The 56102-nt window shown below is 61.6% G+C and carries 51 protein-coding genes and 1 riboswitch (2 of these 52 cut by a window edge); of the genes, 22 read left to right on the top strand and 29 right to left on the bottom strand.

What is annotated here, in order from left to right:
- Positions 1–848: the 3' portion of an IclR family transcriptional regulator gene (locus ACZYTC_RS31780; protein ID WP_488991457.1), read on the top strand. It extends 7 nt beyond the left edge of the window; the window shows 848 of its 855 coding nt (coding positions 8–855); the start codon falls outside the window, past its left edge; the stop codon is at positions 846–848.
- A 380-nt stretch (positions 849–1228) separates the two neighbouring features.
- On the opposite strand, the gene ACZYTC_RS31775 is transcribed toward ACZYTC_RS31780, so the two are convergent.
- The 3 genes from ACZYTC_RS31775 to ACZYTC_RS31765 are packed head-to-tail and all read right to left on the bottom strand — an operon-like array spanning position 1229 to position 4714.
- A complete protein-coding gene (locus ACZYTC_RS31775; protein ID WP_434960531.1) occupies positions 1229–2176 on the bottom strand; it encodes a substrate-binding domain-containing protein in 948 nt (315 codons plus the stop codon).
- Positions 2177–2211: 35 nt separating this feature from the next.
- Positions 2212–3225, bottom strand: coding sequence for an ABC transporter permease (locus tag ACZYTC_RS31770; RefSeq protein ID WP_441770561.1), 1014 nt, complete (start codon positions 3223–3225; stop codon positions 2212–2214).
- Positions 3218–4714: a sugar ABC transporter ATP-binding protein gene (locus tag ACZYTC_RS31765; protein ID WP_488991456.1), complete on the bottom strand. Its 1497-nt coding sequence runs from the start codon at positions 4712–4714 to the stop codon at positions 3218–3220. Before ACZYTC_RS31765 ends, ACZYTC_RS31770 begins: the two co-directional genes overlap by 8 nt.
- Before the next feature lie 432 nt (positions 4715–5146).
- Between ACZYTC_RS31765 and iolG the strand changes: the two genes are divergently transcribed.
- Genes iolG through ACZYTC_RS31750 form a run of 3 tightly spaced genes read left to right on the top strand, consistent with a single transcriptional unit; the run spans position 5147 to position 8434 of the window.
- Complete coding sequence (gene iolG, locus ACZYTC_RS31760) at positions 5147–6169, top strand: inositol 2-dehydrogenase (protein ID WP_441770559.1); 1023 nt, start codon at positions 5147–5149, stop codon at positions 6167–6169.
- Between the two features lie 2 nt (positions 6170–6171).
- Positions 6172–7608: an NAD-dependent succinate-semialdehyde dehydrogenase gene (locus tag ACZYTC_RS31755; RefSeq protein WP_488991455.1), complete on the top strand. Its 1437-nt coding sequence runs from the start codon at positions 6172–6174 to the stop codon at positions 7606–7608.
- Positions 7609–7618: 10 nt separating this feature from the next.
- Positions 7619–8434 (top strand): HpcH/HpaI aldolase family protein, encoded by an 816-nt coding sequence (locus ACZYTC_RS31750; RefSeq protein ID WP_488991454.1) that lies wholly within the window; start codon positions 7619–7621, stop codon positions 8432–8434.
- An 89-nt stretch (positions 8435–8523) separates the two neighbouring features.
- Here ACZYTC_RS31750 and ACZYTC_RS31745 read toward each other — a convergent pair whose 3' ends face one another.
- Both ACZYTC_RS31745 and ACZYTC_RS31740 read right to left on the bottom strand, forming a co-directional pair.
- Positions 8524–9525 (bottom strand): Gfo/Idh/MocA family protein, encoded by a 1002-nt coding sequence (locus ACZYTC_RS31745; RefSeq protein ID WP_488991453.1) that lies wholly within the window; start codon positions 9523–9525, stop codon positions 8524–8526.
- A 33-nt stretch (positions 9526–9558) separates the two neighbouring features.
- On the bottom strand, positions 9559–10752 hold the full coding sequence (locus ACZYTC_RS31740; RefSeq protein WP_488991452.1) for a Gfo/Idh/MocA family protein: 1194 nt from the start codon (positions 10750–10752) through the stop codon (positions 9559–9561).
- Between the two features lie 333 nt (positions 10753–11085).
- Between ACZYTC_RS31740 and ACZYTC_RS31735 the strand changes: the two genes are divergently transcribed.
- From ACZYTC_RS31735 to ACZYTC_RS31720, 4 genes are all read left to right on the top strand, one after another.
- Positions 11086–11826 carry an ATP-binding cassette domain-containing protein gene (locus ACZYTC_RS31735; RefSeq protein ID WP_149250197.1) on the top strand — a complete coding sequence of 247 codons (741 nt, stop codon included), beginning with the start codon at positions 11086–11088 and terminating at the stop codon, positions 11824–11826.
- A gap of 7 nt (positions 11827–11833) precedes the next feature.
- The gene (locus ACZYTC_RS31730) at positions 11834–12877 is read left to right on the top strand and encodes an ABC transporter permease (RefSeq protein ID WP_434960523.1); all 1044 of its coding nucleotides are present in this window, start codon (positions 11834–11836) and stop codon (positions 12875–12877) included.
- Between the two features lie 62 nt (positions 12878–12939).
- Entirely contained in the window at positions 12940–13956 is a 1017-nt protein-coding gene (locus ACZYTC_RS31725) for a substrate-binding domain-containing protein (protein ID WP_434960522.1), read from the top strand.
- Positions 13957–14129: 173 nt separating this feature from the next.
- Positions 14130–14999: a MurR/RpiR family transcriptional regulator gene (locus tag ACZYTC_RS31720; protein ID WP_434960521.1), complete on the top strand. Its 870-nt coding sequence runs from the start codon at positions 14130–14132 to the stop codon at positions 14997–14999.
- 119 nt (positions 15000–15118) lie between these two features.
- Here the strand turns inward: ACZYTC_RS31720 and ACZYTC_RS31715 are convergent, their stop codons facing one another.
- The 3 genes from ACZYTC_RS31715 to iolD are packed head-to-tail and all read right to left on the bottom strand — an operon-like array spanning position 15119 to position 18735.
- Entirely contained in the window at positions 15119–15937 is an 819-nt protein-coding gene (locus ACZYTC_RS31715; RefSeq protein WP_488991451.1) for an SDR family oxidoreductase, read from the bottom strand.
- Between the two features lie 4 nt (positions 15938–15941).
- Positions 15942–16841: a myo-inosose-2 dehydratase gene (iolE, locus tag ACZYTC_RS31710; protein WP_454817543.1), complete on the bottom strand. Its 900-nt coding sequence runs from the start codon at positions 16839–16841 to the stop codon at positions 15942–15944.
- Between the two features lie 49 nt (positions 16842–16890).
- A complete protein-coding gene (gene iolD, locus ACZYTC_RS31705; RefSeq protein ID WP_488991450.1) occupies positions 16891–18735 on the bottom strand; it encodes a 3D-(3,5/4)-trihydroxycyclohexane-1,2-dione acylhydrolase (decyclizing) in 1845 nt (614 codons plus the stop codon).
- Positions 18736–18890: 155 nt separating this feature from the next.
- Between iolD and ACZYTC_RS31700 the strand changes: the two genes are divergently transcribed.
- The gene (locus ACZYTC_RS31700) at positions 18891–19901 is read left to right on the top strand and encodes a hydroxyacid dehydrogenase (protein ID WP_488991449.1); all 1011 of its coding nucleotides are present in this window, start codon (positions 18891–18893) and stop codon (positions 19899–19901) included.
- Positions 19888–21015 carry a Gfo/Idh/MocA family protein gene (locus tag ACZYTC_RS31695; RefSeq protein WP_488991448.1) on the top strand — a complete coding sequence of 376 codons (1128 nt, stop codon included), beginning with the start codon at positions 19888–19890 and terminating at the stop codon, positions 21013–21015. Before ACZYTC_RS31700 ends, ACZYTC_RS31695 begins: the two co-directional genes overlap by 14 nt.
- Positions 21016–21321: 306 nt before the next feature.
- Here ACZYTC_RS31695 and ACZYTC_RS31690 read toward each other — a convergent pair whose 3' ends face one another.
- Positions 21322–21837, bottom strand: a complete 516-nt coding sequence (locus ACZYTC_RS31690) for a GAF domain-containing protein (RefSeq protein WP_488991447.1) — start codon at positions 21835–21837, stop codon at positions 21322–21324.
- 215 nt (positions 21838–22052) lie between these two features.
- Here ACZYTC_RS31690 and msuE point away from each other — a divergent pair, with 215 nt between their 5' ends.
- The 3 genes from msuE (at position 22053) to ACZYTC_RS31675 (ending at position 25342) form a co-directional block, all read left to right on the top strand.
- Positions 22053–22619 (top strand): FMN reductase, encoded by a 567-nt coding sequence (msuE, locus tag ACZYTC_RS31685; RefSeq protein WP_488991509.1) that lies wholly within the window; start codon positions 22053–22055, stop codon positions 22617–22619.
- A gap of 34 nt (positions 22620–22653) precedes the next feature.
- Complete coding sequence (sfnG, locus tag ACZYTC_RS31680) at positions 22654–23766, top strand: dimethylsulfone monooxygenase SfnG (RefSeq protein ID WP_434960514.1); 1113 nt, start codon at positions 22654–22656, stop codon at positions 23764–23766.
- A gap of 466 nt (positions 23767–24232) precedes the next feature.
- Positions 24233–25342, top strand: a complete 1110-nt coding sequence (locus tag ACZYTC_RS31675; protein WP_434960513.1) for a calcium:cation antiporter — start codon at positions 24233–24235, stop codon at positions 25340–25342.
- Positions 25343–25757: 415 nt separating this feature from the next.
- On the opposite strand, the gene ACZYTC_RS31670 is transcribed toward ACZYTC_RS31675, so the two are convergent.
- Positions 25758–27704, bottom strand: a complete 1947-nt coding sequence (locus ACZYTC_RS31670; protein WP_488991446.1) for a TonB-dependent receptor plug domain-containing protein — start codon at positions 27702–27704, stop codon at positions 25758–25760.
- A gap of 112 nt (positions 27705–27816) precedes the next feature.
- Positions 27817–28013: riboswitch (cobalamin riboswitch) on the bottom strand.
- Positions 28014–28174: 161 nt separating this feature from the next.
- A complete protein-coding gene (locus ACZYTC_RS31665) occupies positions 28175–28639 on the bottom strand; it encodes a Ros/MucR family transcriptional regulator (RefSeq protein ID WP_434961343.1) in 465 nt (154 codons plus the stop codon).
- A 1018-nt stretch (positions 28640–29657) separates the two neighbouring features.
- Here ACZYTC_RS31665 and ACZYTC_RS31660 point away from each other — a divergent pair.
- Complete coding sequence (locus ACZYTC_RS31660) at positions 29658–31115, top strand: hypothetical protein (protein ID WP_434960510.1); 1458 nt, start codon at positions 29658–29660, stop codon at positions 31113–31115.
- 399 nt (positions 31116–31514) lie between these two features.
- Positions 31515–32756 carry a porin gene (locus ACZYTC_RS31655; RefSeq protein ID WP_434960509.1) on the top strand — a complete coding sequence of 414 codons (1242 nt, stop codon included), beginning with the start codon at positions 31515–31517 and terminating at the stop codon, positions 32754–32756.
- Between the two features lie 239 nt (positions 32757–32995).
- On the opposite strand, the gene ACZYTC_RS31650 is transcribed toward ACZYTC_RS31655, so the two are convergent.
- Genes ACZYTC_RS31650 through ACZYTC_RS31640 form a run of 3 tightly spaced genes read right to left on the bottom strand, consistent with a single transcriptional unit; the run spans position 32996 to position 35243 of the window.
- Positions 32996–33865: an SDR family NAD(P)-dependent oxidoreductase gene (locus ACZYTC_RS31650; RefSeq protein WP_488991445.1), complete on the bottom strand. Its 870-nt coding sequence runs from the start codon at positions 33863–33865 to the stop codon at positions 32996–32998.
- A 32-nt stretch (positions 33866–33897) separates the two neighbouring features.
- Positions 33898–34335, bottom strand: coding sequence for a nuclear transport factor 2 family protein (locus ACZYTC_RS31645; RefSeq protein ID WP_488991444.1), 438 nt, complete (start codon positions 34333–34335; stop codon positions 33898–33900).
- Entirely contained in the window at positions 34332–35243 is a 912-nt protein-coding gene (locus tag ACZYTC_RS31640) for an NAD-dependent epimerase/dehydratase family protein (protein ID WP_488991443.1), read from the bottom strand. Before ACZYTC_RS31640 ends, ACZYTC_RS31645 begins: the two co-directional genes overlap by 4 nt.
- 281 nt (positions 35244–35524) lie before the next feature.
- Between ACZYTC_RS31640 and ACZYTC_RS31635 the strand changes: the two genes are divergently transcribed.
- Both ACZYTC_RS31635 and ACZYTC_RS31630 read left to right on the top strand, forming a co-directional pair.
- Complete coding sequence (locus ACZYTC_RS31635) at positions 35525–36688, top strand: ABC transporter substrate-binding protein (RefSeq protein ID WP_488991442.1); 1164 nt, start codon at positions 35525–35527, stop codon at positions 36686–36688.
- Between the two features lie 403 nt (positions 36689–37091).
- Positions 37092–38156: a helix-turn-helix transcriptional regulator gene (locus tag ACZYTC_RS31630; RefSeq protein ID WP_434960504.1), complete on the top strand. Its 1065-nt coding sequence runs from the start codon at positions 37092–37094 to the stop codon at positions 38154–38156.
- Between the two features lie 108 nt (positions 38157–38264).
- Here the strand turns inward: ACZYTC_RS31630 and ACZYTC_RS31625 are convergent, their stop codons facing one another.
- The 10 genes from ACZYTC_RS31625 to ACZYTC_RS31580 all read right to left on the bottom strand — a co-directional run bounded on the left by ACZYTC_RS31625 (position 38265) and on the right by ACZYTC_RS31580 (position 46943).
- Complete coding sequence (locus tag ACZYTC_RS31625; RefSeq protein WP_434960503.1) at positions 38265–39383, bottom strand: NADH:flavin oxidoreductase; 1119 nt, start codon at positions 39381–39383, stop codon at positions 38265–38267.
- Positions 39364–39981: a nuclear transport factor 2 family protein gene (locus ACZYTC_RS31620; RefSeq protein WP_434960502.1), complete on the bottom strand. Its 618-nt coding sequence runs from the start codon at positions 39979–39981 to the stop codon at positions 39364–39366. Before ACZYTC_RS31620 ends, ACZYTC_RS31625 begins: the two co-directional genes overlap by 20 nt.
- 28 nt (positions 39982–40009) lie before the next feature.
- Positions 40010–40468 carry a MaoC family dehydratase gene (locus ACZYTC_RS31615; RefSeq protein WP_434960501.1) on the bottom strand — a complete coding sequence of 153 codons (459 nt, stop codon included), beginning with the start codon at positions 40466–40468 and terminating at the stop codon, positions 40010–40012.
- A gap of 2 nt (positions 40469–40470) precedes the next feature.
- The gene (locus ACZYTC_RS31610; protein ID WP_434960500.1) at positions 40471–41271 is read right to left on the bottom strand and encodes an SDR family oxidoreductase; all 801 of its coding nucleotides are present in this window, start codon (positions 41269–41271) and stop codon (positions 40471–40473) included.
- Positions 41272–41293: 22 nt separating this feature from the next.
- Positions 41294–42052, bottom strand: a complete 759-nt coding sequence (locus ACZYTC_RS31605) for an enoyl-CoA hydratase family protein (protein ID WP_488991441.1) — start codon at positions 42050–42052, stop codon at positions 41294–41296.
- Between the two features lie 13 nt (positions 42053–42065).
- Entirely contained in the window at positions 42066–43133 is a 1068-nt protein-coding gene (locus tag ACZYTC_RS31600) for an NAD(P)H-dependent flavin oxidoreductase (RefSeq protein ID WP_488991440.1), read from the bottom strand.
- A 112-nt stretch (positions 43134–43245) separates the two neighbouring features.
- Positions 43246–44010 carry an SDR family NAD(P)-dependent oxidoreductase gene (locus ACZYTC_RS31595; protein ID WP_434960497.1) on the bottom strand — a complete coding sequence of 255 codons (765 nt, stop codon included), beginning with the start codon at positions 44008–44010 and terminating at the stop codon, positions 43246–43248.
- A gap of 26 nt (positions 44011–44036) precedes the next feature.
- Positions 44037–44573, bottom strand: coding sequence for a nuclear transport factor 2 family protein (locus ACZYTC_RS31590; RefSeq protein ID WP_488991439.1), 537 nt, complete (start codon positions 44571–44573; stop codon positions 44037–44039).
- Between the two features lie 55 nt (positions 44574–44628).
- Entirely contained in the window at positions 44629–45804 is a 1176-nt protein-coding gene (locus ACZYTC_RS31585) for an acyl-CoA dehydrogenase family protein (RefSeq protein ID WP_488991438.1), read from the bottom strand.
- The gene (locus ACZYTC_RS31580; protein WP_488991437.1) at positions 45801–46943 is read right to left on the bottom strand and encodes an acyl-CoA dehydrogenase family protein; all 1143 of its coding nucleotides are present in this window, start codon (positions 46941–46943) and stop codon (positions 45801–45803) included. The genes ACZYTC_RS31585 and ACZYTC_RS31580 overlap by 4 nt, the downstream gene beginning before the upstream one ends.
- Before the next feature lie 206 nt (positions 46944–47149).
- Between ACZYTC_RS31580 and ACZYTC_RS31575 the strand changes: the two genes are divergently transcribed.
- From ACZYTC_RS31575 to ACZYTC_RS31555, 5 genes are all read left to right on the top strand, one after another.
- Positions 47150–47917, top strand: a complete 768-nt coding sequence (locus tag ACZYTC_RS31575) for an SDR family NAD(P)-dependent oxidoreductase (protein ID WP_434960493.1) — start codon at positions 47150–47152, stop codon at positions 47915–47917.
- Between the two features lie 103 nt (positions 47918–48020).
- Positions 48021–48539 (top strand): nuclear transport factor 2 family protein, encoded by a 519-nt coding sequence (locus ACZYTC_RS31570; RefSeq protein WP_434960492.1) that lies wholly within the window; start codon positions 48021–48023, stop codon positions 48537–48539.
- A gap of 18 nt (positions 48540–48557) precedes the next feature.
- Positions 48558–49436, top strand: a complete 879-nt coding sequence (locus tag ACZYTC_RS31565; RefSeq protein ID WP_488991436.1) for an SDR family NAD(P)-dependent oxidoreductase — start codon at positions 48558–48560, stop codon at positions 49434–49436.
- Positions 49433–50323: an SDR family NAD(P)-dependent oxidoreductase gene (locus tag ACZYTC_RS31560; protein ID WP_488991435.1), complete on the top strand. Its 891-nt coding sequence runs from the start codon at positions 49433–49435 to the stop codon at positions 50321–50323. The genes ACZYTC_RS31565 and ACZYTC_RS31560 overlap by 4 nt, the downstream gene beginning before the upstream one ends.
- 184 nt (positions 50324–50507) lie before the next feature.
- Positions 50508–51251, top strand: a complete 744-nt coding sequence (locus tag ACZYTC_RS31555) for a TetR/AcrR family transcriptional regulator (protein ID WP_434960489.1) — start codon at positions 50508–50510, stop codon at positions 51249–51251.
- Positions 51252–51290: 39 nt separating this feature from the next.
- Here the strand turns inward: ACZYTC_RS31555 and ACZYTC_RS31550 are convergent, their stop codons facing one another.
- The 5 genes from ACZYTC_RS31550 to ACZYTC_RS31530 all read right to left on the bottom strand — a co-directional run.
- Positions 51291–51884, bottom strand: coding sequence for a VOC family protein (locus ACZYTC_RS31550; protein ID WP_488991434.1), 594 nt, complete (start codon positions 51882–51884; stop codon positions 51291–51293).
- Positions 51885–51903: 19 nt separating this feature from the next.
- Positions 51904–53109 (bottom strand): acetyl-CoA C-acyltransferase, encoded by a 1206-nt coding sequence (locus ACZYTC_RS31545; protein ID WP_488991433.1) that lies wholly within the window; start codon positions 53107–53109, stop codon positions 51904–51906.
- Positions 53110–53289: 180 nt separating this feature from the next.
- Positions 53290–54060, bottom strand: a complete 771-nt coding sequence (locus ACZYTC_RS31540) for an SDR family NAD(P)-dependent oxidoreductase (RefSeq protein ID WP_434960486.1) — start codon at positions 54058–54060, stop codon at positions 53290–53292.
- 12 nt (positions 54061–54072) lie between these two features.
- Positions 54073–55143: a phosphotransferase gene (locus ACZYTC_RS31535; protein ID WP_488991432.1), complete on the bottom strand. Its 1071-nt coding sequence runs from the start codon at positions 55141–55143 to the stop codon at positions 54073–54075.
- A 15-nt stretch (positions 55144–55158) separates the two neighbouring features.
- Positions 55159–56102 carry the 3' portion of an acyl-CoA dehydrogenase family protein gene (locus ACZYTC_RS31530; protein WP_488991431.1) on the bottom strand. Its footprint extends 265 nt past the window's final position, so only the last 944 of its 1209 coding nucleotides appear in the window; its start codon lies off the right edge, out of view; its stop codon occupies positions 55159–55161.

Genomic DNA, 56102 nt, shown 5'->3' with positions numbered 1-56102 from the left:
TCTGCCTGCACGCTTCTTATACGAACAATACGTTTATATGTAAACCGAGAACGATGGCAAAAAGAGAAAAGACGATGGCGACGCCACTCAAGGCCGATATGGAGAGCGAGGATCGCTACCGCGCTCCGGCTCTCGACAAGGGTTTGGATATTTTGGAACTCTTATCCGAGCAGCCCGGCGGGCTCACCCGCGCGGAGATCGTCAAGGCCATGGGCCGCAGTCCCGGCGAAGTCTATCGCATGGTCGAACGGCTCGTGGCGCGCAACTATGTCAGCCGCTCCCTCGAGGGAGACCGCTATGCGCTGACGATGAAGCTTTTCTCGCTGGCGCATCGGCATCCGCCGTTGCGGCGGCTTGTCGCCCCCGCCCAGCCGCTGATGGATGCATTCGCTCGCGAAACGCGCCAGTCCTGCCATCTCGTCGTGCGGGAGGCAGATGCGGCTGTCGTAGTCGCACACGCAAGCTGTCCGGGAAATTGGGAGTTCGGACTGCGGATCGGCGCGCCGATCGATCTTGTCGCCACGAGTTCCGGTCAAACGCTCCTTGCTTTTGCGAGCCCGGCCATGATGGAGGACCTCCTTGCTCGATGGGACGATCCCGATAAGCAGAAGTCCTTCCAGGCGATCAAATCTCACCTCGCCGAATACCGCCAGCAAGGCCACCGCATCGGAGACAGCCAGGAGGTTCGGGGCATCGAAGATGTCAGCGTGCCAATTCTGTCGCCGGAGCGCCATGCGGTCGCTGTCTTGACCTGCCCCTTCGTGCATCGTCTGGATTCGGTCGAGGGCGGGATTGACGATGCTCTTCGGCTCTTGAAGGAGGTCGCCGACAAATTATCCTTTTCATAGTCGAGAGACTGGCCAGCACATCGCGCTCGGCCCGGAGGTGGGGCCCGCTGTCGTTGTCGGAAACAGGCCGTAGATCGCCCTCTTCGGCGCTCAATGCCTCAGGCGCGAAATGCTTCGTCAGACAACAGGCAGCGGAGATAAGAAAACGCTCAAATCACCACTACACGGGGCCGCGTGTGTGATCGGCATGGCTGCCGGTGTGCGCGGCCGCTGTAAGATCTTCCGGATGAACAAGGCAGCCCGGGAGGTTGCCTGCCCTTCTCGATGTGGGCGAAGAACGCCCGCTTAAGATTGTACGGATCGCCCAGGGATCAGGCCGCACGATCGCGTGCGGCCGCCAGACGCTTCAGCTTTCCACCGAACTCGCCCCCCGTTCTGGATCAATAAGGCGCATCCGGAAAGTAATATTCCGCGGCGTTGTCTTTGGTGATGAGCGGACTGGACAGAACATAGCGGCCGCTGATCGGTGCCTGAGTCGCATATTTCATCGTGACCAGTTCGATGGCGGGGATGATCAGGGTCGGCGGATAGAAAATATCGGCATCGACCATGTCGTGCCCATCCATGACGAGCTTGATCACCTTGTTCATGCCGGAACCTCCCAGTACTGCGACGTTTTTTCGGCCCGACTGCTTGATGGCCTCGATGGCGCCGAGAGCAGCGTCGTCATCGCCTGTCCAGACACCGTCGATCTCGGGGAAGCGCTGCAGATAGTCCTGCATCACTTCAAAGCCCTTGTCGGGATTCCAATTGGCGTATTGCATGTCGAGGACCTTGATGTTGGTCCCCTTCAACGCTTCGTTGAAGGCCTCGATCCGAATGTTGTCGATAGCGGTGGGAATGCCGCGCATGACGACGATCTTGCCGCCATTCGGAAACTTCTTCTTGAAGTACTCGGCAGCCGTGCGCCCATAAGAGGGATTGTCGCCCCCGACATAGACGTCCTCGATTCCTTCCTGGGACAAACCTCGGTCGACCGTTGCGATGAAGACCCCTTTGGCCTTCGCTGCCTTGACCGGTTCGGTGAGCGGGTCGGACTCAAAAGGCAGGATCACCAGGGCCTTGATGCCACGGGCGAGCATGTCCTCGACGTCGTTGACCTGCTGTGTCGCGCTCGACGACGTGGTGAGGACGAAGTCAACGTCTGGAAAGGCCGCTTTCATGCGCTCGATCGTGCGCTTGGTGTGATAGTTGAGCCCCCCAGTCCAGCCATGGGTGGCCGCGGGGATAGAGATACCGATCGTCGTTTCGGCGGCCGCCGCTGGCGCTGTCCATCCCGCCAGGAGCATGGCTCCGGCTGCCACGACCGATTTCAATCTGCCGAACATAGTTTCCTCCCTCTTTGATTGGTGTTCTGACGCCGTCAACCCTGTGAGCGATCGCGTTGGAGCAAGACGGCGATGATGATGATGGCGCCCTGGAAAGCCCCGTTCAGATAGGGGCTGACCAGACCGCTCAAATTGAGGATGTTGCTGATGAAGCCGAGGATCAGAACGCCGGCCACGGTTCCCCAGATGCGGCCAAATCCACCGCTCAGACGGGTCCCGCCGATGATGACGGCCGCAATCGCCTCCAGTTCCCACATCAGGCCCGTAGACGGCGTGGTCGTGCCGAGGCGCGGGATGTAGATCGCCGTTGCAACTGCGACGGTCAGTCCCTGCACGACATAGGTCAGTATGCGAACCCGATCCACGGGAATGGCCGAGTAGACCGCGACTGAACGGCTGGAGCCGATGGCCGCAACGTGCCGGCCGAAGCGCGTGCGCCGAAGTACGACTTCGCCGACGATTGCCATCAGGGCGAACACGATGATCGGCACGGAAATGCCGGCGATCTCGCCGTAGTAGATCGGGCGCGACGCTGTCCGCAGCGAGAAATCCAGCGCTATCGAGCCGCCATCCGACAGCCAGGTCAGGATGGAGCGAAAAATACCCATGGCGCCCAGGGTCACGATGAAGGCTTCGACACGCCCCTTCACGATCATGACGCCGTTGAGCAATCCGGCGCAGCCCCCCAGGAAGAGCGCGCAGGCAATGCCGGCCGCCACCAGGCCCCAACCGCTCCCGAGCCATGGCAGCCCGTGATTCATGAACATGATCGTCAAGCCGGCCACGAGGCCGGAAAGGGAGCCCACCGACAAATCGAGACCGCCGGCGGTGATCACGAATGTCGCTCCTATCGCGATGATGCCGATCAAGGCACTGCGCGTCAGCACATTCGATAGATTCTCGGCCCCGAGAAAACTGCCGCTCATAGAGGCGCCCACGATCAGGAGGAGCGCGAGGGCCAGCAATGGTCCCGCCGCTTCCAGCAGGCGCCGAGGCGACCAAACGAGCGCGCCGGAACCCGGGGCGCTGGCCTTTGCGATATCAGACATTGACTGCTTCCTCCCGAAGTCCCATCGCTAGGCGGATGATCTCGTTTTCCTTGACGTCAGCGCCGGCCAGTTCGCCCGCAATGGCGCCGCCGCGCATCACGAGAACCCGATCGGCCAGTCCGACGATTTCCTGCATTTCGGAAGAGATGACGACGACGGCTTTACCGGTCTCCGCCAGGTCGGCGATGATCTGGTAGATCTGCTGCTTGGCGCCGATATCGACGCCGCGCGTCGGCTCATCGAACACGATCAGATCGGGATCGGTGGCGAGTGTCTTTGCAATCAGGACCTTTTGCTGATTGCCGCCGCTGAGAGAGCCCGCGGCGATGTTCAAGTTGCCGGCGCGGATGTCGTAGACCCGCACCGCGTCGACGAGATCTTGCTTTTCCGCTCTGAAATCGATCCAGGCTCCGCCATCGATCGCTCCTTTGGTAAGGGCGATGTTCTCTTCCAGTTTCTTGCCGAGCAGCAGCCCCTTGCCTTTTCGATCTTCGGTCAGATAGGCCAGTCTCATGCGCCATGCCTGGCGTGCAGACGGCAGTCTCGAAGGCCTTCCATGGATCTCCAGTGAGCGGCAACTGGCGGAGCGCAGCCCCAAAAGGGCTTCGAAGAGCTCGGTTCGTCCGGATCCGATGAGGCCGGATATGCCGAGGATCTCGCCTCGGCGCACTTCGAACGTCGCGTTTCGCACAAGCGTCTTGTCCGAAAGCGCTTCCACCCGCAGGAAGATCTCGACCGTCTTTCGATCGGCCTTGCTCGGATAGATCTCCGCGAGCGGACGGCCGACCATCGCCTCGGCCATTTCCTCTTCAGAGATGCGCTCCGCCGTTTCGATCCGGGCGATCTGCCCGTCGCGCAACACGGCTACCTTGTCGGCGATCTGCTTGACCTCATCGAGGCGATGCGAGGTGAAAATCACCGAACCACCGGAGCTTCGGAATTTGCGAAGCCTGGCAAACAGCTGTGCTGCCTCATCGGCGGACAACACCGCCGTCGGTTCGTCCATGAGTATCAGCCTGGGATCGCGGGCGAAGGCCTTGGCGAGTTCGATCATCTGCCAGGCGGCTACCGGCAATTCGCTGAGCCGCGCCCGAGGTGACACCGCCGAGCCGAGTTCGGCCAGGATTGCGGCGGCGGATATCCTCATCGCCTTCACATCGGTAAACAGGCCCCGTGTCAGTTCCCGCCCGAGGAAGATATTCTCCGCAACGGTCAGATGCGGCGCCAGGCAGAACTCCTGATGCACCATCACGATCCCGGCCTGCTCGGCTTCGATGAGCGTTCCAAGCGCCGGACTATCCTTGAACTTAAGAGAACCGGCGCTTGGCGCGGTCAGCCCCGCAACAATGCGCATCAGGGTGGATTTGCCGGCACCGTTTTCTCCGACCAGCGCGAGAACCTCACCGGGCGCGACGGTAAGTGTGATGTCCTTCAACACCTGGACATCGCCATAGGACTTGGCGACCTCCTCCAATCTCAGGAGTGACATTTTCGCTGGTTCCCGCCCTCGGAAATACTTAATGTTTTAATTTAGATTTTATCTCTATGAAGCTGTTTTAGATTGAGAACCCAGGTAAATCAGAGGGAACGATCTTCCTGGACCCACGGCATGCCTCCAGCGCATATGCCTTCTCCCGGCCAGTCATCTCGTCCTCCCTCAGGTACCCGCGCAAAGAAAATTGCAAACAATAAAAAATGTCAATAAACATTTCTCCATTGGGCGACATTTCGAGAGCCGACCTTGGCGCAGGCCGACGATGGGACCTGTGCCGGGCCGCCGCGAACCGGGAGTTCGGCTGTCCGGCGCCTGACGGGGCAGCGCGAAAACGGTCATCCCAAAACTGTGATGGACGTTCCTCCAAAAACTCCGCATCAGTTGTTGACAATATGAGATTTTTGCAATGATCATTGCTAAGAAAAAATGGGAGGAACTTCCGTGCTCAGAATCGCTGTGTTGGGTTGCGGGCGCATCGGGCGGATGCATGCTGCGAATATAGCAGCGCACCCTCGGGCAAGGCTTGCAGGTGTCTTCGACGTTTCGAGGGAGGCGGCCATGGAGGTGGGGGCAAGGGAAGCCACCACCGTTTTTGAAACCGACGAAGACGTATTCGCCTCCGAGGGCGTCGATGCGGTGCTCATTGCAAGCTCCACGAGCACGCATGCAGACTATATCGAGAAGGCTGTGGCGGTTGGCAAACCCATCCTGTGCGAGAAGCCGATCGACCTCAGCCTGGAAAGAGTGGATCGCTGCGCCAGGATCATCGGCAAGTCGTCCCTGCCTATCATGCTTGGTTTCGTCAGGCGCTTCGATCCCACGCACAGGGCTACGCGCGCCGCCATCGTGAACGGTGACATCGGCGACCTGCACCAGATCGTCATCACCTCCCGAGACCCGGCAATGGCTCCAGCTGCCTATATGGAGGTTTCGGGCGGCATTTTTCGCGACATGACGATCCATGATTTCGACATGGCCCGCTTCCTGCTGGGGGAGGAACCCGAAACAGTGAGTGCCGTCGGAAGCCGCCTTGTGAACCCGCCACTGATGGAACGCTGCAATGACTGGGATACCGTATCGGTGGTTCTCACCGCGGCATCCGGGAAGCAATGTGTCATCCTGAACTCGCGGCAGGCTGTTTATGGCTACGACCAGCGGGTCGAAGTGTTCGGCAACAAGGGCATGGCGGTCTCGGAGAACCGGAGAACGCATGATTCCGTGCGCTTCACCGGGGAGTTCACATCCCGTGGGGCGCCCTACCTCAATTTCTTCATCGAGCGATATGCCGAGGCCTTCAACGCCGAGATCGGTGCGTTCGTCGACGCCGTCGAAAATGGCACGGCGCCGGAGGTTGGTTTTGAGGACGGCCGGCGAGCCCTCGTTCTGGCGGAAGCCGCCGGCAGATCCATCCAGGAGGGACGGCCGGTAAAGACAAGTGAGGTCATTTGAGCATGTACCAGGATTTCGGCCTTTTCATCGACGGCCAATGGCGCGAGGCAGCGGACAAGGCCCGCGCACCGGTCATCAGCCCGGTATATGAACGCGTATTGGGCGAGGTACCCGTCGCCGCACGCTCCGATACGCACGACGCCCTTGAAGGTGCGGCAAGGGGGTTCACACTGTGGAAATCCAAACCGGCATTCGAACGCGCGGATGCCCTGCATCGCATTGCGGATGAGATGCTTCGCCGCAAGGACGAAGCCACCCGCATGATTTCGAGTGAAACCGGCAAGCCTCTGGTACAGGCCGAACGTGAATGGATCCTGGCCACCGACCAGTTCCGCTGGTACGCCGAGGAAGCACGCCGCATCTATGGCCGCGTCATCGAAAGCCGGGTGCCGGCGGGGCGTTTCGAAGTCCTGCATGAGCCCGTCGGTATCGCTGCCGCCTTCACGGCCTGGAACTTTCCCGCGGCACTGGTGGCCCGCAAGGTTGCGCCAGCCCTCGCTGCCGGCTGTTCGATCATCGTTCGCCCTTCGAGCCAGACGCCGGGAACGGCCATGGTCTTGGTCGATTGCACCAAGGCCGCCGGCATTCCGGCCGGCGTCGTCAGCCTTGTCGTCGGCCCGACCAGCGCGACCTATGATCCCATCATGGCCTCCGCGGGGGTGCGCAAGGTCTCGCTGACCGGCTCGACGCGCGTCGGACAGCAGATGATCAAGGATGCCGCCGAGACGGTGAAGAAGGTCTCGATGGAACTCGGCGGCAACGCGCCTCTCATCATCTATGACGATGCCGACCTCGAATTGGCGCTCAACGTTTCGGTACCGACCAAATACGCCAATGCCGGGCAAGTCTGCGTGACGCCCGATCGCTTCTTCGTTCACGAAAGCCTGCATGACGCCTTCGTGGAAGGGTTCGTTGCCCGGACCCGGGCCCTCAGGCTCGGAGATGGCCTCGACAGCGCGACCCAGATGGGACCTCTCATCAACGCCAAGCGCCGTGACGAAATCGAATCCATCGTCGCCGAGGCCGAAAAAGCCGGGGCCAGGCTGGCCACCGGTGGACGAGCCCCCCCTGCCTTCAATGCAGGCTTTTTCTTCGAGCCGACGGTGCTCACCCATGTCGAGGACGGCATGCGCGTGTTCGCCGAGGAGAATTTCGGACCGATCGCCGCCATAACGTCCTTCTCGACGGATGATGACGTCATCGCCCGGGCCAATGCCAGCGATATGGGGCTATCCGCCTATGCCTTCACGAGCAGCCCCAAGCGAGCCCGGCGCACCGTCGCGGAGCTGAAGTCCGGCATGGTCGGCATCAACAGCTTCGCGCTCGCGGCTGCCGAGGCTCCTTTCGGCGGCACCAAATATTCGGGAATGGGCCGAGAGGGAGGCTTCGAGGGCATTTCCGACTATCTCGACACCAAGCTGGCGCAGATCGTGTTTTGAGGAGGCACTCGTGATCAAGAACAAGCTGAAGCAGGCCTGGGCCGAGGGACGTCCCACGATCAACGGATGGCTCTCGATCGGCAACCCGTTCACCGCGGAGATCATGGCCGCACAGGGTTATGACAGTGTCACGGTCGACGTGCAGCATGGTGCCCTCGACTATTCCATGCTGCTGCCGATGTTCCAGGCCGTGCGCGCTTCCGGCGTCGTTCCAATGGCACGGGTGCCCTGGCTCGAACCCGGCATCATCATGAAGGCGCTGGATGCCGGCGCCTATGGCATCATCTGCCCGATGGTGAACACGGCCAGGCAGGCCGCCGAGTTCGTCAGCTATATGCGCTATCCCCCCCTTGGCCAGCGCAGCTTCGGGCCGACGCGCGCCAATTTTTCGGCAGGGGCAAACTATGCCGCCGAAGCCAATGACGAGATCCTCGCCTTCGCAATGGTCGAGACCGCCGAAGCCATGTCAAACCTGGGGGCGATCGCTGCCACACCCGGGCTGGACGGCATCTATGTCGGGCCGGCCGACCTGACCTTCAGCCTGCATCAGGGACGCCTGGCTCCGGCATTCGACCGCGAGGAGCCGGAGATGATCGAGGCGCTGCAGACGATCGTCGCGGCGTGCAGGAAATCGGGCAAGATCGCCGCCCTGCACTGCGGCACGCCCGACTATGCGACGCGCGCCATCGCATGGGGTTTCGACATGACGACCGTATCGGGCGATTCACGATTGCTCGCGGCAGCCGCCCAGGCCAGCGTCGCGCGTTTCAGGGAGCTCAACGGAAAGGCTTCGGCCGCACCGTCGACGGTGAAATCGGCCTATTGACCTCTCGCCGGAGGGCCGCATCGCCGGATTACAGATCCAGCGGTGCGGCATTTGCGCAAGAGATCTTGCCTCGTCGGACGCGAACCGGATCAGCCATAGAGCTTTGGAACAGGCACGGCGGAGATTTCCTCCCGCAGGCCCGACTTCAGCGATCGCATCCCTGCCTCGGCCACGCGGGTGGCGGCATAGCCGTCCCAGGCACTCGCACCGTTGGGCTTGCCCGTCCTGATGCCTTCGATCCATCCCTGCGCCTGTAGGCGATAGGCATCCTGGAAGCGCGGACGCCAATCGAGGGGGTAGGCGGTCCCCTGCAACAAAGCGTGGTTGACGACACCATGAACCGGCCGTTGCAGCTCGACAGTGCCCTTTTCGCATACGAGTTCGCCCCTGACATCGTAGCCATAGGCCGCGTCGTTGAAGACCTCGATCGTCACCAGGCTGCCACCGGCACTGTCCAGCACCAGGAAAACGGGCGCTCCCGGCGATTGGCCTGAGATGTTGGCGGGCCTGAATATGGAGATCGCCGTCAATTCGCCGGCGAGCAGCCAACGGGCAATATCGAATTCGTGCACGGCCGAATTGGCTATCGCCATGCCACCGTCGAACCAGGGCGGTGCGGCGACATTGCGATGAACGCAGTGAAACATCAGCGGCTTGCCGAGTTGGCCTGCCGCGAGGTGGTTCTTCATCGCCACATAGGATGGATCGTAGCGTCGCATATAGCCGACTTGTATGAAACGCCGGCCCGCCGCGAGTTCGGCCTCGATCAGTTCGAGGCATTCCGGCGAAGTCGGGGCAAGCGGTTTCTCGCACAGTACCGGCTTGCGGGCCGCCACACAGGCGAGCGCCAGCTCCTTATGGGTGGCATCAGGAGAGGCGATCAGGACGGCATCCACTTGCGGATCGTCAATGAGACGCCTGGGATCGCCGGCCACATCGGCGGCGCCGACTTCGTCAGCAATCTGCCGCGCCCGCTCTTGATTGGCATCGTAGATGCTATGGATGACCGCTCCTGCCACTTGCGAAGCGATCGTGCGCGCATGATCGGCGCCCATCACGCCGACGCCGACAATCCCCAACCTGACAGTCATGCCTTCCCTCCCGATAGTGACCCCGGCCGACTTCTACGCCGGCCCGCACGGCGTCCAAGCACCGCCATTTTCATGAGACTCCACCGCGGCATGGATGAAGCGCACCCCGCGAGCACCATCCTGCGCAGTGGGAAATTCCAGCATTCCCTCAGGCAACGAACGCTCGGCGGCTCTCGCCTCGATTGCCACCGCAAATTCGGTGTAGAGATTGGCCCAGGCATTGCTGAGCGCCTCGCCATGTCCGCTCGGCAGCGTGGACATCTTCTCGATGGAAGGGAGCATCGCCCCCTCCTTGCCCCGCACGATCATCTCGTCTGGCTGTCCGAGATAGCTGACCCGCAGATATTCCGGTTTTTCCTGGTCCCATTCGATGCCGCCCCGATCGCCATAGACCCGGATACGCAGAGCGCAGTAATTGCCGGGGGCGACCTGCGTGACCAGAAGCGTGCCGGGCGCCCCGCCAGCCAAGCGCACATTGATGAAGGCCGTGTCCTCCAGCCCGCGCTCCGGGCCGCAAACATACAGATCGGCCTTCAAGGCGACGATCTCTTCGCCCGTGACATAGCCAGCCAGATGAAAGGCATGCGTGCCGATGTCGCTGATCGCAGACGCCTTTCCAACCCTGGCGGGATCCTGCCTCCACGAGACCTCGCCGCTGTCTGGTTTCTTTTCCAGGCAGGACCATTCCTGGAAATACTCGACATGGACCTGGCGGATCCGCCCTATCCTGCCCTCCAGGATCATGTGCCGCGCCTGCCTCACCATGGCATGGAAGGCAAAGGCATAGGTCACGCCGAAGACGAGCCCGGTGTCTTTCTGGAGAGCGACAAGGGCCTGGGCGTCTTCGAGAGAGGTCGTCAGGGGTTTGTCGCAGATGACATTGATGCCCGCCTGCAGGAATGTGCGCGCGATCTCATAATGGGTGTGATTGGGCGTGCAGATCGCAACTGCATCTACGGGATCGGCACGAGCCGCCTCGCGCTCGGCCATGGCGTGATAGTCGTCATAGATGCGATCCTCGGCCAGGAACCAATCGCGGCCCGATGACCTCGCCTTTGCAGGATCGGTGGACAAGGCGCCCGCAACGATATCCCATCGATTGGAAAGACGAGCGCCCGCAGCATGCCAGGCGCCCACCTGGCCACCCCGCCCGCCTCCGACAAATCCCAGTCTCAAGCGGCGATCCGGCGGGGGATAGGTATCGATCCGAAATTGCTCGGCTTTCATGCCTTCTCCTCCCAGGAGCGGGTCATTTGACGGGGTGACCGCGGTTTTCCGCATGAATCAACGATTATTGCTAAAAATAAAAATAGTCAATTATTGTTTCAAATCGTCGCGCCGGCACCACACTCGCAATAAGTGTTGCAATTTTTAAAATCATGAAATAGAAATTGCAAAGCAAATCAACTGGCCATCCCGGGGCCATCCTCGGCTTCGGCAGAACCATTCGCGGTGAGACTATCGATCCAGGCAGCGGTCGATATCGGCGCCTCCCCGGTGGCAACCTGCGGTTGATGTGTCATGATTAGACAAACAAGAAAATAAACCAGGGAGCGAGGAATGACACTGCTGCAGCTGAAGTCAGTCTCGAAGAGCTTCGGCGCCATCAAAGCACTGACGGACGTCGAATTGACGATTGGCAGAGCTGAGATCGTAGGCTTGATGGGTGACAACGGTGCCGGCAAGTCCACCTTGGTGAAATTGATCGCCGGCAACTTCCCGCCCACCTCTGGCGAAATCGTCCTGGATGATGAGATCGTGCATTTTCATAAGCCCGTCGAAGCTCGGGCCAAGGGCATCGAAGTCGTCTACCAGGACCTGGCGCTGTGCAACAACCTCTCGGCGGCGGCCAACGTCTTCCTCGGCCGGGAGATCAAGAAACGAGCGGGTCCTTTCCGCTGGCTTGATCACGGTGCGATGATCAAGAAAGCCGGTGAACTCTTCGGTGAGCTGAAGTCCGAAACCCGGCCGCGCGACCTCGTCCGCCAAATGTCGGGCGGGCAGCGCCAGGCCGTCGCCATCGCACGCACCAGGCTGTCCCAGGCTAAGATCGTGCTGATGGACGAGCCGACCGCGGCGATCAGCGTCAGGCAGGTTGCCGAAGTGCTGGGGCTGATCCACCGCCTGCGCGACGCTGGGATCAGCGTCGTACTGATCTCGCATCGAATGCCTGATGTCTTCGAGGTCTGCGATCGGGTGATCGTGATGCGACGCGGCCACAAGGTGGCCGACAAGCTCATCGCCGCAACCTCGCCGGAGGAAGTTACGGGTCTCATTACTGGCGCAATCCATACGGCGTGAGGTCGCGATGACGGACACTTCTTCCAACCGCCCGAAGCAGGCCAATACGCCTGCACCAGCTAATGTCTCCATCGAGTCCGTCCTGACGGTCAAGGAGAAGTCGCTGTGGCAGACGATGCTGTCGAGCCAGGCCTTCTGGGTCACAATCGCGCTGATCGTCATTTGCGCCATCATGTCCATCCGCGAGCCGCGCTTCGCCACGGAAGACAATTTCTACAACATAACCCGCAACTTCGCCTTCATCGGCATCATGGCGCTCGGCGCCACCATGGTCATTATCACCGGTGGCATCGACCTTTCGGTCGGCTCGATCATGGGCCTTGTCGCAGTCGCCTGCGGACTCACGCTGGAAGCAGGTTATCCCTGGTACGCGGCGGTGATTGCAGGCCTCGCGGCGGGTGGCGTCGCCGGCGCCATTAATGGCGGCCTCATCGCCTATCTGGGACTATCACCCTTCGTGGTGACCCTGGGCATGCTGTCGGCGGCACGCTCCGTGGCCGTGGTGCTTTCCGGCAACAAGATGCTCTACAATTTCGGTCCCGGCGGCCCGGCTTTCAAGTCGATCGGCGCTGGTGCGATCTTGGGTATCGCCAACCCGGTCTGGGTGCTCGTTGTCCTGACCCTGACCATGTTCGTGGTGATGCGCATGACGACATGGGGCCGGCATCTGCTCGCCGTCGGTGGCAATGAGCATGCGGCCAACCTCACCGGGGTACCGGTCAAGCGCATCAAATTGCAGGCTTATACCATTTCCGGGCTCAGCGGCGCCATCGCGTCGATCCTGAGCGTGGGTTGGGCAGGCTCGGCGATCAACTCCCTGGGTACGGGCTACGAGCTGCGCGCCATCGCCTCGACCGTGATCGGCGGCGCGAACCTGATGGGCGGTGAAGGTGGAGCACTCGGTGCATTCATCGGTTCTGCCCTTCTCGAAGTCATCCGCAATTCCCTTCTCATGGCCGGCGTCGACTCCAATTGGCAGGGCGTCTTCGTCGGTAGCTTCCTGGTTCTCGCGGTGCTGCTCGAGCGGATCCGCGGCAAACGACGCGAATGACCGGCCAAAGCCGGCGTCGTGTGAAACGCCCGAAACGGCGAACAACCCATCTGGAGGAAACGATGTTGAGATATCTGCTGACCACGGCGGCGATTGCCGTCGGTCTTGCCGCCACGGCCGGTGGCTCCTACGCCGCCGACAAGCTTACCTTCGCGCTGGTTCCCAAGAACACCAACAATCCCTTCTTCGACCAAGCCATGGCCGGCTGCAAGAAGGCGGAAAAGGAACTCAACGGGGCCATCGAATGCCTCTATGTCGGCCCTGGCGAGCATGGCGGCGGCGACGAACAGGCGCAGATGGTGCAGGACCTCATCACCAAGGGCGTCGACGGCATTGCGGTTTCCGTAGCCAACGCCCCGGCCATCGCGGCGGCGCTGCAGGGTGCCGCTGGCGCAAAAATTCCGGTCCTGACCTGGGATTCCGATCTCCTGCCCGACGCCAAGGGCGAGCGCGCCGCCTATGTCGGAACGCATAATTACGAGATTGGCGTGAACCTCGCCAAGATCGCCATGAAGATCAAGCCGAAAGGCGGCAAGATCTGCATCCAGTCCGGCGGCGCAGCTGCCGCCAATCACAATGAGCGCATGCAGGGCATTCGCGATACGCTTGCGGGCAAGGAAAGCGCCCAGGCCCCCGGCGATCGGCTGGCTGGTCAAAATGGCTGGACCGAAGTCGACGGCTGCCCGCTCTATACCGATGACGATTTCCCCAAATCGGTGCAGCAGCTTGAAGATACTCTCGGCAAGTATCCCGATCTCGACGCCTTCATCCCGACAGGCGGCTTCCCGCAATTCCTGCCGGATGCCTACCGGCAAGTCGCGACCAAATACAAGGCCAAGATCGCCTCCGGCGCTCTCGCCCTCGTGGTTGCCGATACGCTGCCTGTGCAGATCGACCTGCTCAAGGAAGGTCTGGCCTCCGGCAATGTGGGTCAGCGTCCTTTCGAGATGGGCTACAAGGCCATGTACTACCTGAAGGACATCAAGGACGGCAAGGCAGCGCCCAAGGACCCGAGCTATACCGGTCTCGACATCTGCACGCCGGACAATGTCGCCACCTGTATCGGCGGTGGCAATTGACGAAACGAGAACGCTCTGCGCAGCCGAGCGATCCCGCTTGACCTCCCGGGTCTCGTTTCGGGCCCATGCCGGCATGTCGCGCGACTAACGTTGCGCGGCATGCCTATGCTAGAAGCGCCATTTGTACATGGCACGCTTGAGAACCGCGGACGTATTGGAAAGAGGGAATATTCATGGGCGCCGACAGTGTCCCGCAAGACTACGAGGACCTAATTCGGATCATCCACGACAAATATGACGGGATGAGCAAGGCCTATCAGAATATAGCGGTGTATCTGACCCAAAATCCCAATGATGTGGCGGTCATGTCGCTCAACGCCATTGCAGAAACCTGTGGTATCCACGCATCCAGCTTCGTACGCTTCGCCCAGATGCTGGGATATAAGGGTTTCAAGGAAGTACAGGCGGTCTTTCAGCGGCGCCTATCGACCGCAGCTCCCGGTTTCCAGGCTAGAATCAAGGCCCTGGAGACCGAGCTGAGCGACCGCGAGAATGTCGGCGGCTGGGGATTCCTGCACGACCTGGTGCTACGGGATATCGACGCACTCCAGGAATTGTTGAACTTGACCTCCGGGGAGACCATCGAAAAGGCCGTGGACCTGATGGAAAAGGCAGACACCATCTATCTGGTGGGCCAGCTCCGCTCAGCGCCGATCGTCGATCTCACCCGCTACATTCTGACGATGCTGGGAAAACGCACGGTTCTCCTGGACGCAAGCGGCGGTCTTTCCACGCATATCGCCGGCACCATGCGGCCCACGGACCTGCTCTTTGCCGTTTCATTCCGCTTTTACGCAACCGAGGTCGTCAACATCGTCGAGCAGGCTGCAGCCAAGGGCCTGCCGATCCTGGCGATAACGGATTCGACCCTTTCGCCACTTGCCAAGAGTGCAACGGTTCTCTTCTCCGTGCCCGAGCATCAGTATACGTTCTCAAGATCCCTGGCCGCACCGATGTGCCTGGCTCAATCCCTTACGGCAGCTCTGGCCGCTCGGCTGCAGAAGGCTCCCGTGCCGCGCATCCCGATCGTCACGCAGCCCTGAAGAGCTCTTGTCGCCTCCACAGGATACATGCGTTCAGGACGCATGCGCCCGGGTCTTGAAAAGAAGCAGCCCAAGACGGGCTGCTTCCAGTCGGGACAATGGATTTTTCCTGAAAGGCATCAGGCGAGCGCAAGCGCCTCGGCCGGTACCGGCATGGGGCCGGCCGAGCCGCCCCACACCGTCTGGTCGTAATTGACCACGGCACCCGTCATCAGGCCGGCATCATCGGATACGATGAAGTTGACAGTTCTTGCGGCCTCCTCCGGGTCGACCAGCCGTCCGAACGGCAGTGTGGCGGTAGCCTTGGCCTCCCAGTCCGGATCACCCGTGGCCGCGGCCTGCAGCTCCCGTTCATGGTCGGACGACATCCAGCCGACATTGAGCTGGTTCACCCGGATGCGATTCTTCATCACCGAAAACGCCGTGTTGCGGGTCAGCGTCGCCAGCGCGCCCTTGGAGGCGCAATAGGCATTGATGAAGGGCTGGCCGGTATGTTCGGAGATCGAGCCGATATTGCAGATCGATCCCGCGACGCCATCACGGACCATCAGCTTGATGGCTTCCTGCATCAGGAAATAGGGCCCGCGCACATTGGTGGCGAAGATGAGATCGAACAGTTCCGGTGAAGTATCGATGATCGTGCCGCGATCCGTGCAGGCAGCGGCGTTCACCAGGACATCCACGCGGCCATAGAGGCGATCCGCTTCGGCGATGGCATGCCGGCATTCCCCGACATCGGCGACATCGGCCTTGACGAAATGAACGGGAACGCCGGTCTGCGACTTGATCCTGTCGGCCACGGCCTGACCCTTCGCGGCATTGCGTCCAAGCGTCACCAGGCCGGTGGCACCGGCGGCAGCAAGTTGCCGGGCGATCTCGGCACCCAGGCCCTGCGTCGAGCCGGTCACGACGCAGATCTTTCCATCCATGCGGTTCATGTCGTCAGTTCTCCACGGTATAGCCGGCTGCTGCCATCACGCGCAGCAGTTCCTTGTGTCCAGTCTTGGCCATCTGCAGCGGCGGGCTCTTGACGGGGTCCTGCTCCGCCTCGACCACGAACCAGCCCTCATAGCCGTAGGAAGCCAGGCGCTTCACGATGGCCTCGAAGTCGAGCGAGCCGTCACCGGGAACCGTGAAGGCTCCCTTCACCACCGCGTCGAGGAAACTCTCCTTGCCCCGATCGAGGCCATCAACCACCTCCGCCCGGATGTCCTTGGTATGGACATGCGAGATGCGGGCGTGATGCTTGTCGATTACCCGCAGGACATCGCCGCCCGCGAACGCCATGTGTCCCGCGTCATAGAGCAGCGGCAGGGCTTCGCCCGAGTGCTTCATCAGGAGGTCAAGCTCCGCCTCGGTCTCGATCGCCGCCGCCATGTGATGATGGTAGCTGATCGGCATCCCCTGCCCCGCGCACCATTCGGCGAAGGCCGTCATCTTGCGGCCATAGGCCTTGATCTCGTCCTCGCTCAGCCGCCGCTTGGTCGCGAGCGGCGCCGAGCGATCGCCCTGGATGGTACCGGCGGTCTCGCCATAGACGATGCAGGGAGCACCGACGGCCTTGAAGAGCGCCATCTGGGCAGCGACGCGCTCCTTCTCCCGCTCGAGGTCACCGTCGAGCAGCAGGCCTGAGAACCAGCCGCCGCATACGCTCACGCCGTGCTTGTTCAGCACAGGCTTGAGGTCGGCGGGATCCATCGGGAAGCGGCGGCCGGTCTCCATCCCGGTGAAGCCCGCCTCGCGGGCCTGGCGCAGGCACTCGTCGAGGGAGACGTCGTCACTCAGTTCCGGCAGGTCGTCGTTCCACCAGGCAATCGGCGCGATGCCAAGTCTCGCTTTCATAAGATTCTCCAACGCATGCGTAACAATCAGTCAGCTTTGGGAACGCCCATCAGACGCCGACTCGCTGATGCCGGCGGCCAGCGATTTGGGCGTCATGCGCCTCGCGTACTTCCTTCCTCTCGCTGGTGGCCGGGACCCCGACATCCCACCAGGCATCGCCCGGCGTCCAGGTGAAGGCATCCGACACGAGGGTGATGACGGTGGTGCGGTCATTCGTCTTCGCCCATTCCACGGCCTGGCCGAGATCGGCCAGGCTCTCCACGCGCCGCGTCAGCGCCCCCATCGCCTCGGCGTGCTTGGCGAAGTCGACCGAGAAAGGCTCCTTCACGCGGCAATCCTTGATGAGATTGTTGAATCCGGGCGTACCCTTGGCGTTCTGGAGGCGGTTGATGACAGCATAGCCGCCATTGTCGCAGACGATCAGAATGATCTTGTGGCCGCTCAGGACGGTCGAATAGACGTCCGAGTTCATCATCATGTATGTGCCGTCGCCGATCATGACGATGGGCGTGCGTGTCGGATCGGCCATTGCGGCGCCCCAGCCCGCGGCGATCTCGTAGCCCATGCAGGAAAAGCCGAATTCGCAATCGAAGGTATTGGGATCCTTGACGCGCCAGTTCTTCATGACTTCGCCGGGCAATCCGCCGGCAGCGGTGATGAGCAGGTCCCTTGCGCCGGCCTTGGCATTCACCACGCCCACGACCTGGGCATAGGTCGGGATAGGATCATTGGTGGGTTTCTGGAAGCCGTCGAGCATGTCGTTCCATGTGGCGAATTCGGACACGCCCTTTGCCGTCCAGGCCTCCGGCGCCTTCCAGTCATCGAGCGCAGCTTCCAGTTCCTCGACGGTTTCGAGGGCGTCGCCCACCACCGCCAATGCGCGATGCTTGGTGGCATCCCAGCGCGCCGCGTTGATGGAGATGAACTTCGCCGCCGGGGAGAAGGCGGTCCACGAGCCGGTGGTGAAATCCATCAGCCGCGTGCCGACGGCGACGATGACATCGGCCTCGCCGGCAAGCGCATTGGCGGATGTCGAGCCGACAATGCCGATCGGCCCGACATGGGCGGGATGGTCATGCGTCACCGCCCCCTTGCCGGCAATGGTCTCGGCCAATGGAATGCCGCGCTTCTGCGCGAAATCAGCCAGGGCCTTTTCCGCGCCCGAATAGCGAACCCCACCACCGGAAATGATCAGGGGGCGCTTGGCCTGTCGCAGCATATTGACCGCCTCGCCGAGGCGGTCGCGATCGGGCCGGGCCCTCGGTATCCGGTGCATGACCGGCTCGAAGAACGCCTCCGGGTAATCCCACGCCATCTCCTGCACGTCCTGCGGAAGCGCGATGAAAGCGGGCCCGCAATCGGCCGGATCCAGGAGCACGCCGACCGCCTGCGGCAGCGAGGAGATGATCTGCTCGGGATGCACGATGCGATCCCAATAGCGCGTCACCGCCTTGAAGGCGTCGTTGACGTTAATGGTCGGATCGCCGAAATGTTCCACCTGTTGCATGACCGGATCAGGTCGCCTGTTGATGAAGGTATCCCCTGAGAGCAGCAGCACGGGCAGGCGATTGGAATGGGCAACGCCGGCGGCCGTGACCATGTTCAGGGCGCCGGGCCCGATCGAGGTCGCCGCGACCATGATCTGGCGCCGGCGCTTGGCCTTGGCAAAGCCGATGGCGGCGAGCGCCATCGACTGCTCGTTCTGGCCTCGCCAGGTCGGCAGCGTGTCCTTGACGGCTTCCAGCGCCTCCGAAAGACAGGTGACGTTTCCATGCCCGAAGATAGCAAAAACGCCGGGAAAAAGAGGCACCTTCGCGCCATCCACGACTGTGAACTGGTTGCACAGGTAGCGCACCAGGGCCTGGACCATGGTGAGACGAATGGTGGCGGACATCGTGTTCCTCCCTCGCAATTGCGATTTTTATACTGCTTACGAAATGATTATTGACAAAGCAAGATAATTGCAATCACCATTGCATCATTAGTCGAACAGAGACGCAAAAGGCTGGTCTCTCACGGGCCAGCCCCGGTCCCGTGGCGGGCCGTGAGATGATCGAGACAGCCAGTCGTCAGAATTGGTCGGAGGAAACGATGCCGCATATACTCGTCGCGGGCAAACTGCATCCGAGCGGGATCACCCTTTTGCGGTCTGATGCCGGCGTGACATTCGACTATGTGGAAGAGGTCTCGGAGGCCAGCTATGCCCCTCTCATCTCCGCTGCGGACGGGTTGATCATTCGCACGCAGCCTCTCTCGGCCGCCACGGTCGCACATGCCGCCAGGCTCAGGATCGTTTCCCGGCACGGCGTCGGCTACGACGCCGTCGATCTGGCGTCATTGAACAGCAAGGGCATCGCTCTTTCGATCGTGGGCGACGTGAATTCGATATCGGTGGCCGAACACGCGATGATGTTGATGCTTGCTTGCGCCAAGCAGTTGCTGCGGGCGGATCGTTCCGTGCGGGAGGCCGGCTGGGCCTGGCGCAACCGGCTCGAGGCCACTGAACTTTTCGGCAAACGTCTCCTCATCATGGGGTTTGGCCGCACGGGGCGGCAACTTGCCAAGCTTGCCGCCGTCTTCGGCATGGAAGTGCGGGCATTCGACCCCTATCTCCAAAGTCTGGGCTGGCCTAAAGGCGCGGTTGCCTGCGTGAGCGACCTGAGGGCGGGGCTGGCTTGGGCTGACGCCATATCCGTGCACGTACCGAGAGGAGAACGCCCGGCAATCGGCGCGGACGAACTGGCGCTCATGAAACCGTCGGCAATCCTGGTCAACACGGCGCGAGGCGGCGTCGTCGACGAGGCTGCGCTGCTCGACGCGCTTCGCACGGGAAGGATCTCGGCCGCGGGTCTCGATGTCTTCGACGATGAGCCTCCCCTCGCCGATCATCCTCTGTTTGGGCTCGATCAGGTGATCCTCACACCGCATATCGCCGGCCTGACGGCGGAATGCGCCGAGCGGATGGCCATCTCATCGGTCCAGAATGTGCTGGATTTCTTTTCCGGCGCGATCGATCCCGCACTCGTCGTCAACAGAGAACATCTCAATGCCAGCTCATAAAAGGCAGCTCAGGATCGGCCTCATCGGCACGGGCTTCATGGGCAAAACCCACGTGTTCGGATTTACAGCCGCGCAACGTGTCTTCGACCTTCCCTATGAACTCGTGCTGCATACTGTGGCGGATCGCACCGACGATCTGTCTACCGAGGCGGCACGGACGCTCGGCTTTGCCAAGTCATCCAGCGACTGGAAATCCCTCGTCGTCGATCCCGACATCGACGTGATCGACATCACGGCCCCCAACGCTCTGCACAAGGAAATGGCGCTTGCCGCGCTGGCGGCCGGCAAACACGTCTATTGCGAAAAACCTCTCGCGACCACCGCCGTGGATGCGGCCCAAATGGCGCAAGCCGCGCAAGAGGCCGGCGTCTGTACCCAGGTCGGCTTCAATTATCTGTGCAACCCTCTGTTTTCACTCACCCGCGATATGATCCGCGGTGGCGAACTCGGCGAGATCCGCAGCTATCGGGGTATTCACGCCGAGGACTATATGGCCGATGCCGAAAGCCCCTTCACGTTCCGGCATGATCCGGCCGGCGGCGGGGCATTGGCGGATCTGGGCAGCCATGCCTTGGCGACGGCGGAGTTCCTCCTCGGGCCGATCGAACGCGTCCAGGGCGACAGCGCCACCGTGATCGCCAGCCGGCCTGATGGCAAGGGCGGGCGACGGCAGGTTGAGGTCGACGATTTAAGCAGAGCCTTCCTTCGGTTCGCCAATGGGGCTTCCGGCAGCCTGGAGGCAAGCTGGATCGCCACGGGCCGCAAGATGCAGCACGATTTCGAGGTCTATGGCACCAAGGGAGCGCTGGTTTTCACGCAAGAGCGTTTCAACGAGCTGAATTTCTACGATGCCGCAGACAAGCAGGGTCGGCGGGGTTTTCGCCGCATAGAGGCGGGCCCCGACCACACTCCTTACGGGTTGTTCTGCGTTGCCCCTGGCCATCAATTGGGCTTCAACGACCTCAAGGCCATCGAGATCGCCGGCTTCGTCAACGCCATCGCCGGCAGGCATCCCGAACCCTTTGGCTTCGGATCGGGCCAGCGCATTCAGCAACTCGTGGAAGCAATCCAGAGGTCTGCCACCGAAGGCCCGTGGGTCGATACCGGCCCATGATCTTCGACGGAAAATGAACTTGGACGGAAAATGAACTCCGGCGGCAGTTCGAAGCCATATCGAGTTGATGGCAAAGCAAAAAACCCGACGCCAACAAGCGCCGGGTGAGATGGTCGTTAGGAGTATCATCCACGTGTACAGGACGCGGATTTACGCCGGTCAGCGTATCGCGAATATCGGGCCAAACAACATATACGAAGGTTTACGGCTCTCCAGCCCATGAACCTCGCAGGTGTGCAAATATATTTTGGCGGCGCTCTGTGATCACTCCCGGTCGGGAGATAGGACGCGATCTTTGATCGAACCTCACGGTAGCGTTATGGCTTGATCCCATTCGCTTCCAGCAACATAGATCCCGGCGAGTTCCTCCATAGCCGCCTGGTCGGCGAGGTCGAAGCGCCCCGCGACCGGGCTGTCGAGATCCAGCACCCCCAAGATCCGGTCCCCCCGCATGAGGGGCACGACGAGTTCGGATCGGGAAGCCTCGTCGCAAGCGATGTGCCCCGCAAAAGCGTGCACATCCTCGACCATAACCGATAGGCCGCGTTCGACGGCACTTCCGCAGACGCCGCGCCCGACGGCGATGCGCACACAGGCAGGCTTACCCTGGAATGGCCCGACCACCAGCTCCCTTTCGGAGCGCAGGAAATAAAAGCCGGCCCAGTTGAGCTGAGGCACCATCTGAAAGATCAGGGCCGAGGTGTTGGCGGCATTTGCGATCGCGTCGCGCTCTCCATGCAGAAGGGCACCGAGCTGCGCGGCGAGATCATGATAGAAGTCCGACTTGTTGTCGCCTTGAATAGCCGTTGCCTGAAAGCTCATATCGATCGTTTCCCATATGTGCGAGTGAATCTGCCGGCCTGAGAGCGTGCCGCCCTACGGCCGAGCGAGACCCGACCGACCTTTGATCACTGATACCGCAACAAAGGCAGGACGCTAGCGCCAAGCCTGCAAACGAGGTGCTCCAAATAATTAATTGACAAAATCTATAGATTATAAATTCTTAATGGCACAACAAAGGGATCGCAATGTCTGGCTTGAAGATTGTCGGAATATCCGGAAGCGTGAGGCGGCCGTCCCGGACGACTGCCCTCGTCCAGAACATCCTGGACAGACTGGGGGATCTCGGTGCCGTTACCCTGCTGGAACTTGTCGACGAAGCACCGCATCTGTTCTCTTCGTTGACGGCTGCAACCCTCTCGGATCGTGCCGCCACGGTTGTCCAACGCGTAGAAAATGCAGACCTGCTGGTGGTCGGCTCGCCCGTCTATCGCGCTTCCTATACTGGCGCCCTCAAGCATCTTTTCGATCTCGTCGATTATCGGGCCCTGCGCGGCACGCCGGTCGTCCTCACCGCCACCGGCGGTACTCCTTTGCACGGCCTGATGACCGAGCACCAACTTCGACCGCTATTCGGCTTTTTCGGTGCCCGCACGATCTCGACCGCCGTCTACGCACTCGATGCCGACTTCGATGACTACGAGCTCACCAGCCAGGCCGTGCAGGAGCGGATCGATCGGGCTGTGGTCGAAGCCCGGCAACAACTCACCCTACCCGCGCTCACCTCGCGCCCTGCCCCGATCCGTCTTTCGGTCAATGCCTGAACCTCTCCGCCCCTCCCAGATCCAGGATAAGCCAATGTCGTCCAACCCTTTGCCACGCGAGCGTGAACCACTGAAATTTGCCTATTGGGTTCCCAATGTGTCTGGCGGACTCGTGATCAGCAATATCGAGCAGCGCACGAGCTGGGACATCGACTACAATCGCAAGCTTGCCCAGATCGCCGAAAACAACGGCTTCGACTACGCGCTCAGCCAGATTCGCTTCACGGCGGGCTACGGCGCCGACAACCAGCACGAGCCCGTGACCTTCAGCCAGGCCCTGATCGCCTCGACCGAGCGCCTGAAGGTGATCGTAGCTCTCCTGCCGGGGCCGTGGAATCCGGCCGTCGCCGCCAAGCAGATTGCGACGATCAACAATATCTATGGCGGCCGCGTCGCGGTGAACGTGGTGAGCGGCTGGTTCCGGGGCGAGTTCACGGCCATAGGCGAACCCTGGCTTGACCATGACGAACGCTATCGTCGTTCGGAAGAATTCATCCGCGCCTTGCGCGGAATCTGGACCCAGGAGAACTTCACTTTCCGGGGCGATTTCTACCGTTTCACCGACTACAATCTCAAGCCCAAGCCGATCGACCCCCAGCCGGAAATCTTCCAGGGCGGCTCCTCGCGGGCGGCTCGTGATATGGCGGCCAGGGTCTCCGACTGGTATTTTACCAACGGCAACACGCCCGCCGAAATCAAGAAGCAGGTTGACGACATTCGCGCCAAGGCGGCCGCGAATGGCCATTCCGTCAAGGTCGGCGTCAACGCCTTCGCCATTGCCAGACAGACGGAGGAGGAAGCCAAATCCGTCCTGGCCGAAATCATCGCCAAGGCCAATCCTGATGCCGTGCACGGCTTCGCCCATGAGGTGAAAAACGCCGGCAAGGCCTCGCCCGAAGGCGAAGGCAATTGGGCCAAGTCCTCCTTCGAGGACCTCGTGCAGTATAATGACGGCTTCCGTTCCAATCTGATCGGCACGCCGCAACAGATCGCCGAGCGCGTCATCGCCCTCAAGGATGCGGGCGCTGACCTTATTCTCCTGGGCTTCCTGCACTTCCAGGAAGAGGTGGAATATTTCGGCAGGCACATCATCCCACTGGTGCGTGAGCTGGAAGCCGAGCGGTCGCTGGCTGTCGCGGCCGAATAGTTCATCAGCCCGCGGCTGGCAGCCTCTCCTTCGGCGGCGTCACGACGCTCGCGCAGGTAAGCCTGCTTGTCCGCCCCGCTGAGATATTTGCCATCATCGGGCTTAACGGCGCAGGCAGGAATTCGCACATCAACGTCATCTATAGGCGGAACACCAGCCGTAGACGAGACCTTGCGCCTGCACATTACGAAACTTGAAGATAGGAAAGCCTATCCTCGACACCTGCCGCTACCTGTTCCATCGGCGGGACAATGCTTCCCAATCCTGAGAGCAGAAGAACGAAATGCTTGCCGGGATGCATCTCAGAAGAACCATAAGCAGCGCTTCCCCTCCAGCCCCGTTTTCGATGCCTCGTTGCAATTCCAGTATCCTCGTCTGATCGCAAAACGCTTCAGGCTCGATTTGCCGTGGAGCGATTGACGGGCCATTCTCCGACATCCCGTTGGACATTCGAGGTCTCCCCTTCATGCCGATCCTGATTCTCCGCCTCGTCACCGCATGGGCCAGCGTCGCCGCTTTCCATTTCCTGGCGGACCCGCTTTTGGGTCATCTCGACACGCCACTTGTCGCAGTGGCGGTCTTCCTGTGGCTCCTGGCTGTGATCATGTGGACCGCCTTCGGCGTCGTGCACGAGGCGGAGGTGCTGGCACATCGTCTCGGCGAGCCCTACGGCACATTGATCCTAACGCTCGCGATCGTCATCATCGAGGTCGCGCTGATCTCCGCCGTGATGCTGGGCGCCAAAGGAGCCCCGACCCTCGGGCGCGACACGATGTTCGCGGTACTGATGATCGTTCTCAACGGGGTGGTCGGGCTTGGTCTTCTACTCGGGGGCATGAAGCATTTCGCCCAGCGCTACAATCTGAAGGGCGCGGCATCCTATCTTGCGATCATCATTCCGCTGGCCGTCATCCCCCTGATCTTGCCGAATTTCACCACCTCCGTCAGCGACGGCTCCCTGACGCGCTTCCAGGCGATCAGTTTCTCGATCTTCACGCTCATGCTCTATGGCGCCTTCCTGGTGCTTCAGACCGGCCGCCACGCCGAGTTCTACCGCGAGCCGTCTGCGGAAACCGCTCCAGTACAAGAGGAGGACACGGGGATCCAGGAGGCAGCCGACGACGGCCCGATCGTGCCCCATCTTCTCCTGCTTTTGCTGAACATCCTGCCGATCGTTCTGCTGGCGAAAAGCCTGGCAAAAGTGCTCGACTTCGGCATCGCCCGCCTGGGCGCCCCGACAGCGCTCGGCGGCATTCTGATCGCCATGATCGTGTTTACACCCGAATGCATCACGGCTTTGCGGGCCATTACGGCCAATCAGCTACAGCGGGCCATCAATCTATGTCTCGGTGCGGCGGCCTCGACGCTGGGCCTCACCGTGCCGGCCATCCTCGTGATCGGTCTCCTGACCGGACAGAATGTGGTGCTCGGGCTTTCAGCGACCAACATGATATTGCTGGCGATGACGCTGATGCTTTCGACGCTCACCTTCACAGGCACCAGAACGACGATGCTTGAGGGCGCAGTGCATCTTGGCGTGTTCTTCGTCTTCCTGGTTCTGGTCTTCAGCCCGTAAGAGGCATGGCCCGCCTGTCTCTTGCGCAAGCCGACCCGCCAACGGCGAGCATATCTGCAGTCGTGGCGGAAGCGCTCCTCTTCTGTCATGACGAAATAAGGCCTCCAGGCGCCCGTCCATCTCACGGATGATAGCTTCTCCCCTGTCCGGCTCTCCGACGAGCCTGGCGACCTGGCGGATCTGTCCGCGCACGCCCTGGAGACCCTGCAGGACATCGTATTCAGCGACATTCATGCCCACACGATGCAGCAGCAGACGTTCATCCGTACACATGTTGATGGAGACGACGCGTTTGGGTGGTGGAGACGCAGACACCGGAGTCTCGGCGCTGGCTTGTCCGATACCAGACATCGCGAGGACCAGGCAGGCCACCAGAAAGTGGACGCTGCTCTGGTCGGACCCCGAGATCGGCGCATCAAAACGCCCGCACCCGAACACCGCCATAGACCCCGAGGCCCGGCTGAAGAAAACCAATTGGTTCCTGATAGCGACGGTCGAACAGGTTATCGACGCGCGTGTAGAGATTGATCTTGTCGTTCAGATCATAATCGGCCGCGAGGTTCACCGTCGTGTAGCTGGGAGTTCGCATGCGTCGGATCGAGAAATCACGGTTACCGTCGACCCAGGAACCGACGAAGAGCAACGTGGCGGAGAGGTGGAGCTGGTCGATCGGCGACCAGTTCGCCTGCAGGCTGACCTTGTGCCGCGGTCGCCTCAGCAATTCCTGGTTCTCGTCCTCGTCCTTGGCGATGGTGAAGGTGTAGTCCGCCCTCAGATCGAGCTGATCGTTCACCTTCCAGGCGATGAAGGACTCGTTGCCATGCGTTTCGGCCCTGCCGATGTTGATATTGGTGGTGAAATCGGCATTGGCCATGATGAGGTTCTTGATCTTGTTGTAAAAATAGGTCGATCCAACCCGAACCTCGCCATCGAACAAGGGCTGTTCGAAACCGACATCATAGCCGGTGCTCTCTTCCGGCTTCAGGTCGGGATTGGCGTAGAAACCAAAGGCTGGAAAACTCTGATAGAGCTGGCTCAAGGTCGGTGCCTTGAAGCCCGTGCCAACGCTGGCCTTCAGTTGGGTTCCGGTCTGATCGAAGGTGTAGGTCGGGGCGAGGCGATAGGTGAAGTGACCGCCGAAACTATTGTAATGGTCATAGCGAATGTTGGACGCCACGGTGAAGCCCTTGAAGAGGTTTGCTTCCAACTGGGCATAGGCTGCGTTGTCGACATCCGAAGCCTTGAGATTTCCCAGATCCAGGCTGAAGCGCTCGTGCTCGACGCCGAGCAGCACCTTGTAATTGTCGCTGAGGGCAATCTCCTGCCTCAGGTCAAACTTCAGCCGTTCGCCGGTTGCCGCGCTCGGCGCCGTGAAGGTCACCGGCGGATAGACGTTCCGGCTCCATAGATTGCTGTAGGAAACGCCGAATATGGTTCGGTAGCGATTATCGAGCGAATGCCAGATACCCTCGGCCCGCGTGAACAATTGATGGTTCGACAGCCAGGTGCGCGAAGGGTTGGGCGCGCAAAAGCACGCTCCATAGCCGTCGCTGGTGAAACCGAGCTTGGAGTCGGTGTAGCGGGCAATGACGTTGACGGAGAAATTATCCGTCAGATCGGCACCGACCCGGCCGGAATAGGTGTAATTGTCATAGTAGTTGGGGCGCGCGACGGTGCCGGATACGAGAAGTTCCCAGGGCGTGACCGGCGTGTCCGTCGAACGAAAATGCTCGATACCGAAGGTATAGTTGAAAATCGAAGCCGAGCCGCCCACTCCCGCGCGTTGATTGAACGTGCCATGTGATCCGCCTTCGACACTGGCCGTCAGCTTGGGGGCGCCTGAGCCTTTCTTCATGGTGATCGAGATGACGCCTCCGATGGCGTCGGCGCCATAGAGTCCGCCTTGCGGTCCACGCAGAATTTCGATGCGCTCAATGTCACCGGTCAGCAATTGGCCAAGATCGGCGGCAGCATTGGGAACGGCAGGATTGGAAACATCGATGCCGTCGATGAGCACCTTGACATGGTTGGAATTGGTTCCGCGCATGAAGATGGAGGTCTGGGTGCCTGGGCCGCCCGACTGCACGAGATTGAGGCCGGGCACGGTGCTCAGTACATCGTTGACGGTGCGCCGCTGCTGTTTGGCGATATCGTCTGCGGTGATTACCGTGACCGAACTGCCTATCTGACTGGCAGGTGTCGGCGTCAGCGTGGCAGAATTGACATAGACCGGATCCAGTTCGATCGGCTCGGGCGGTGTTCCCGCACTCTGCGCCAGAGCATGCGTCGCCAGAATGCAGGACGTCCCAACGATGCCGGCTGTCAAAACCGCGCGTTGCAGGCGTGAAATAGTCGAGTCCATGAAGACCTCAAGCAGGATAGCCAATGGCCGTCACTGCGATTGAAGTCCCTCCCGCTGTCCCATAAGGACATCTGGATCGACCACCATTGAGGACCCCCGCCCAATGTTACCGCGCGTGACCATTGTGACGGCAGGTCTCCTGGCTCACGGGTCGTCGTACGCCTCGTCGCCTTCCCGGGCCTGATCCCAGTGGCATGTAACGAAGGACTCACCGCCTACAGTTGCGGGGGCAGCCGCGGTTCGAAATGATTTCTCACTTCTCCGCGTTCCCTATTATCCCCGAGGGGAACCGTCGACGTGACGCTAGGGTGACAGGGTCGCAACTGTCAAGCACTGGGAATCCCTGTCCTGTGCAATCCTGGACGATTTCAGGGAAAGCTTGAGCTCCATCTACCTGGCTTGGATCGTACTCGCCGGCCCTGCTGGAGCCGGCGAGATCGGGATCGTCATTAGACCGAGGTGACGAACGTCTATGACGCCTTTTTCCTTCTGCCCTTGCTTGGGGCGGGAGGCGGCGGTGGCTCGCTCTTGGCTTTCTGGCGCACTTGGCCAAGGCCGAGTTCCCTTGCGAGGCGAGAGCGATGAGCCGAATAGTTTGGTGCAACCATGGGGTAGTCGCTGGGTAGCCGCCACTTTTCCCGATACTGCACCGGCGTCAGGTCATAGGCTGTTCGCAGATGCCGCGTCAGCGATTTGAATTTGCGACCGTCTTCCAAACAGATCAGATGATCCGGGGTGACGGACTTCCTGATCGGAACGGCAGGCGTCAGCGGTCTGTCCGCTTCAACCGGCTTTGGACTATTCAGACCAGTAAGGCTTCCATGCACCGAACGGATCAGATCCGCGAGGGAAGCTGTGGCGACCTGATTGTTGGCTACATAGGCGGAGACGATGTCGGCGGTCAGGTCGAGCAAACTCGTGTCTTCTTCAAGCATGTTCAATCACTTTCTTGTTGTGTTGATATCGAAGTGAGTGACGTTTTTCTTTATGAGCGCAGCATTGTGGACCCGATCGCTGCGCCATCTTGGATTCTCAGGCAATTGCGGGCCAGTGTAAAGGACGCTCCGTAAACAATCGAAGTCCTCGCCACCACTATTTTGAGTTTTCTCGGATTTTGCTTCCACCAGCGGCTATCTTTGAACAAATCCAGATAAAAGAGGGTCGTCTGAGAGCATTCGATTTACATCGGCCCGTTCCCGAACGAAGATCAATCTCCTCAAGACAGACAAGCTGCCGCGCCCATCCGCCAGGGTTCATGCCAGCAACGTTCCTACCTTTGGAGAAGCCCACGGTCGCAACCTCACGCAAGGGGCACCCTGGCAGAAACGGCGGCGTTCGTGTGCAATGACTTGCTTACGCTCCCGAAGCGTGGCGTAGTTGGAGCGAGTGTTTTGCATCGGATCATCATGCGGCGGCAGCGCAGCCGACGGCTTCACATGCCCGCCGGTCGCTCATTCCCTGGGTTCGACCGGATGTGCTGACGGCTTTCCGCGCGACAGGGGGCGTCACCATTTCTTTCCCACCAGATCCCTCCGCGACATTGTCGAACATCACATGCGCTAGCATCGGTTTGAGTTCGGCGTTCTCATCCCTTCATCTGCCTGGCCGGCGATACATTCATGCCGCCGTATTGCGCCTTCCACTTGTAAAATGCTGGCGTCACCGATCCCCTGATTCCGGCAGGGCGCCGAGATGGTGACACAGCGGATACCGTATCGTCGGCGAGCATCTCTGTCGTTGTGGCGCTCCCATATAGAATCTGGCCTACAGCGCATCCTTTGTTTCAGATGATATGCATACCCCATCAAAGCTGGGATCAAAGATCCAGGATAATCCAATCTTGATCCCTATCCTGCATTGCTATTGGCCACACCTTCCGGCATCGATAAAATTTACCGAATTCTACGCCGATCAACTATATTTCCCGCAACACCTTTCGGCCAATAAAGACCGATGAGAATAGCAACCATCCACGACATCTTTCGTTCCAGCGTGCTCGGAATGCCGGAAGCCGATCCCGTCATTGGCCACTGGTTCTACAATCGGTTCCTTCAGATTTTGCGACCACTTCGCGTCGAGGTCGAGCGTGTCTCGATCCTGGCGGATGGCGGCCCCACCCTGCTCGAGGATCTCGCAGCACGGCATGGTTGGCCGCGGGACAAAAGTGGCTGGGCGCATGTCTTTTCCCACCCTGACGTCAGCAACCTGATCATGCCGACACTTGCTCGGCTTCGAGCCTTTGATCTGGTGCTGGGCTTCGAGATGCCTCCCAATCTCATACGTGGTCTGCATGCACACGGACAAAGACTGATCGATATCTCGATTGATCCCATCCGCTTCTGTGAGGATTTGTTCTTGCGAATGCGCAGCAACGATCCCGTGCTCCAGACGTTGCTTGCCGAACAATCCGTTCCGTCAAAACAGATTGCTGCCGGCGCAGCAGACCTTAGAGCCCGAATTCAGCCGCTCCCTGCCCAGCCGGAGGCAATCGTGTTCGCAGGACAAGTTCCCGATGACAGCAGCCTGATTGCCGGGAGCCGCATTCAAAGCGCAACGCCTTTTGCCCATCGATTGAACGAGATCGCTGCCGGACGCCAAATTCTGCTAAAGCCGCATCCCTATGCTCCTGGCAATCCCGATCTTGCGACGCTGCATCGCGCCTTGCCCAGAAGCCGCTTTACGCGCGACAACATCTACGCCTTGATGACGGCTCCCTGGCTTGGGGCAGTCGTCACTCTTTCATCAAGTGTCGCGACAGAAGCCATGTATTTCGACAAGCCCGCCAGCCGGCTGATCGACCCCGATGTGGAGTTTGTCGAACCCGGCGTGGTTGGCCCGTTTCAGCGCATCGATGGCAGGGCTTCGAGCGCTCCCTTCTGGGGGGACCTGCTCAATCAAGCCGTTCAAACGCCAAGTCTTCCTTCCCCAGGTCTCCCGGTGCGTCGTCTATTCGGGGCGAACTGGGGGCTTCCGCCGCCCGCGACGGCCACTGCCCTCTCGCCGCTCTCGCGAGGCGAAGCAACGACGAATATCCAACCCTATTGCGTGTTCGGCTGGAGCGGAACAGAACCGGATGGCGTCTGGAGCGACGGCATATTGGCTGTTCTTCAGGTACCTGCCTGCAATGACGGGACGGCAACGACACTGGTTCTGACACTCAGCGCCTTTGTACCGGATGCGGATCACCCACAGGAACTGGTTATTTCTTCACAACCCGTCGGCCTCACCGAGAAAATGGTATTGGCAACCGCCGAAACGTGCGAATTGCAGATTGCCCTCCCACCGGCCACGGCAGGTTCGATACTGGAAATTTCGATCGGCATGGACACCGCGATTAGTCCCAAGACGCTCGGCATCAATTCGGACGAACGCCGCCTTAGTATAAAGCTGCATCGAATGGAGCTCATCTAAGACCTGCCGTAACATGCCACTGAGTTGTCAGGCGTCGGCTGCTATTTCAGCCGGTGCGACACCAGACTGGGTATTGGTGTCCCGTCCTTTTCAGGCCGTCGCGGTTGGCGGCCTTACGATCGGCATCGAGAAGCGATGCCGCTATGGATGCACGCCATGGGCGTTTCCAAAATGACGATCGCAACTACAGCGATAGTCCAACCGGACGATGTTCAGCGCGCGGCAAACGCTAGCGTGGCCAATCAATGCTCTTGGCCTCCTATGTCGGCAGCAGAAACAAGAAGTCCCAATTCGCCAACTCAAGAATAAGTACAGCGCTGAAATCCGAACAAGCCTTGTGACTGCAAGCAGCAGACTTGTGGCCTGTGTGGTTTCGTATTGTCAGTGGAGGGAGGAACAATGAAGCGTAAAGCAGCCGCAGTCGCTGTTATCGCCGGAATCACGTCAATAAATGCAGCCTTAGCCAGCGATCTTCCTGCGGAAAAAGGGAGTGCTGTCGAATATGTGAAGGTCTGTTCGCAGTTCGGCAAAGGCTTTTTCTATCTGCCCGGTTCCGATACCTGCCTCAAGATCGGCGGTGACATGCGTGCAAGCTACCGCGTCTACGGTGGCACCGGGTTTGGCAGAAACGATGATCGCTCGGCGTTCAATGCCCAGATGCGTCTGTCATTCGATGCCCGCACCCAGACGGACTACGGTGTGCTGCGCTCCTATGTCGAAACCTGGATGGACAGCCATCCCATCAGCCAGCAGGGCCGTGGCGGCAGCTACAACCCGAACAGCTTCGTCCTCTGGCGCGCCTTCATCCAGTATGGCGGATTGACCGCGGGATATGCCCATTCCTTCTTCGGCTTTTACGACGCCGAATACGGATATTCGGTATTTGCCAACTACTTTGCCAATAACGCCAGATCCAATCTCATCGCCTATACGGCCGAACTCGGTAATGGCTTCCTGGCGACCGTATCAATCGAAGACGGCCGGGATCACCGCCAGATGAGCACGCTCACCAGTGGCGGGCAGCTTCCCATCAAACAGGGCGGGCAACGCCTGCCCGATCTCGTCGGCCAGCTGCGATATACCCAGGACTGGGGATCGTTCGCCGTTCAGGCCGCTGCCCATGAGTTTCGCACCGCAGAGGATGTAACGCCCAGGCAGAGCAAATTCGGCTGGGCCGCCGGCGCGACCGCCCTGATCAACATACCGGCGATCAAGGGCTACCTCATCATCGAAGGCCAATATGCCGACGGTGCCCTCAACTATCTCGGCGGCAATCTCACCTGGCTTGCCCAATCCGACTATTTCAGAACGAATTCGGGGCAGATACGGAGCGGCAAGGGATGGTCGGTAACCGCCGAACTGTCCGCCCGCCTGACACCGTCGCTGAACCTCGATCTCATCGCATCCTACTACGACGCCAAATATGACGGCGTATTCGCAAACACCGCTTCGTTGGGGAACAGTGACCTCATCCTGACGAGTTCACTGGTCTATTCGGTCACCAAGGATCTTTCGATCACCCCGATGATTTCCTATGAGACGGGGCGCGTCAGCGGCGGCAAGATCGCATCAGGGCCCACCAAGGGCTTCGATCACTACAATCTGTGGTTCGGCGGATTGCGCATCAAGCGCACTTTCTGAAGCACCTCCTTCCAAAGACAATCATCCCGTGCAGCAAGGTGGCGGCAAAGCATTGCCGCCACTCGCTCTCTTCTGCGGCTGTCTGCCTATATATAGCCGCTTGAGAAAAGCCGTGCGATCCTTGCTCTGGCTTTTTGGTTAGGCAGGCTTCTGCGATTTGAAGTGGGCTCAATCAAATCGCAAAGACGCGCAGGGAAGGCGCAGACCTTCTGCAGCTATCCGGCCCTGTCGAAAGCATCTTATGCCGGCACCGTGTAGCCGTCGGAGAGAATAATGGGCAGATGCGTCCAGCCATTGTCTGGCAGACGCATCCAGGCGCCGGCGGTGAGAGCGCCCCCGTCGACGACGATCGTCGATCCGCTGACCCAGCCCGAAAGCCGATCCGAAGCCAGGAACAAGGCGGCCCCCGCCGAGTCCGAAGGGGTCCCGAAGCGGCCGATCGGGAACCAGCGCTTGAGATGGTCCTTGTTTGCCGCCGGCACTCTGGATGTCGCGGTGATCTGCGCCGTATCGGTGGTTTCCGGCGCCACAGCGTTGACGCGTATGCCGTGTTGGCCGAGTTCAACCGCAAGACTTTGCGTAAAGCCGGTAATCGCAGCCTTGAAGGCGGAATAGACCACGGAAAGAGGAATGCCGCGAAATGCCTCTATGGTAGAGACATTGACGATACTACCGCCATCGCCGCTCATCTTCAGGAGCGGAATGCTGGCCTTGGTCACAATCAGCATATGCAGCAGGTTGACTTCATAAAGTGCCTGCCATTCCATCTCGGACGAATCCACGAATTCCGATTTGAAGCCGAGATAATCTCCGACATTGTTGACCACTATGTCGAGCCGCCCGAAGCGCTCCTGAACCCGACCGAAAAAAGAGGCAACATCGGCGCTCTTGCGCACGTCGAACTGCTCGACGAGACAGTCGCAGCCCATCGCCTCCAGCGCCTGGCGAACATCCTTCACGCGCTGCGGATCGATCTCCGCAACCGCCAGCCGCATGCCTGCCTGGGCGAACAGCTCGGCAATGGCCCGCCCGATGCCGGCGCCGCCGCCCGTGATCACCGCGACTTTATCCTTCACCCCGAGTATCGACATCTCATCCGAGGAAATCATGCCTTGGTCACTCCCACTGCAATAACCGCTTGTTAACACGCGGAAAAGCGGGTCTCCGCCACCACCGTCAGGGCTCGGCGTGAAAGCAGCCAGCGCCCCCGCGCGCGTTCGAATTCGTCGTCGTACCGGATGGTCATCTCGTAACACATCCCTTCCCTGGCCCCGGTGCGATAGAAATGGCGCGCATGGCAGTAGGTTTGTGCATTGGCGCGATCACCATCAAACACAGGAACCATGCCGACGACGGCATGATGCGTGTGCTCATAGCGGCTACTCACGATTTCGGGCACGGTGGCGAGCTCGGCACGCCCCGAAAAGCTGCCAGCCGGCGTCACCAGCACACCTCCTTGCGTAAATTGGGCGGCAAACAGCGCGCCGTCACCCCTATCGACCGCCATGGCATAACGCTCCGCCAAGAGGCGCAGTTCGACGCTCGCCAGCGTCTCGGCTGCAGCGTCGTCCATGCTCATGCAGAAGGCTTGACCTGTTCGATGATGCTTCGGATCGCCGCGCGCACATCATCGCGCGCATAGCCCAAAAGCCTCGTCTCCTCTGCATCCGGCTCATAGGCCAGGACATTGCCCCGCCCCGGCACGATGAATGCGTCCGGCAGGAAGGGATGTTCTTCATCGCGTTCCTCGAGACGCCGATCGCTTCCCACCGCATCGAAGACGAGTTGGAAGAAGGCGCGAAAACTCAGATTCTGATCGCCGACAAGATAGGCCTTGCCGGGCTGGGCGTGTTCAAACGCGCTCTCGATCGCCTGGCAAAGCGAGCGAACGGACATGTAGTTCGTGCCGCCGGCTGGTGCAAAATCGGGAATTTGCGGCATGTCGCCCTCGGCCCATTTCACCAGGGTCTGATAGCGCCGCGCCGAAGCACCGGGCATCGCCCCGACAATGGAGGGCGGATTCAAGGTGCAGACATTGAAGCTCGACCCCGCCAGGGCGCGGGTACGTTCATCGGCGAGCTTACGGGCCCGGACATAGGCGTTGGTCTCGGCCAGGTGCGGCATGACATGATGGTAATAGCTGCCGAGCTGAACCAGGCGCCTGACGCCTGCCTTCTTGGCCAGAGCGGCAAAGGCGGGCACGCCGTCGATCTGGGTGCGGCGCCAGAACTCGTTCTCGTCCTCTTCCTTCGGGACATGGCGGATATCATTGCCGGCAGCGAACAGGATCGCGTCGAACGAGGCAAGGTCCTCCAGCGCAATGCCTCCGCTCGTATAATCGCCGACGATCACGGGAAATCCGGCCAGCAGGGATTGCGTCGCCACGGGCTTGCGCGCGGCCAGGACGACTTCATGCCCGAGTGCCGCCAGATGGAAGGCGGCGTGACCACCAATCATCCCTGTTCCCCCGACAATGAGTATCTTCACTGAATCTTCCCGCTCGGCTCAAGAGACCTGATTGAAGGCCAGGCTGCACCCGTGCCCAATCCATGAAATCGTCCACTTGGACTATCGGGTCCAAAAACCCGACGCGGTGATCGATTGCCCGCCGACGACCTGCCCTCGCACGTGCGACAATTCCTCGTCCAAGCGGACGATGCCCTATGCAAGGGGCTGTGGCTGGTTATCGTACGGAGCAAGCGGAGGAAACGCATATGCACGTCCAAAAAGGCCGGTCCACGGTCGGATATCTGGTTGCAACTCTTGCCATGACGTCTGCATTGACGCTGCCGGCGAGCCCTGGCAGGGCCGAGGAGGCCTTCAAGGTGGGCGGGGTTCTATCCCTTACCGGAGGCGGCGCTCCCATCGGCAAGACGGCGGAGATGGGTTGGAAACTGGCCATCGAAGACATCAATGCCGCCGGAGGGGTGCTCGGCAGGAAAGCGGAACTGGTGCTAGGCGACACGATGACCGACCCGACCCACGGCGTCAGCGAGGCCCGCCGCCTGATCGAAAACGAGAAGGTGCAGATTCTGGTCGGGCCCGTCACCAGCCAGGAGACAATGCCCATCGTCCCGGTATCGACGGAGAAGGATATTGCCCAGGTCACCACGGCGGCGTCGACGCAGCTTACGCCCGAAATCGGGCCGTTTCATTTCTCGAGTTCCGTGACGGGCCTCAACCAGATGAAGCCCTCGATCGACTATGCGCTCGACGTGCTCAAGCTCAACAAGCTCGCCCTGATTTCGGACAATGGTGGCATGTCCAAGGCGGCCATCGCCGAGATCGTGGCTTATCTCAAGTCTCGCGGTGTCGAGCCGACCGCCGTGCAGGAATTCGCCTTCCGCACCGAAGACATGACCCCGCAATTGTTCCAGATGCGCAATTCCGGAGCGGAGGCGATCCTGCTCATTAATTCGCTGAGCGACGACTCGCGCAAGCTCCTGGAAAATCGTGCCGATATCGGCTGGAACGTACCGGTCTTTGCGAGCCAGACCATGACCAATTATGCCGTCGGTATCGCGGAAGTCGGCGGCAAGGACCTGTTCAACGACGTCTACAGCGTGCAGTTCGTCGGGATGACCTATTGCCCGAGCGACAAGGTCGGCACCTCTGCCTTCGCCAAATTCGCCCAGCGCGCCCGGCAGCAGGTGGCCGACATCGATCGCATGGGAGGCCCTTCGGCTCTCGTTCCCTATTACATCCAGCCACTCGTGCTCGCGGCCGCCATCAATGGTTCGGGTGCCTCCGACGGCAAGGCCATTGCCGCATGGCTGCAGGACAATGCCTCCAGGGTCGACCTGCTCATCGGGCCGATCCAGGCCAGCGCAAAGAGCCATTTCCTGCCGGCCCCCGAATCGATCAAGGTAGTGAAGAACGTCTATCAGCCCCGCGAGGATGGCCTGGTCGAGCGAGCCGATTGCCGTTCGTAGCGAAACACCGGGAGCTATAGCGATAGGACCAAGTGGGAGGGCCGGGCGCAAGACCGGCCCTTTTCTGTGCGCGCGGTACATGCCTCTTGCCTTTTTTGCATTGCGTCAAAAAATCAACGTACTACCTTTAAATTTGACAGTACGTTGATTTAATGACATTGTCGTCAGATAGTCATTTCGCATTCGGGGAGGAAGCGCAATGATCACGCAAGAGGGACTTTGCGTGAGCCCGGCCGGCTCACGGATTGGGACCGGCACCCGGCCGCTTTCCTTCTCCCCGCCTGCGCCACCCGACCCACAGCCCGCCTGAGCAAAATCAAATCTCGACCATCCTATCAGCCGATGCTCTGGCATGAGCCGCGAGCATACGCGCGCACGCCTATTCATATCCGGGGAGTTTCGAATGACCTTTCATGCCCGTTCGATTGTGGAATTTGGCCGTTTCCTCAATGGGGTGTCCGAGGCCATTCTCAATGGCAAGCCGCTGCGTCATTCCCTGGAATTGATCAGGCAGCAATTCGACGCCTACGCCACTGTCCTGGTCATCGACGATCGCAGCCGCACGGAAGAGACCTATTACGTCTTCACCGAAATCGCCGAGCGCATGACCGATGCCTCGGGCACATTGCTGAGCCGGCCGGCGCAATTGTCCTATCTGACGGAACGATGCCGTCCATTGTCCGTCACGCTTCTCAACGAAGACGGTTCCGTGCGCTACACGCTTTGGGTGTTTCGCGATCGCATGGCGGCAGGCTTCGACGACGATGCCAGCTCGGTATGCGAGATTCTCCTGTCGCAAATCGTGCGCAGCGTAGAGACCACCTGGAAGATGGGGACATCGGAAGTCGAGCGCACATTGTTCTCCCATGTCATGGACCGCCTCTATGTCGGTGTCGTCATCCTCGACCATGCCGGCAAAGTCATTCGCATGTCCGAGACGGCCCGACGCGTCCTGGAAGCCCGCGATGGTCTCCAACTGCGGGCCAATCGGCTGAGGGCAAACTCGACAGGTGAAGACCGGGATCTGCAGAAGCTCATCAAGGACGCCCTGGAGCCCGTTCAACGGGGGCAAGGCAGTGCCCCGCGCGGCCTGTCGCTGACCAAGCAGTCCGGCCTGCGCAATCTCGGCGTCATCGTCCGCCCCATTCGCGGCAGCCAGGACAGCGCCGCCGCGGCGAGTTCGGCCGTGGCTGTCTATATCCGCGACCAGGAGGCCAATCACAGCGTGGAAGGCGAGCTGGTTCGGCAGATCTTCGATCTCACGCCGGCGGAAGCCGCCGTCACGCGTCAGCTCACTGCCGGTTTCTCGCTCGAAGATGCCGCCAGTTCCCTGGATATCAGCCGGAACACGGCGCGTGCGCATCTGCGGTCGATCTTCTCCAAGAGCGGCATTACGCGCCAGTCCGAGCTCGTTCGCCTGGTCCTCAACAGCGCCGTCATTCTCGGCGAACCCCGACAAATCATGTAAAGAGGTCCGATCGCAGTCATTTTCGAGAGGGAAGCCGCTCCGGTTGCCGGAGGGCGGCTTTACGTTCCACGAGATGGCACGAAAGCGATCGTCGGTGTCACAATCGTTTCAGATCAGCGTGTCTAGCAAATCCGACGTGTAACCCGGCCCCTGCTCCGCCCTGCCCTGCTTGACCCTACGCACCCAGGCCGGGTCGGCCAGCAAGGCCCGGCCGACGGCCAGAATATCGAATTCACCACGTTCGAGAGGCTTTTCGATCTGCGCCAGGGAAGCTGCCCTCGCCGCATTCAGGCCGGCTCGATCCAGTCCCGCCCCGCCGACGGCGATGACGGGCAGGCCGGCTATTTTCCTGGTCCAGCCGGCCAGCGTCATGTCGCCCTCCTCCGGAAAGGCGGGTTCCCACAGCCGCCGCGTCGAGCAGTGGAACAGGCTGACGCCGGCAGCGGCGAGCGGCTCGAGGATATCGGCAAGCTCGGCAGGCGTCTCGGCCAATCTCGCCTTGTAGTCCTGCTGCTTCCATTGCGAGTAGCGAAACGAAATGGGAAGGTCAGGCCCGACGCGGTCCCGGATGGCCTTGACCACCTCTACGGCGAAACGCGTCCGGTTTCGGCGGTCTCCTCCATAGCGATCAACACGGCGATTGGAGGTGCCCCATAGGAATTCGTCGATCAGATAGCCATGCGCCCCATGGATCTCGATCCCGTCGAAACCGATTTTGCGAGCAGCGCCGGCCGCGTCCGCAAAGGCTGCGATCACCTCGGCGATCTCTTGAAGCGACATTGGCCTCGTCGCTTCGGGATGGCCGGTAAACGCATTGAGGTTCTGCGATGGGCCCACGCCGGGCACGCCCGGTTGGGGGCCCATGGAGGAATTGCGGAAGCTGCCCGTATGCCAGAGCTGGGGAATGATCTTGCCGCCCACGGCATGAACGGCCGCGCAAACCCTGGCCCACCCGGCAAGCGCCGCCTCGCCGTGAAACCAGGGCACACCTTCGTAGCTGGGCGCCGTTGGATGGCCGATATAGGTGGCCTCGGTGATGATCAGCCCGACCTCATTCTCGGCCCGCCGACGGTAATAGGCGGCTACCTGGTCGTGCGGCACACCATCCAGACAGAAATAGCGAGACATCGGCGCCATCGCGATGCGATTGGCAAGCGCGAGGTTTCCCATGGCGAACGGCGCGAACAGCCGATCCCTTATGATGCCGTCAGCGCACGCGATTGCCACGGACTTCATTGCCTCTGCGCATGGTTTCAATGAAGGCCTCGAGCGGAGCGGGCTCCGGCAATCCTTCCTTCGCTGTCGAGCGAGCCCAGAACTCCTTCCAGGACGGGAACAGGTCGTGGAAGGAGCCGTCATAGGCGTCACGATCAGGCCAGCGCATCTTGCGCGGACCGGTGGGAGGCTTGTTGAGGTCGGTGGCGTACCAATAGAGCGGCTGGCGGCGGCGGAACAACCAGCGGCTGTCGCGGCGTTCATAGTGGTCGTAATACATCATCTGCATGATGACCCACTCGCCGCTGCATTCGTGCTCGTTCTTCGAATAAACGATGCCGACGGCGTTCTCGGTGTCGATGAACTCGATGATCGTCGATCCAACGTGATGCGACGTGCCCTCGAATTGCTGGCGCATCGTCTGGTCCAGCCAATTCCGCAAGGCTACGCGCCCCTGCCCCTGGCTGCCGACCTTGACGTCGGGCACGAACAGGCAAGCCATCGCGTTCATGTCGCGCATGTCGAGTGCCAATGAATATTTGGAGATCAACTGGCGGATCTCCTCGCGCGATTCCAGCCGATCGAGCCGCGCCAATATCGTTTGATCCATGGCCTGTTCCCGTCTCCAGCATGGCGGCTCAGAAATAGTAGCGGCCCGCGATGTCGGCGACACAGCCGGGCTTTGCCGTACCTTTGATTTCCACCGCCACCCGCAAGGTCGTCTGCACCGCATGGCCCGGCAGCAATTCGGCATTGATCAATTGGGCGCTTGCCCTCACGCGCGAATTGACTGGGACGGGCGCGGGAAAACGCAGCCGGTCACAGCCATAATTGATGGCCATGGTCATGCCCTCAGCCCGGAAGAGGTCGGGAAGGAAGGCATTGATGAGCGAGAACGTCAGATAGCCGTGCGCCACGGTGCAGCCGAACGGGCCGTCCTTGGCTCTCTCGACATCGACATGGATCCACTGGTGATCGCCCGTCGCATCGGCAAACATGTCGATACGCTCCTGATCGATGGTCAGCCAGTCGGTCTCCCCTAGTTGCCGACCGATCGCCGCCACCGCCTGCTCGGGCGAAGAGAAGACAAACCCCATCGTCACGCCCTCTGGCTGGAAACGGAGATGACCTCGCCGACCATGTAGCCGGCATAGTCGCTGGCCAGGAACATCATCACATTGGCGATCTCCCACACCTCCGCCGCACGGCCGAAGGCCTCCAGGCTCGCCAGGGCATCGAGCTGCTCCTGCGGCGCCGAGCGCTTGAGGAAGTCATGCATGGCGATGGAGGGGGAAACCGCATTGATGCGGACGCCATATTCGGCCGCTTCCACCGCCGAGCAGCGCGTGAAAGCCATGACCCCGGCCTTGGCGGCCGCATAATGCGACTGGCCCTTCTGGGCGCGCCAACCCAGCACGGAGGCGTTGTTGACGATGGCACCGCGGCCGCGCGGCTGCATCTTCCTCAGCACCGCCCGGGTCATGCGCATGGTGCCGGTAAGGGTAACATCGAGCACGAGGTTCCATTCCTGATCCGTCATCTCGATGACCGGCTTGAGACCGCCGAGGCCGGCATTGTTGATGAGCACGTCGATGCCGCCGAGCTTGTCCTCGGCGGTATCGACCAGAGCCTGGACCTGCTGCTCATCGGTGACGTTGCAAATCTGACTGTAGATTTCGACGCTCGGCGAATAGTGGCGCAGTTTCTCGGCGGCTTCGGCAAGGCGGCGCTCATGAATGTCGGAGATCATGATGGCGCGGCAGCCTTCCTCGATGGCCTTGCGGGCCGCGGCGAAGCCGATGCCGACGCCGGCCGCGGCGGTAATGAGCACAGAACGCCCCTTGAGCAGGCCATGGCCCGCCACATAAGCAGGCACTGGAATGGAATTGGCAGAGGTCATTTCCTAGGCATCCTGGAATTGGCTATTTCTTGAAATCGGCATCGCGCTTGGCGACGAAGGCGTCGCGCGCCTCCTGTGACTCCCGGGTGAGGTAGGCCTGTGCCGTGAAACCCTGTTCCCAACGGTATTTCTGCTCCAGGTCACCATCCTCGATGCCGTTCAGTGCCTCCTTGGCGAGGCGGATCATCACCGAGCTCTTGGCCGCGATCTTCCTGGCAAGATCAAGGGCCGCCGCACGCAGATCTTCGCGCGGAACGATCTTCTCCACCGCGCCCAGGCGATAGGCCTCGGCCGCATCGATCGGCTCGCCGGTGAAATACATCTGCCGAACCTTCTGAACGGGGAAGAGGCGCTGCAGATGCGCCCCGGCTCCCAAGGCCCCCCGGTCGACCTCGGGCACGCCGAACGTGGCGTCGGGCGAGCACAGGATGATGTCGGCCGATCCGCAGATGCCGATGCCACCACCCAGGATGTAGCCATGGGCAGCCACGATCACCGGCTTCAGGCCACGGTGCACGGCACGGAAGGTCTCCCAATTGCCGGCATTGACCTCGGGGATCCGCTCAGGGTGTTTTTGCAGCTCCTTGATGTCGACGCCGGCGCAAAAACCCCGGCCTTCGGCGCGGATGACAATCACGCTAGCCTGCGGATTGGCGTTGAGCCCGTCGATCGCCTGCGCAAGCGCGCGCCAGCCAGCGCTGTCGAGGGCATTCACCGGCGCGTTTTCGATCACCAGTTCGGCGATGCCCTCCTCGATCCGGATCCAGAATGGCTCGCTCATCGAAATTCTCCAGTCAGTTGGCGGCGACGCGTGTCGAGATGGCATCGAGCCGGGTCTGCGCCTCGCGCACGATACGGGCGATCAATTCTTCGCAGCTTTCGATCCTGTCGATCATGGCTGCGGCCTGGCCAGACGGCAGCAGGCCGATCTCTGCATTGCCGTCCACAATGCCCCGTCGCACCAGTGTCGGCAGGTTGGGCGCCATAACGGTCTGGGCAAAGCTGTTCTGCCCGCTCGACAGCACCTTGAAGGCAAGCTTGGCCATGCCGGCAAAGCCAAGACCGTTCTGCCGGCTCCACTGGCTTGCATATTTCAAGCTCATGGCGAGCCTGGTCGGCAGGCTCATGCTTTCCAGCCGCCGGATCTCGGCATTCTCGATGAAGCGTTGCGGCAAGCCGTCGACCGCGGTGGTGACACGGATCAATGCCGGATCCTTGGTCGCCAAATAGCGATCGAGCGCCGAGCGCGGCACGGGAGATTCCCGGGTCATCAGGAAGCGGGTGCCCATGGCGATGCCGACGGCCCCGTAGCCGAGGGCGGCGGCAAGGCCACGCCCATCGAAGAATCCTCCCGCGGCGACCACCGGCACCCTTACCGCATCGAGGACCTGCGGCAGCAGGATCGTCGTCGGAACCGCGCCGGTGTGGCCGCCGCCCTCGCCACCCTGGACGGTGACGATATCGGCCCCGAGTTCGACCGCCTTGACCGCGTGCTTGACGGCGCCGACGGTGGGCATGCAGACCACGCCGGCATCCTTGAGCCGCTTGATGGCCTTGGCATCGGGGCCGCGGCCATAGCTGACGGCGCGCACCCTGTGCTTGATGACCGCCGCAATGACTTCCTCGGCATTGGGTTGAAACATATGGAAGTTGACGCCGAACGGGCGGTCCGTCTTCGCCTTGATGGCCAGGATCTGGTTCTCGACATCCCCCGGCTCGGCGGTCGCTCCTGCGAAGAAACCGAAACCGCCGGCATTGCAGGTGGCGGCGGTCAGGCCGGCATCGGCAACCCAGCCCATGGCCGTCTGCACCACCGGATAGCGGCAACCCAGACGTTCGCACAGGACGGTATGCAGGCTCATGATCGGTTCTCTCTGGTACGATTGCAGCGACCACCCTGGGCGGCCGCGCTGCTTCACTTCAGATGATGCATTGCACAATCGGAAACATCGTCTGAATGAACTACCGTGGAAATCAGTAGAAGACCCGCCCGCCATTGACCATCAGCGTCTGGCCGGTGATGAAGCGTGACTTCTCGCTGGACAGGAAGATTACGGCATTGGCGATGTCCTCCGGCTCACTCAGTTCGCCCAGGGGGATCATGTTGCGCGCGCGCTCATAGGCATCCTTGGGAATGCGCTGCATGGCACGCGTATTGGTCGGCCCGGGGCAGACGGCATTGACGTTCACCTTGAAGGGGCCTAGCTCCCGGGCGAGCGCACGGGTGAAGCCCAGCACGCCGGCCTTGGCGGAGGCATAGTCGACGGTACCGATATCGCCATTCATGGCCGAGTCCGATGAGATCGAGACGATCTTGCCCGAACGGCGCTCACGCATGTCACCGACCACCTGCCGCGAGCACATCAATGTCGTCATCAGCGACACGTTGATCACGAATTGCAGCGTCTCGGGCTTGGCCTGCCAGAATTCGGAATAGTTTTCGCGCGCGGTCTGGCCGATATTGTTGAGCAGGATGTCGACTGCTCCCATCTCGCGCTTGATACGGGCAAAGCTGTCGACCACCGTTTCCTGGTTCGTCATGTCACCGACCAGGGGCAGAATCTTCGCCTTGTGCGCACTGGCCAGTTCGGCGGTTTCGGCCAGCGCATCGGCCTCCCGGTCGAGGAGGGCAAGATCGGCCCCCTCCTGTGCATAGGCAATTGCCGCAGCCCGGCCGATGCCGTTGCCGGCCCCCGTCACCACGGCGATCTTGCCGGTGAACTGCCTGTTGTCGGTCATGTCTTCCTCCCTGTCTATTTTCTGCATCAGCCGCCGTGACGGCCGAAAAGTGTCAGCATCGTGTAGGATGGATCATCGCCACCCGGCCTGCCGGGCGGACTGGCAGCGGCGAAATCGCCATAGGCCTCGGCCTCGACGGCACGTTTGGTCGACCAGTCGAGGGTGATCGAGCGCCTGGCGAAGCGCCAACGCCCATCATCGCGCCTGTAGCGATCGAGGCTGCGGCTGCCGGTGATCACCTCATGGGCATTAGGTCCGTGGGTACGGTGATAGTTGATCTTGTAGACCTCGCCCTCGGCGCGGTCGCCGGCTATCTCGAAGCTGGCATTGACCACGTAATGGGCAGTGGCGGCGTAATTCGACAGGGCCTTTTCGACGAAAGCCACATAGGTGCCGGGGCCACCGGCAAACATGTCGCCGTGGTCCTCGACGGCATCGTCGTGATAGAGACTGCGCAGCAGGTTGAAATCCCGCCGGTCGACGGCGCGCGAATAGGCCGTCACCAATTGCCGCAAAGCCTCGCGTGCAGCCAGTTCCGCCGGCTCCGCCTCCCGAATGGCCATCCCGTTCCTTCCTTCCGCCGAGGGCAAGGCTGCGCGCCCGCCGATCCGCAACACGTTAGAGGTTGCCGCGTGGTTCCCTGGGCATGCCGAGCCCTTGTTCGGCGATGATGTTGAGCTGGATCTCGTTGGTGCCGCCATAGATCGTGTCAGCCCGTGCAAACAGGAACATCTGCTGCAAGCGGTCGCGGCGCGGATCGGTGCCGACGAGGTTGGCATCCATGCGCAGGACGTCCATGGCGAGGCGCCCAAGATCGCGGTGCCAGTTCGACCATTGATATTTGTAGGTGAGGGCTTCGCGCTGCGTCGCCGCCGACGGGTCGTCGCTGAGGACCCACATGGCGAGATAGCGCATGGCGCGCAGACCGACCCAGGCCATTGCCACGCGCTGCCTGATTGCAGGCATACGGGCCGAGCCATTTTCCTTGGCCAGTTCGATGATCAGATCGAGTTCCTGCTGGAAGCTCATTTGCTGGCCGAGCGTGGAGATCCCGCGCTCGAAGCCGAGCAGGGCCGTGGCGATCTTCCAGCCGTCGCCCGGCTGGCCGACCACATGTTCGGGACTGGCGCGGGCACCATCGAAGAACACGGAGTTGAATTCGGCACCGCCGCTGATCTGGCGGATCGGATGGATCTCGATGCCGGGCTGGTCGAGCCGCATGAGCAGGAAGATCAGGCCATTGCGCCCAACCGAGCCTTCCTCGCAACGCGCCACCACGAAGATCCAATCGGACAGATGAGCGAGCGAGGTCCAGATTTTCTGTCCCGACACGATCCAATCCCCGCTGGCAGGATCGCGCCTGGCGCGGGTTTTGATATTGCCGAAATCAGAGCCAGCGCTGGGTTCTGAATAGCCTTGGCACCAGAATTCGGTGGCATTCAGAATGCCGGGAAGAAAACGCTTCTTCTGCGCGTCGCTCCCATAGGCGATCAGCGTCGGCCCCAGCAGCCCCTCGCCGATATGCCCGATCCGGCCAGGTCCGCCGGCGCGGCCATACTCTTCTTGAAAGGCCACCTGTTCGTCGACCGAAAGCCCGCGTCCACCATGGACCAAAGGCCAGCCAGGGCAGGTCCAGCCACCAGCTGCCAGTTCACGCTCCCACGCTTTGCGCAGTTCCGGCAGCACATCCCCCTCGCCGGAGCCGCCGCGATATTTCAGCTCGGCGAACCGGCCCGAAAGATGGCTCGCCATCCAAGAGCGCACCTCGACGCGCAGTCCCTCGAGATCGCTCATGACTGGCCTCCGTCACCGAAAAGTGCTGCGGCAATGCAATCGAGCTGTCTCTCGGATGAGCCGAGCAGGGCCGCACTCGCCTGGGCGCGCTTGAAATAAAGATGAGGGTCGTACTCCCAGGTGAAGCCGACGCCGCCATGCAGTTGGATGGCCTCCTCGGCGGCAAGGAATTGCACTTTCGTGGCGAGCACACGAGCGCCGGCGATCTCCCGCTCCGCCTCGACGGCACTTCCCGATTGCAGGGCGAGGGCAGCACCGAAAACCAGGGAGCGTGCCTCGGCGATATCGACGACAAGCCTGGCGCAGCGATGCTTGATCGCCTGGAAGGAGGCGATGGTTCGGCCGAACTGCACGCGTCCGGCGACATAGGCCAGCGTCGCGTCAAGAGCACCTTGCGCGGCACCGACCTGCTCGGCCGCCAGGCCCAGATTGGCAAAGGCCAGTGCCGGGCGAAGCTGCATGTCGGTGACGCCGCCATCATCGATACGGCCTTTCGCTGAAACCTCGACACCGGCCAGCTCCAGCATGGCGATGGGGCGTGTCGCATCGATCACTTTATGCGGCAGGACCCGTTGGCCCTCATCGCGCCCCAGCGCGAACAGCCCCGTGGTGCCGTCCTCGAGCTCAGCCAGGGCCAGGACGAGATCGGCCCCTTCGAGATCAATCACCTGTTCGATCCGGCCGTCGAGGCGATAACCACCTGGAATGATCCGCGCCCTGAGCCCTGCATTCGCTGCGGCCTCGACAGCGCCGAGGTCGGCATAGGCAACGGTAGCGGCCATCTCACCGGCTGCGATGGCCCCGAGATATTCAGCCTTGGCCGGCTCGCTCGCGGCCGACTGCAGGAGCGGCACCCCCACGCAGACCGTCGACCAAAATGGCACACAGGCAAGCCTCGCTCCGGTGAGTTCCTGCAGGATAGCGACCTCGGTGGGTCCCAATCCCAGGCCGCCATGGTCTTCGCCGATAGCCATGGCACACCAGCCGATTTCGCGTGAAATACGCTGCCAGAGCCTGGCGTCATGGCTGGCGCCGGCATCGACGACGCGCCTGACGGCCTCGGACGACGATTCCTCGCGCAGGAAGCGTTCGGCCTCCTCGCGGATCATCTGCTGGTCGGGTGTGAATTGGAGGAACATACAGTCCTTGGGGGGCAGGTGTTGGGCGGTCTCGTGCGCCGGGCCGGGCTCGATCTCGAGTGCCGCGGCGCATGCTCATTCATGACGAATGGCAGCGGCAAGGGCCAGCGGCATCGTCCAAATGTGGGATGCCCGACCTGCCCCGTGGCTGGTCTGCTGGGACCGGCGGCCGATGTGAGAACGCCGCCCCTGCAGTGGAGAAGGCCATGAATCCGAAGCGTTTCGTCGACAAGGCCGTGCTGATCACGGGCGCCGCTTCCGGCATCGGGCGGGCAACCGCATTGCGCCTCGCCAGCGAAGGCGCCGACGTGATCCTCGCCGACCGCAATCTGGAAGGGGCCATGCAGGTTCGCGCCGAGGCGGGCTCGCGGTTCGGCGTGCGGGCCGATGCACTCTTCTACGAGGCATCCGACACCACCTCGGCCCGGGAAATGATCAGCGCTGCCGTGGCTCTCCACGGGCGCCTCGACTGCCTCATCAACAATGCCGGCATCTACCGGCGCGACCATTTCGCCAAGCAGACCGGCGAGGAATGGTCCCAGGTCCTCGACGTCAATCTGACGAGTGTCCTTCACATCGTGCAGCAGGCCTTGCCGGCGCTGATCGCTGCGCACGGCAACGTCGTCTCCACGGCCTCGACCGCCGCCTTGCAGGGCATCGCCTATGCCGCAGCCTATGCAGCATCCAAGGCCGGAATTATCGCGATGACCAAATCGCTGGCAGCCGAATATGCCCCGAGGGGCGTGCGATTCAACGCGATCTGCCCCGGCCGTATCCGAACCGAAATCGCAGCGGCCCTCGCGCCCATCGAAGACCAGGATCCCGCCATCTCGGTCCGGCCCCCCAAACTCGCGGGCAAGACATTCGGCGAGCCCGAGGATATCGCCAGTGCCTTTGCCTATCTTGCCTCCGACGAGGCCTGTTTCGTGACGGGAGCCGTGCTGGCGGTCGACGGGGCCCAAATCGTGGGTTGACCCTGCCGGCGAGAATCACCGTCGGCCGTCATCCTCCAAACGAACGATGCCGCTGCGTCTTTCCTCGTTAGCAATGGTCCCTCAAGCAAAGCCGGAGACCGGAATGTCTCAAGTCGAAGATCGTGTTTCAGCCGAAGACCGCCTCTCAACCTTGGAATCGCGTATTCGGGCCTTGGAAGACCAACTCGCCATCAACAAATTGCTGGCCACCTACGGCCCGTCGGTCGACAGCCGGATGGGAGGCGTCACCGCTTCGCTATGGGCCGAGGATGGCAGCTTCGATTTTGGCGCGGCCCCGATGGTCGGCGCTCAGAAGGTCGGTTCCCTGGTCGATATCGAACCCCATATCGGCTATGTCGCAGCGGGCTGTGCGCATGTGATCTCCATGCCGCATGTCACCATCGATCGCGATACCGCCGTCGCAACCGGCTATTCCTGCGTCTACATCCACGAGGGTGACCGGTGGCGGGTCGAAAGGGCCGGCGCCAATCGCTGGGACCTGATCCGTACCGCCGCGGGCTGGCGCATCAAGCGTCGCACCAACCGTCTCCTGAATGGCCAGGCCGAGGCACGCGATCTCCTGTCGAACGGCGTCGCCGAGGCGGCGAAACCGCCGCGATGATGGCCGGGGGGATGTGACATGCAAGCACTTGCAGGCAAGGCGGTGATCATCACCGGAGCAGGCTCCGGCCTCGGAGCGGCCTATGCGCGCCATGCGGCGGCTCTCGGGGCCGCGATCCTTGTCAACGATGTCGATGGCACGGCGGCGCAGGCCACGGCCGAGGCGATCACGGGAGCCGGTGGCAAGGCCATCGCGCATGCCGGCGACGTGTCGTCCTGGCCTTACGCAGAGGCGCTTGTGGAAGCCTGCCTCGATGCGTTCGGCACCTTGACCGGCCTGGTCAACAATGCCGGCATCCTGCGCACCGGCAGGGTCCTTGACCTGACCGAGGCCGACATGCGCCGAATGGTCGAGATCAACCTTGTCGGCACCGCTGCCTGCGCCAGCCACGCCGCGCGGCGAATGCTCGCCGTCGGCACCAGCGGATCGATCGTCAATGTGGCGTCTGGATCGCAGGCGGGCGATATCGGGCTTGGCGGGTATGGCGCAACGAAAGGCGCGGTCGCCTCCCTGACTTATAGCTGGGCCATGGAATTGCGTGGCACGGGCATACGCGTCAATGCACTGTCACCCTTGGCGGAGACGGCCATGGCGGCGCAGAACAAGGCACTCATGGCCGAGCAGGCCGCCAATCGGCAGGTTCATTACACCACCCTTCCCGATCCGGAGGTCAATGCGCCCGTCGTGAGCTTCCTCCTGTCCGACGCCAGCAGCAGGATCAACGGACAGGTGGTGCGCATCGCCGGACGACAGCTTTCCTTCGTGACCCATCCCCTGATCGCCGAGCCGATATTGGAGGACGACTGGAGCTACGAGACGGTCGGCCGCGCCTTTGCGGAAATTCTCGCCGACAGGCAGCAACCACTCGGCCTCGGTTATGCGAGGTCTGCCAAATGAATATTTCGCCCCAGACACGCCCCGTTGCCGTCGTCACCGGCGCAAGCCGCGGCCTGGGGCGGGGCATCGCCGTCGCGCTCGGACAAGCCGGCTTTACCGTCTACTGCACCGGCCGCAGCGACAGCCGGGCGACCGGTCCTTGGGGCGGCACCGTGCGCGAGACCGCCGATGCGGTGAGCCAGGCCGGCGGCGACGGCATCGCCGCCATCTGCGACCATCTCGACGACGCCCAGACGTGCGCCCTTCTTCAGCGCGTCGACGCTGAGCAAAACCGGCTCGACCTTCTCGTCAACAACGCCTTCGCCATGCCCGACTGGGCTGTGCCGGACGGCAGGTTCTGGGAACGCCCCCTGTCGCTTTGGCGCGACATGATCGATGTCGGCCTGCGTTCGAGCTACGTCGCCAGCCATTTCGCGGCGCCCATCATGATCCGCCAGGGTTCCGGGCTGATCGCCAACACTTCCGGCCCGGGTGGCAAGGTCTATCGCCATGCCCTGCCCTATGGCGTGGGCAAGGCCGGCCAGGACAAGCTCGCCCATGACATGGCCGTCGAGCTGCAGCCCTTCGGCGTCGCCGCGATCTCGCTCTGGCCTGGCCTGATCGGCACGGAGCGCACCCTTGCCGGCATCGAGGCAGGCGGTGTCATCGGCGCGCAAGCCGGCGATCTGCCCCATATCGAAACGCCGTTCTTCATCGGCCGCCTGCTGGCTGCCATCGTCTCGAAAGGCGATGCGATGGCGCTGAGCGGAGGCACCTTCTATTCGACCGAACTCGCCGAGCGGTACGACGTCGTCGATGTCGACGGCCGACGCCCCGATACGAGACGTCCCCTGTTCGGCACGCCTCTCTACCACCCGCTGTCAGAGACGAGGAACAAGAACCACTGATGACTTTTTCTGTGCTTACGATCAGTCAGTTTCCGCGACTGTCACTCTCTTCCAGGAACCGTATTATAGTCTCGATCGAAAGACCTTCCGGCCGCCGGCGATTCAGCTCGCGGATCCATTTGGCAAGCGCGCGGAAGCTGCACGCCGCACAAGGGGAGGCCTGACAGTGAGCAGGGTGGTTCGAATGGCACAGATGGACAGGGGCGACAATGGTGTCGAGACGGCGTTTGACCGCGATGGCGCGGCACGCACCCCAACCAATCCGCGCAAGGAACTGGTGCGAGAGCAGCTTATCGATATCGCCGCCGAACTCTTCGATTCAAAGGGCTATGCCCAGACCAGCATCAACGACATAGCCCAGGCTCTCGGGCTCGGCCGCTCCGCCGTCTACCACTATTTCCGCAACAAGGAGGAAATATTGGCGGCACTGATCGAATCCGAAGCGCTCACGCCCTCGCACCGTCTCCAGGAGCTGATGTCCGAGCCCGGTCTGGCGCCCACCGAACGCATTCGGCGGGCGGTCGTCGACGGGGTCGTCCGCCGGCTGTCGTCAGGCGCTCGCTTCATCCTGGTTTCGCGGCTGGAGACGCAGATCCCCGAGGCCCTCGGCCCGCTCTACAACCAGGGGCGGCGCCATATCTACGATTTCTATGTACGCTGTATCGCCGATGGCATCGCCAGCGGCGAATTCCGTGCCGTCGATCCCAAGATCACCGCTTTCGCTGTCATCGGCATGGCCAACTGGACCTCGCGTTGGTATTCGCCGACAGGTTCGAAGACCCCGCGCGAAATCGGCGAGATTATCGCCGACATGGCGTTGGCGGGCCTGCGCGCCCATGAGGATGGGCCACGCGATGCCGAAGCGGTACGCCAGACCATCGCCGGCCTGCGCCAGCAGATCGACGCCCTGGAAAAGCTGGTCAAATGAACGTTTCTGCCTCGGCGGGGCCAAAGGCCATCCGCCCCGTCAGTCGAATGTCACGCCAACCTGACGGATGAAGCTGCTATAGGTGTCGAATCGGATGATGGGGTCGGTCCCCTCATGGGCTCGGATATGATCCAGCACCGCCTGGCGGGACCGGCGCCACTTCGGCGGCACGATCTCCAGCATCGGCCCGTAGAGTTCCGGTGATCTGTAGTAGAGGATCGCGCGATCCTGGCCGGCAATGCGAATCTCATAGTCACGCCGATAGCCTGCCGCCTCCACCCTGGCCGTGGCGGCGGCATGATCGTGCACCCAAAAACCCAGATGCTGCAGGCCCTCGCGGCCCGCATCCAGGAAATCTCTGTAGGGCGAGGATGCGCCGTTGGTCTGCTCGATCAACTCGATCTGGACGTCGCCGAGATAGCCGAAGGCCAGCCGCAGCTCGACCTCGACGGGCAGGCCACGATGATAGGTGATGGCGACGGGTTGGTTGACGCCCCGCTGCATGAAAAGGAAGGGACCGACACCGAAGACCTCGATCCAATGGCGCATTGCCTTTTCGATATCGCGTACGACGAAGCCGAGCTGCGTGGCATGCCCCAGGATGGGTTCGAGTCCCGCTGCCGACACTCTCATCGCCGCCTCCGATCCAGCATCAGTTGAAGATCTCGAACAGGCCGGCCGCGCCCATGCCGCCACCGACGCACATCGTCACCACCCCGTATTTCACGCCGCGCCGGCGGCCCTCGATCAGGATATGGCCGGCGGTACGCGCACCCGTCATGCCGAAGGGATGGCCAACGGCAATGGCGCCGCCATTGACGTTCAGCTTCTGCGGATCGATGCCGAGCGTGTCGCGGCAATAGACGGCCTGGCTGGCAAAGGCCTCGTTGAGTTCCCACAGGCCGATATCGTCGAGCTTGAGGCCATGCCTGTGCAGAAGCTTCGGCACGGCCAGGACCGGCCCGATCCCCATTTCCTCCGGCGCACAGCCCGCCACCGCCATGCCACGATAGGCGCCCAGGGGTTGCAGGCCGAGCTGGGCGGCGCGGCGCGCTTCCATGACGACCAGGGCCGCCGCCCCGTCGGAAAGCTGCGACGAGTTGCCGGCGGTCACATAGTCTCCGATCCTGATGACGTCGCCATCAGCGAAGACCGGCTTGAGCTTGGCCAGCCCTTCCAGATTGGTATCGGCCCGAAAGCCCTCGTCCTGCGCAAGGAGGACATCCTCGAAGCTGGTCTCGTTGGTTTTCTTGTTGACTACCATCTTGCGTGAAGCCATCGGCACGATCTCGTCATCGAAACGGCCGGCCTGATGCGCGGCGGCGGTGCGCAGCTGGCTGGTCAGCGCGAAATCATCCTGCGCCTCCCGGCTGACGCCGTATTTCCTGGCGACGATCTCCGCGGTTTCGATCATGGTCATATACATATGCGGCCACTGGGCGATCACGGCCTGCGAGCGGGCACGATAGCCATTCTTGTGCTTGTTCTGGGTCAGGCTGATCGATTCGACTCCGCCGGCAACGATGGTTTCCATGCCGTCGACGATGATCTGCCTGGCCGCGATCGACACCGCCATCAGGCCCGAGGAACACATGCGATCGATCGACATGCCCGGCACGCTGTCCGGCAGGCCGGCGGCGGCAGCCGTAAGGCGCCCGATATTGTAGCCCTGCGTGCCCTGCTGGGCCGAGCATCCCATGACGACATCCTCCACCGCTTGGGGGGCGATGCCGGCGCGCTTGACTGCTTCACGAACGGCATGACCCGACAGCGTCGGCGCCTCGGTGTCGTTGAAGGCGCCGCGGAAAGCCTTGCCGATGGGAGTGCGGGCGACTGAAACGATGACGGCTTCGCGCAATGGATTGCTCCAGGACAGTTGTTTTCGGCAGGGATCCGGGTTGCTTCGGTGAGTTTTTCCATCACCGGGGCCCGGAACCGCTATTTTCCAACAACATGCCTAGGAGCGGAGGTGCGAACGAACATCGTCTGAAAAGACTAGCGACCGGTGCGGTCCGGCTCTGCCAGCGGTGAAGGATCCTCAGACGTGATAGCCGCCGTCGACATTGATGACCTGGCCGGAAATGAAGCCGGCCCGGCTGGAAGCCAGGAAGGTGACGGCCTCGGCGATGTCGATCGCCTTGCCGTTGCGGCGCAGCGGCGTGTTCATCGCTGCAGCCTGTATATATTTGTCGTCGATATAGCCAAGCTCGCTCAATTGCGTGTGCTGGCCGGTCTCGATCACGCCGAGCGCCACGCCATTGGCGCGCACGCCAAAGCGCCCTTCTTCCTTGGCCACGCCCTTCATCAGCGCCTGCACGGCGGCCTTGGGCACGACCGACAGGCCGTCGGCCGGCGCAAAGCGATACTGCGCCGAACTCTGGCAGGCGACGATCGAGCCCTGTGTCTTGCGCAGATGCGGGATGGCGAAATGCACGACGTTGAAGAAGCCGAAGGCATCATGCATGAGGTGCTTACGCATCTGTTCCGGCTCGATCTTGCTCAGATGGATCAGCGGCACCAACGGGCCGGCGGCATAGACCACCGTGTGGATGCCGCCACCCGTCTCGGCCACGCTGTCGATGAAGCCACGCGTCGCCTCGGCATTCTCGATGTTGAGCTTGTGGATCGAGGCCTTCCGCCCCTCGTCGGATACGGCGTGGGCAGATGTGACCGCCTTGGCCTGGTTGGTATGGTAGGTAAGGGCAACATCGCAGCCATCACGTGCCAGCACGCGGCAGATCTCGGCCCCAACACCGCCGCTGCCGCCTATGACGATGGCGGTTCCGGCCGCCGGATAGAGCCCGCTCATGCGCTTTCTCCTTCAGGATTTCATTGCCAGTTCGGCGTAACGCCAACCGTATTCCGCCACCGGCCGGGCCAATGCGCCGGCTTCGCGCGCGTGGGCGCTCGCGGCATTGCCCTCGACCACGCGCTTCATGATGCCCTGGCGAATGGCCGCAACGCGAAACAGGCTGTAGGCGAGATAGGCGTACCAATGCCGATCCGGCACGCCCTGCTGGCCGGTCGCCCGAAGATAGGCGTCGCGATAGCGCCGCTCGTCCGGAATACCGAGACTTTGGATGTCGAGATCGCCAAGGCCGCGATAGGGCTTGTTGGGCAGATGCCAGGTCAACATATGATAGGCAAAATCCGCCATCGGCTCGCCCAGGGTCGACAGCTCCCAGTCGACGACCGCGAGCACGCGCGCCTCGGTCGGATGGAAGATCAGGTTGTCGATCCGGAAATCGCCGTGGATCAGCGACGTGCCCGTCTGCGGCGGGATATTGTCGGGCAGCCATTCGATCAGCCGATCCATGGCCTCGATGGCCTCGGTCTGCGAGGCCCGGTATTGCCTGGTCCAGCGCGCCACCTGCCTTGCGACGTAATCGCCCGGCTTGCCGAAATCCTCCAGCCCGATCGCCCTGTGATCGATCTTGTGAAATGCCGCCGCGATACGGTTCATCTCGCCATAGATCGCCTGGCGCCCGGCGGGTGACTGGTCGGGCAAGGCAGGCGCCCAGAACGAGCGGCCTTCGACGAAATCCATGACATAGAACATGGTGCCGACGAGGCTGTCGTCGTCGCAGAGCAGTCTGGCTCGCGCCACGGGCACATCGCTGTCGCGCAGCGCGGAGATCACGCGAAACTCGCGATCCACAGCATGCGCCGAGGGCAGCAGCCTGCCGTCCGGCTTCTTGCGCAAGACCAGGCGAGGCTTCCCGTCGAAGCTGAGCAGCATCGTCGGATTGGATTGCCCGCCACGGAAGCGCGCGACCGTCAGCTCGCCTCCGCATCCATCGAGATGAGCCTTCAGATAGGCTTGCAGCCGCGCGAGATCGATCCTGCTCTCGGCTGCAAGCGGCTCGGTGCCGGCGAAGCGGCTGGCATCCATGACCTGCCCTCCCGCTCAACCGTTGCCGGCATATTTGGCGAGCTCGAGTCGCCCGATCTGGTTGCGATGCACCTCGTCCGGACCGTCGGCGAAACGCAGCTTGCGCGCATGGGCATAATAGTTCGCCAGCACGAAATCCTGCGACAGCCCGGCGGCACCATGCGCCTGGATCGCCCAATCGATAACCTTGCAGGCCATGTTGGGCGCGGCGACCTTGATCATGCCGATCTCGGCCCTGGCCGCCTTGTTGCCGACCGTATCCATCATATGCGCTGCCTTCAGCGTCAGCAGCCGCGCCTGATCGATCAGGATCCGTGATTCAGCGATGCGCTCCAGGGTTACCGACTGCTCGCCGATCGGCCGGCCGAAGGCGACGCGGCTGTTGACGCGCCGGCACATCAATTCCAGGCAGCGCTCCGCCAGTCCGATCAGGCGCATGCAATGATGAATGCGCCCCGGGCCAAGACGACCCTGTGCAATCTCGAAGCCCCGCCCCTCGCCCAGAAGGATGTTGGACGCGGGCACGCGCACATTCTCGAAGATCATGTCCATATGCCCGTGCGGGGCATCGTCATAGCCGAACACCGACATCGGCCTGAGTACCTTGATGCCGGGCGTATCCATCGGCACCAGGATCATCGATTGCTGCTTGTGTCTGGGTGCGCTCGGATCGGTCTTGCCCATGAAGATCAGCAGCCGGCAGTGCGGATCGCCGACACCGGAGATCCACCATTTGCGGCCGTTGACGACATAGTCGCCGCCGCTGCGGACGATCGAGCTTTGAATATTGGTGGCATCGCTGGAGGCAACATCCGGCTCGGTCATGGCGAAAGCCGAACGTAGCGTACCCTCGAGCATGCCAGGCAGCCAGCGCGCCTTCTGTTCTTCGGTGCCGTAGCGTTCGATCGTCTCGATATTGCCGGTGTCCGGCGCCGAGCAATTGAAGATCTGGGACGAGA

The sequence above is a fragment of the Labrys sp. F242 genome, assembly GCF_057813875.1.
This window is presented reverse-complemented; position numbering and strand designations above follow the sequence as displayed.

Excerpts from the sequence above, each read along its gene's own strand:
- ACZYTC_RS31775 (WP_434960531.1), bottom strand. The coding sequence starts at position 2,176 with ATGTTCGGCAGATTGAAATCGGTCGTGGCAGCCGGAGCCATGCTCCTG.
- ACZYTC_RS31770 (WP_441770561.1), bottom strand. The coding sequence starts at position 3,225 with ATGTCTGATATCGCAAAGGCCAGCGCCCCGGGTTCCGGCGCGCTCGTT.
- ACZYTC_RS31765 (WP_488991456.1), bottom strand. The coding sequence starts at position 4,714 with ATGTCACTCCTGAGATTGGAGGAGGTCGCCAAGTCCTATGGCGATGTC.
- iolG (WP_441770559.1), top strand. The coding sequence starts at position 5,147 with ATGGGAGGAACTTCCGTGCTCAGAATCGCTGTGTTGGGTTGCGGGCGC.
- ACZYTC_RS31755 (WP_488991455.1), top strand. The coding sequence starts at position 6,172 with ATGTACCAGGATTTCGGCCTTTTCATCGACGGCCAATGGCGCGAGGCA.
- ACZYTC_RS31745 (WP_488991453.1), bottom strand. The coding sequence starts at position 9,525 with ATGACTGTCAGGTTGGGGATTGTCGGCGTCGGCGTGATGGGCGCCGAT.
- ACZYTC_RS31740 (WP_488991452.1), bottom strand. The coding sequence starts at position 10,752 with ATGAAAGCCGAGCAATTTCGGATCGATACCTATCCCCCGCCGGATCGC.
- ACZYTC_RS31735 (WP_149250197.1), top strand. The coding sequence starts at position 11,086 with ATGACACTGCTGCAGCTGAAGTCAGTCTCGAAGAGCTTCGGCGCCATC.
- ACZYTC_RS31730 (WP_434960523.1), top strand. The coding sequence starts at position 11,834 with ATGACGGACACTTCTTCCAACCGCCCGAAGCAGGCCAATACGCCTGCA.
- ACZYTC_RS31725 (WP_434960522.1), top strand. The coding sequence starts at position 12,940 with ATGTTGAGATATCTGCTGACCACGGCGGCGATTGCCGTCGGTCTTGCC.
- ACZYTC_RS31720 (WP_434960521.1), top strand. The coding sequence starts at position 14,130 with ATGGGCGCCGACAGTGTCCCGCAAGACTACGAGGACCTAATTCGGATC.
- ACZYTC_RS31715 (WP_488991451.1), bottom strand. The coding sequence starts at position 15,937 with ATGAACCGCATGGATGGAAAGATCTGCGTCGTGACCGGCTCGACGCAG.
- iolE (WP_454817543.1), bottom strand. The coding sequence starts at position 16,841 with ATGAAAGCGAGACTTGGCATCGCGCCGATTGCCTGGTGGAACGACGAC.
- iolD (WP_488991450.1), bottom strand. The coding sequence starts at position 18,735 with ATGTCCGCCACCATTCGTCTCACCATGGTCCAGGCCCTGGTGCGCTAC.
- ACZYTC_RS31700 (WP_488991449.1), top strand. The coding sequence starts at position 18,891 with ATGATCGAGACAGCCAGTCGTCAGAATTGGTCGGAGGAAACGATGCCG.
- ACZYTC_RS31695 (WP_488991448.1), top strand. The coding sequence starts at position 19,888 with ATGCCAGCTCATAAAAGGCAGCTCAGGATCGGCCTCATCGGCACGGGC.
- ACZYTC_RS31690 (WP_488991447.1), bottom strand. The coding sequence starts at position 21,837 with ATGAGCTTTCAGGCAACGGCTATTCAAGGCGACAACAAGTCGGACTTC.
- sfnG (WP_434960514.1), top strand. The coding sequence starts at position 22,654 with ATGTCGTCCAACCCTTTGCCACGCGAGCGTGAACCACTGAAATTTGCC.
- ACZYTC_RS31675 (WP_434960513.1), top strand. The coding sequence starts at position 24,233 with ATGCCGATCCTGATTCTCCGCCTCGTCACCGCATGGGCCAGCGTCGCC.
- ACZYTC_RS31670 (WP_488991446.1), bottom strand. The coding sequence starts at position 27,704 with ATGGACTCGACTATTTCACGCCTGCAACGCGCGGTTTTGACAGCCGGC.
- ACZYTC_RS31665 (WP_434961343.1), bottom strand. The coding sequence starts at position 28,639 with ATGCTTGAAGAAGACACGAGTTTGCTCGACCTGACCGCCGACATCGTC.
- ACZYTC_RS31660 (WP_434960510.1), top strand. The coding sequence starts at position 29,658 with ATGAGAATAGCAACCATCCACGACATCTTTCGTTCCAGCGTGCTCGGA.
- ACZYTC_RS31655 (WP_434960509.1), top strand. The coding sequence starts at position 31,515 with ATGAAGCGTAAAGCAGCCGCAGTCGCTGTTATCGCCGGAATCACGTCA.
- ACZYTC_RS31650 (WP_488991445.1), bottom strand. The coding sequence starts at position 33,865 with ATGATTTCCTCGGATGAGATGTCGATACTCGGGGTGAAGGATAAAGTC.
- ACZYTC_RS31645 (WP_488991444.1), bottom strand. The coding sequence starts at position 34,335 with ATGAGCATGGACGACGCTGCAGCCGAGACGCTGGCGAGCGTCGAACTG.
- ACZYTC_RS31635 (WP_488991442.1), top strand. The coding sequence starts at position 35,525 with ATGACGTCTGCATTGACGCTGCCGGCGAGCCCTGGCAGGGCCGAGGAG.
- ACZYTC_RS31630 (WP_434960504.1), top strand. The coding sequence starts at position 37,092 with ATGACCTTTCATGCCCGTTCGATTGTGGAATTTGGCCGTTTCCTCAAT.
- ACZYTC_RS31620 (WP_434960502.1), bottom strand. The coding sequence starts at position 39,981 with ATGGATCAAACGATATTGGCGCGGCTCGATCGGCTGGAATCGCGCGAG.
- ACZYTC_RS31615 (WP_434960501.1), bottom strand. The coding sequence starts at position 40,468 with ATGGGGTTTGTCTTCTCTTCGCCCGAGCAGGCGGTGGCGGCGATCGGT.
- ACZYTC_RS31610 (WP_434960500.1), bottom strand. The coding sequence starts at position 41,271 with ATGACCTCTGCCAATTCCATTCCAGTGCCTGCTTATGTGGCGGGCCAT.
- ACZYTC_RS31605 (WP_488991441.1), bottom strand. The coding sequence starts at position 42,052 with ATGAGCGAGCCATTCTGGATCCGGATCGAGGAGGGCATCGCCGAACTG.
- ACZYTC_RS31600 (WP_488991440.1), bottom strand. The coding sequence starts at position 43,133 with ATGAGCCTGCATACCGTCCTGTGCGAACGTCTGGGTTGCCGCTATCCG.
- ACZYTC_RS31595 (WP_434960497.1), bottom strand. The coding sequence starts at position 44,010 with ATGACCGACAACAGGCAGTTCACCGGCAAGATCGCCGTGGTGACGGGG.
- ACZYTC_RS31590 (WP_488991439.1), bottom strand. The coding sequence starts at position 44,573 with ATGGCCATTCGGGAGGCGGAGCCGGCGGAACTGGCTGCACGCGAGGCT.
- ACZYTC_RS31585 (WP_488991438.1), bottom strand. The coding sequence starts at position 45,804 with ATGAGCGATCTCGAGGGACTGCGCGTCGAGGTGCGCTCTTGGATGGCG.
- ACZYTC_RS31580 (WP_488991437.1), bottom strand. The coding sequence starts at position 46,943 with ATGTTCCTCCAATTCACACCCGACCAGCAGATGATCCGCGAGGAGGCC.
- ACZYTC_RS31575 (WP_434960493.1), top strand. The coding sequence starts at position 47,150 with ATGAATCCGAAGCGTTTCGTCGACAAGGCCGTGCTGATCACGGGCGCC.
- ACZYTC_RS31570 (WP_434960492.1), top strand. The coding sequence starts at position 48,021 with ATGTCTCAAGTCGAAGATCGTGTTTCAGCCGAAGACCGCCTCTCAACC.
- ACZYTC_RS31565 (WP_488991436.1), top strand. The coding sequence starts at position 48,558 with ATGCAAGCACTTGCAGGCAAGGCGGTGATCATCACCGGAGCAGGCTCC.
- ACZYTC_RS31560 (WP_488991435.1), top strand. The coding sequence starts at position 49,433 with ATGAATATTTCGCCCCAGACACGCCCCGTTGCCGTCGTCACCGGCGCA.
- ACZYTC_RS31555 (WP_434960489.1), top strand. The coding sequence starts at position 50,508 with ATGGCACAGATGGACAGGGGCGACAATGGTGTCGAGACGGCGTTTGAC.
- ACZYTC_RS31550 (WP_488991434.1), bottom strand. The coding sequence starts at position 51,884 with ATGAGAGTGTCGGCAGCGGGACTCGAACCCATCCTGGGGCATGCCACG.
- ACZYTC_RS31540 (WP_434960486.1), bottom strand. The coding sequence starts at position 54,060 with ATGAGCGGGCTCTATCCGGCGGCCGGAACCGCCATCGTCATAGGCGGC.
- ACZYTC_RS31535 (WP_488991432.1), bottom strand. The coding sequence starts at position 55,143 with ATGGATGCCAGCCGCTTCGCCGGCACCGAGCCGCTTGCAGCCGAGAGC.